This is a genomic window from Granulicella sp. L46 (genome assembly GCF_009765785.1).
In the GTDB taxonomy this organism is placed as follows: domain Bacteria; phylum Acidobacteriota; class Terriglobia; order Terriglobales; family Acidobacteriaceae; genus Granulicella.
This window is the reverse complement of the sequence record NZ_LMUT01000009.1, coordinates 322,215-379,885: the sequence shown is the minus strand read 5'-3', so window position 1 is coordinate 379,885 and position 57,671 is coordinate 322,215. Positions and strand designations below refer to the sequence as shown.

Genomic DNA, 57,671 nt, shown 5'->3' with positions numbered 1-57,671 from the left:
ACGCCGCGGATGCAGATCGAGCGCCTTGAGGATGCGCACCGCCTCCATCGCAACGACCGTGCCTGCGCCATTGTCGGTTGCCCCGGTGCCGGAGATCCAGCTGTCGAGATGCCCACCGACCATGACGACCTGGTCCTTCAACTCGGGATCGGTGCCCGGGATTTCAGCGACGGTATCGAAGCCGTGCTCATGCTCGCCCGTGACCTTGGTCTCAATGTTGACTTCAAGCGTGACAGGCACATGATGCTGGACCATCCGCGCGAGGCGGTTGTAGTGCTCAATCATCATCACGGCGTTCGGAATCTTGACGGCGTTCTCGGGCTTCTGCGCATCGCGTGCGAGGTTGGCGCCGTTATCGTCGAAGATGATCCCGGTACCGCCCCCATCCTCGCTATCGCGGCTGGGCGTGATGATGGCAAGGACACCTTCGTCCGCCATCATCGCAACGGCCTGTCTGCGCAGTGAGGCGGCTTGCATGCGCTGCGCATACATTGTCCGGAAGGCGGGGCTGCTCAGCGAGAACGAGCGGCCTGCTTCGTACGTCTGCATCTCTTTGAGCTCCTCATCGGTGTAGCGCGTGAAGAGCGGCTTGGTGATGTCGGGGGTGGGGCGCGTGGAACCTAGCAGAACGATCTTGCCGGAGAGCTTACCCTTCAGCGCGTCCAGCTCCTTGGCGTCCGTGAGCGGCACGTAGACGATCTCGCCGCTGACAGGCCCCTTGGTTGCAGGAGACCACGGCGCGGACTGCATCCACAGTGGCTCAGGGTCAGGCGAGACCATGCGTGCCCAGGTATTTACCTGCGCCCAGCCCAATCCGAACTCGCCCCAGTCTTCAAGATGCGCGTTCGACAATCCAATCGCCGTCAACGTATCGCGCGTCCAGGCATTCGCCTTGGCCATGTTGGGCGAGCCGGTAAGGCGCGGGCCGATGCCGTCATTCAGCGCCTCGGCGAAGTCCATCACCTTGCCATGCTGAAAGCCTTCTTCGCGGATGCGCTGATACATCGCGAGGTCGAGCGTCTCGGTCGGAGGCTGCGGGCCGTAGTAAGAAGGCACAGGCTTAGCCTCCTCATGCTTCTTCTTGTCTTGCGCATTTGCGCCGAAACAAACAGCCGCGATTGCTGCAGTGAGCAGGGCCGCGGTCGTGCTTCGGCGCAGCAAGGTATTAGCGAACTTCGCCATGGGAAAAACTCCTCAGAGGGGGTGCAGGATGGAGAAAACCGGTGGGGCTAGGATACGCGTTCGCACGCCCAGGATGGCGCAGAATTTTGCGGTGAGCCCTCTGTAGTGGTTGCGCTTACGTTCTGCGCGTCTTGCGCTTCATACGCCGCGCCCATTGCACGCCGAGGAAGATAAGCGCCAGCGCCATCACCACCACGCCGACCGGAAAACCAGCCAGACGGTAGGTTTCCGCGAAGTCCGGGTGCTTGCCCGTCGCCATCATGTAGACCAGCAGGACCATGATGGACACAAAGGTCGTCAGGAAGAACGCAGCCATTCCGGTGGCGACCCCCATGATCAGCGACTGGAACCAGCCCAGATCCCCAAGTGGGATTCCAAACAACTGCCCATCCCGTCGCGCGCGTTCTACATCGTTTGCAGTAGCCATACTCATTTAGAATAAGCTAATGGCAGAGACTGTACAGACCGGCCAGCCGCGCACGCCGCAATTAGTGCGCGCCGCCAGCCTGGTAAACGCCGCGCAGATCGCGCACGATACGGAAGTCCGCCAGTCCCCCAACGGCGTAAGCTTTGCCACGTTTGGCGAGACGGGCCTCGCGGATCTCGATCTGGATCGAATGCTTGAGACCGTGCCGACGGCAATCACGGCAGCGCTGAAAGCGAACACGTACTATTTTGTCCCGCTGGCGTTGCGCGAGGCCGTGGCGGAGAGCTCTGAAAATCCTGAGGCGGACGCAGAGGCGCTGTTGAAGAGCGAGGCAGCCGCCGAACCGACCATGGTCGCGAGCGCCTACACCGACGAGTTCTCCGACGCCGCCATCTGCCATCGCAATGTGGAACTTGGCCATGGACGTCGCGGAGTCTTCATCTCCACGCGCTTGATGGGCGATCGCTTTGCGCTCAGCTTCGAATTCTTCATCAACGTCGCGCATGCCTTTGTGGATCAGGCGGGAACGCCCGAAGTGTTTGCAGACTTGGTATGGAAGCAAGCCCTGGGCGGCGTGCGTGGCGAGACCAGCATCGACGCCTGGGAGACCCGCAACCTGGCGTTCGGTCGCCCGGCCAACGCGCAGCCCGAGCCAACACCGCTGCCGTCGCGACGTAACCGCGGCCTGGCAAGCTTCTCAGCAAGACAGCGCGCGTTTGCCAGCGATGACGGTGCGGTTGGGCTGGATCATTTGAATGCGTCGGCGCCAGTCGCGCAGGTGGACGCGCCGTCAAGCATCAGCGACAAGGACCGTGCGTTGTACCTGGAGGCGGCCTTCTCGGATGCGGTGGCAATTTATCTCCTGTCGCTCGCGCTGGACTTCGATTACAGCGAGTTGCGTGAGCGGGAGTATCCGTTGCTCAGTCCAGCTGCGCTCGCCGCACGGCTGCGCGTGGTTGCCGAACTCTACCCGCCAAATCCAGGGTATGAGTTCGCCGTAAAGTATCGCCGCCGCGCCTAATCCTGGCGCGTAGACGCTAGCGAACAGCGGCCATCGCCGCGCGAAACAACTTCTCGAAATCCGCAGACACCGCAGAGTCCTTCGCCGCGCTTTCCACGGCTTTTTGTGCAATGGGCCGTGGATATCCCAGGTTAACCAGCGCACTGAGCACATCTTCAGCGGTCGCACCCAAAGAAGGCGTAGCCGACCCGCTCACCGGCACCGCCCCCGCCAGGCCCTCCATTTTGTCCTTCAACTCCAACACCACCCGCTCCGCCGTTTTCTTCCCAATCCCCGGAATCTTCGTCAGCGTCCCATGGTCCCCGCCACGAATCGCCGCCACCAGCCGGTCCGCCGTGATGCCACTCAATACCGTGATCGCGAGCTTCGGCCCAATGCCCGAAATCGTCAGCAGTTTCTCAAACAACAGCTTCTCCGTCACCTCGTAGAAGCCAAACAACTGCAGCGCATCCTCGCGCACATGCGTATGCACATGCAGGCGCACCTCGCTGCCCACCTCACCAAGCTCTGTAAACGTGGTTACCGAGATCCACAATTCATAGCCCACACCACCGCAGTCAACGACCACGTAGTTGGGAATCTTGTACAGTAGCTGTCCACGTATATGCGCGATCACACAGCGAGTTTACCCTGCCCAGCAGAGCAAAATCCTTCCGGCCAGATCAGCCGTGCGCTGCGGTGTAGGTCTCATGGATAATGCCGCGCAGTTTGTCGGTGAGAACCTCGGCATCGCGCGTGGACATCCCCACCGTCGAAATTGGCTCTCCCACAATCAGCTTGATGGGCCTCGGCTTGAGCGCGTACACGTGGATGGGCAGTAGCTCATACGTCCCCACCAGCGTAAGCGGCACAAGCGGCACCTGCGCCTTAATCGCCATCCACGCGGCGCCAGCGAGCATCGGCTGCAGCTCACCGTTGTACGCTCGCCCACCCTCAGGAAAAATCACCATCGGCATCCCCGCCTGCAGAGTGCGCGCACCCCGCGCCAGGCTCACCACACCGGCACGCCCCGAACTCTGGTCGATCGGCACCTGCCCGGAGCGCTCCAGATACCAGCCGATGAACGGGATCTTCCACAGCGGCGCCTTCGCCAGGATTCGAAATTGAAACGGCAGCTTGGCGAACAACACCGGCGTGTCGTAGTAGCTCAGATGATTGCTCGCGTAAACAGCAGGCACCCCGACCGGTAGCCGCTCCGCATGCTCGAGCTTAACCGGCGCAATCGCGATTCGCAGAAGCACCCGCGCCCACACGCTGGCGATGGCGTGCTGCTGGCGACCGGATTTATCCCATACGCCGCATACAAGCGAAATAGTTCCGAAGAAGCCAGTGGCCATCGCAACCAGTGGAATGAAGACCAGATAATTCACCCAGCGCCGACGCCAGGATATGACCGGCGTCGGGGAGTCGGGCCGAGCGGGTTCTTCTGTCTTCACAATTTGGTCGGCGGCAGACATCTCCCCTATGCTAACCCGCTTGCGTTAACGCGAGTGCGCGTATCTCGCCGACCAGGAAGATAGATCCGGTTGCGACGATCACACCCTCCTTCGGCGTCAGCGATTGGGCCTGCTGCAGGGCATCGCGCAGATCGCTCGCCAGGTGGACGGGAACATCCAGCCGTTGCGCGGCGGCGGCTAACTCTTCGATCGTTGCAGCCCGGGGATTGTGAACCGGCGTGAGGATGACGTGGTCGCCGGCACGTGCCGGGTCCCCCGATGTGGAATCGAAGAGTGGCAGCAGAACCTGCTCCATCTCGTCGATCTGCTTGTCTGCGAGGCAGCCAAAGATGAGCGTGCGCGGCAGCCCCTCCGGCAATTGCGAGATGGCCGCACGCAGCGTCCACGCACCGGCAGGATTGTGCGCCACATCCAGCAGCAGCGGCGCATGCCCAGTATGCGAAGGAATCCACTCCAGCCGCCCCGGCCACTGGGTTTCGCGAATCCCCTGCTCGATTGCCGCGTTTGAGATCGCTATATGCCGCCCGTCGACCAGATGGTGGTTGCTACGCAGCTCGAGAGCAGTCGCGATAGCCAGCGCAACGTTGCGCTGCTGATGCTGGCCGGCGAGCGGCGAGTCGACATGCAGCGCCTCTCCTTCGAGGGACACATCGTAGACGTTCCGCGCCAACATTGAAGTGTCCGCGCCCGAAGCAGTGTGCTTTGCAACGTCGCGAGAAGGCGGAAGGCAGCGGGCCGCATCCACACCACGCACTTCAAGCCGAACAGCCGCTTCGCCAATCGCCGCGTTGGCCTCCGGATGTTGCGCGAGGGTAACCAGCACGCCGTCCTGGCGAAGGATTCCGGCCTTCTCCCCGGCAATCTCGCGAATCGTGTTACCAAGATACTCAGTATGGTCGATGCCAATGTCGGTGATGACGCTGACGATAGGTTCGACAGAATTCGTGGCGTCAAGCCGCCCACCGAGGCCGACTTCGAGTACGGCCAGCTCCACGTGCTGCTCCGCAAACCAGGTGAAGGCGATAGCAGTAAGCAGTTCGAAGAAGCTAGGGTAATGCGGCAGCCCACCGCTCGCGATAAGCCGCGCGGTGGCCATGTCGACGACCCCGTAGACGCGGCCGAAATCAGCGTCGGGCATTTCAAGGAGGCTCCCTATAGAAGCACCTCCGTCAGGCGAAATCTTAATCCGCTCGTTCACGCGCAACAGGTGCGGCGAAGTGTACAGGCCCGTCTTGATCCCAGCGGCGTTGGTGATCGACGCAAGCGTGGAGGCCGTGGAACCCTTGCCGTTGGTGCCCGCGATCAGCACCGAGGCGAAGCGTTGCTGCGGTTCCCCGAGCGCTTTAAGCAGCGCGCGAATGTGGTCCAGCGAAAACTTTCTTCGCGGAGCCGTTGCGGCACCATCCACCGCACGGCCTGTGCGCAGCTCCGGCCCCAGCGCCGCCAACTGTCCCAATGCATCGTCGTACGTCATCACACCTATCAGTCTCGCACTTCTCCCAACACAGCCTCCACAGACGCCGCCACGCAGATCCGACCAGCCTTGCCGCGCAGCAGCAATCCATCCTTGCGGCCCGCGAGATAACGCGCAGAGAGTGCGGTGCTGTCGAGGTCTTCAACAACGCGCAGCCCAAGCCACTCAAGCTCTTCGGCAAGCTGAGCGGGCGTGAAGAAGAGCTGAAACGGCTCGCCAGCCAACGCCACGCGCGCGCTCAGCGAGTCGTGCATGAGTTGCTCCACCGGCGGCAGCACCTCGCGCGGCTGGGAGTAGTCGAAGACCACCTCGCTGCCCGCCTTAAATCGCGCCAGCAGACGCATCGTCGCGCGGAAGCCTTCCGTAGTGAGGTACGGCACAACGCCCAGCCACGCGGTCACCGTCGGCACCCGCTCGTCGAAGCCCGCAGCCTTCAACCGCGCCCGCAGCGAATCCTTCTCGAAGTCCACAGCAACAAACCGCGCACTCTCCGACGCCAGGATCCCAGCACTCGCCAGCATCTCGATCTTCCACCCCTGCGTCGCCGGATGGTCGACCTCAAACACCCGCACGTCCGCATAAGGATTGCGGCAAGCAAACGTATCCAGCCCCGCGCCGAGCACCAGGTACTGCCGCACGCCAAGATCGCGGACCGCCGCCGCGAGCGTGTCCTCGGCGAGCCGCGCGCGCACCACCATGAACGCCCTCAACGCAGCGGAAAACGGCCGCTTCACGCTATCCGGCGTGCGCTTTACTTCTTCGTAATGCTCTCTACCGAGAATCGGAACTGCGAGCGGATCCTCAAACACCAGCGGCTTCGCATCATGCAGCTGATGGGCCGCGCGGCGGAGAGCTACCCGCAGCGCCGTCCGCGATGGGTTCACTTCATGCATAGGGACAAGCTACGCGGTCGCCGCGCCTTGGGTCATCCACTTCAGCGTCTCGCCGAGGTAGGCCTTGAGATCCTTGCGCTCCACCACCGCATCCAGGAAGCCATGCTGCAGCAGGAACTCTGAGCGCTGAAAACCTTCGGGCAACTTCTGCCGAATCGTCTGCTCAATCACGCGCGGCCCCGCAAACCCAATCAGCGCGCCGGGCTCGGCGATGTTCAGGTCGCCCAGCATGGCAAAGCTCGCCGTCACGCCGCCGGTGGTCGGGTCGGTCATGAGGCTGATGAACGGAATCTTCGCCTCGTCCATCTTCGCCAGCGCGGCAGACACTTTCGCCATCTGCATCAGGCTGGCAATCCCTTCCATCATGCGCGCCCCGCCGCTTGACGACACGATGATCAGCGGCACCTTGCGCTCCAGCGAACGATCCACAGCGCGCGCAATCGTCTCACCCATCACCGGCCCCATGCTCCCACCGATAAACCCGTATTCCATCACCGAGAGCACCACATCCTGCTCCCCGATCTTCCCGATCGCATTGATGATCGCGTCGTTCAGCCCCGTACTCTTCTGCGCCGCTGCCAGCCGACCCTTGTAGGGCTTCAGATCGGTGAACTCCAGCGGATCGGTCGACCGCAGCTCCAAATCGACCAGCTCATAGCCGGGCTCGAGAAGGCTTTCGATGCGGTCCCGCGCCGCCAGTTTGAAGTGCTTGCCGCAGTTCGGGCACACCTGCAGATTGGCGTCGAGATCCGCCTTCCACAACGGCTTGCGGCACTGCTCACACTTGATCCAAAGGCCTTGGGTCCGCACCTCGTGGTCGGGCGTCGGGGAAATCTCGTGCGGATCGCGTTTGAACCAGGTCATTGCCGGGGCTCGCTCCTGCCCCGCACCAGGTGCCGGGGACCTCTGCCATTGTATCGAACCTGACAGGTGGGTGCCCCATCTTTGCGACAGCCTCACCGTCGCTAAGGTGGGCCAGCCGAGGGACTATTGCTCTATCCTTGTAAGCGTGAGCAACTTAATCAAAATCCAATTGCCCGACGGTTCCATTCGCGAAGTCCCCGCCGGCACAACACCCTTCGATATCGCCAACGGCATCTCCCCGCGCCTCGCCGCCGCCGTTGTCGTCGCCCGCATCCGTCCGCTGACCACCGTCGCCGTCAACGAGAACGAGGCCGCACTCGAGCAGTCCGAGGAGGCGATGTACTCCGGCCCAGCGTCGTCCGCCGAAAGAATCGTCGGCCTCTCCACGCCGCTGCATGAAGACGTTACGCTCGAGCTCCTCAAGGAGAACGATCCTGCATCCCTGCGCGTAGCCCGCCATTCCGCCGCGCACATCATGGCCACCGCACTCCTCGAGCTCTTTCCCGAAACCAAGCTAGGCCACGGCCCTGCCACCGACAGCGGCTTCTTCTACGACGTCTATCGCGAAGTTCCCTTCACCGAAGCCGACCTCGCTGCCATCGAAGCCCGCATGGCCGACGTCGTCGCGCGCGATGAACCCTTCGTCCAAATCCTCGAGCCGCGCGATCAAGCCCTCGCCGACTACAAATCCGACGCCGAGTTTATGAAGATCCACTTCATCGAGCGCTTTACGAAACCCGGTGACGAAATCTCCCTCTACAGAAACGGCAACTTCACCGACTTCTGCCGCGGCCCCCACGTCCCCTCCACCGGCCGCGTCAAGGCTTTCAAAGTAACCTCCATCGCCGGCGCCTACTGGCTCGGCGACGAGAACAATCAGCAGCTCCAGCGCATCTACGGCACAGCGTTCTTCAACGCAAAGGATCTCGACGCGCACTTCAAGCAGCTGGAAGAGATCAAGGCGCGCGATCACCGCGTCCTCGGCAAGCAGCTCGACCTCTTCAGCATCCAGGAAGTCGCCGGCGCCGGCCTCATCTTCTGGCATCCCAAGGGCGGCCTCATCCGCAAGACCATGGAAGACTGGATGCGCGACGAGTGCATCCGCCGCGGATATCAAATGGTCTTCACCCCGCACATCATGCGTCGCGAACTCTGGAAGATCTCCGGCCATGAGGAAAATTATGCGGAAAACATGTACCCGCCCATGGAGCTCGACGACGCGGAATACCGCCTCAAGCCGATGAACTGCCCCGGCCACATTCTCATCTACAAGAACTCGCCGAAGAGCTACCGCGATCTACCCCAGCGCTACGCCGAGCTAGGCAACGTCTACCGCTACGAGCGCTCCGGCACCATGCATGGCCTGCTGCGTGTGCGTGGCTTCACCCAGGACGATGCCCACATCTTCTGCACACCCGAGCAAATCGAAAGCGAAGTAGAAGCCTGCATCGACTTCGCCGAGTCCGTACTCAAAACCTTCGGCTTTGAAAAATTCCTCGTCGAACTTTCCACCTGGGATCCCAAGGACAAGAAATTCATCGGCAGCGCCGACAAGTGGGAGAACGCCGTCGGCTCGCTCACCCGCGTGCTCGATCGCAAAAACATTCCCTACAAGACCATTCCCGGGGAAGCCGCCTTCTACGGCCCCAAAATCGACATCAAATTAGTCGACGTCCTAGGCCGCCTCTGGCAACTCTCCACCGTGCAGTTCGACTGGAACCTCCCCGCACGCTTCGACCTCGAGTACATTGGCGAAGACGGAGCCCCGCACCAACCCGTGATGGTCCATCGCGCGCTCTTCGGCTCCGTCGAACGCTTCTTCGGCGTGCTCATCGAGCACTACGCCGGCGCCTTCCCAATGTGGTTAGCCCCTGTGCAAGTCGGCCTCGTGCCCATCAGCGAAAAGCATCATGACTACGCCAAGTCCGTGCAGCAGCGCTTAGAAGCCGCAGGCCTGCGCGTAGAAGCCGATCTGAGCAACCAGAAGATGAACGCCAAGATCCGCGACTTCGGCCTCCAGAAAGTCCCGTTCATCCTCATCCTCGGCGACAAGGAAGCCGCCTCCGACAGCGTCAGCGTCCGCGTCCGCGCCAAGGGCGACGAAGGCAGCGTCCACCTCGACGCCTTCCTCGACCGCGCAAAGAAACTCGTCGCCAATCACTCCATGGAGCTGTAACGGGAACCTGGTAACACCACGCAGGTTTTGGTCTTGACAATAGTTTACTAGGAAACTATTATTCCCCTTGGGATATGAAAACTGCAGAAACCAGGCCGCCCAGCAACCTCCACAGCCACATCGGCTTTTGGCTGCGCTACGTCTCCAACCACGTCTCACACGCCTTCGCGCAGAAGTTGCTGGACAGCGGCGTTACGGTGGCGGAGTGGGTGATCCTCCGCGAGATGTTCGACCGCGACGGAACCGCACCCAGCGACCTGGCAGAGCTAACCGGTCTCACCCGCGGCGCCATCTCTAAACTCGCCGACCGACTCATCGCCAAGCAACTTCTCGCTCGCACCCACGCCAGGGACGATCGCCGTTATCAAACCCTCGCGCTCACAACCGCCGGCCGCATCCTCGTCCCCACACTCGCAAACCTCGCAGACGAAAACGATGAGCAATTCTTCGCCGCGCTCTCGCCCAAGCAGCGCAAACGCCTTCTGAACACCCTCAAGAAACTGGTGCAAGCTAATCACCTCAGCACCCTGCCAACAGAATAGTTGGACCCTACCCAAGGAGAAAATCATGAACACAGATGTCATGCGTTCCACGCTGCACGAATCAGAGGCAGGCACGATCACCTTCCCCGCCGTGGTCGCAGCTCTTGCTGCAGAAAACATCGAAGGATATTACAAGGACCTGCTCCGCGGCGAAGTAACCTACTATCTTGCTGACGGCCACACGCACGTCGAACCGCTGACGCTCGCGGCGCATTCTGTCCCCGAGGCCTTCTCGGAAGACGCCCTGGTCCAGGCGATTCGCGCGGCGCAGAGGGATGAGGTGCGCTATCCAGAGTTCATCGCCCGTGCCATGGAGGCAGGAACCGCAGCGTACCGAGTCTTCATCAACAGTCGACGTGCGATCTACTTCGGCCGCAATGGCGACATTCACGTCGAACATTTCCTCGCGGAGAAATAGCTTTGCCCAGCACGTTGATGCCACGCAAGCAGAGACCGCACATCCGCAGCTTGACTTGCATACTGTTGGAAGCATGTTTATTGTCCGCGAGAGTGTCCTCGTCCACGCCCCCATCGATCGCCTCTTCCAGCTCTCCACGAACCTGGCGCTGGTGAGCGAGACATTGGCCATGAAGGCAATCGACACCGGAGTCTCCGGCGGCGTCACCACAGGGCACGTGGCCGCAAACTGCCGCGTAGTGTGGCGAGGATGGAAGTTTGGACTGCCCACGCAACACCACACGCTCATCACCGCCTTCATCCCGCCCCACGAACACCTCAGCCGCATCGGCCATCACGACATCACCGCGGAAGCTTTCTTCCAGGACACGCAAGAGCGCGGACACTTTGCTTTCTTCCAGCACGACCATCACTTTTCGGCGCTTGTGGACACAGCGTCCGGTACGCCGCTCACGGAACTTCGCGATGAGGTTAGCTTTGAGTTGCCGTTCGGGACCCTTGGGCGACTGACCGCCCGGTTGTTGCTCATACCCTACATTCACCGACAGTGCCGCAAGCGGTTTGGGCTTCTGAAAGAACTCGCGGAAGGCGAAGGTTGGCGTCCGTTTGTCGACGCGTAACTTCAGCCGCGTCCCCCGAGCCCTCTCCTCAGCAAGTTCACAGGCGCGAATCCATACTTCTGTCCCTCTGCATCTCAACCAAGAGAGGTGACGTCATGAAAGCAGTTATACTTCACGAATATGGTCCGCCGTCCAAGCTTGTGTATGAAGATTTCGACGATCCCGTTCCCGCCAGTGGCGAAGTCCTGGTACGAGTGCATGCAGTGAGCCTTAACCCTATCGACTGGAAGATGCGTTCCGGAGCCGCCAAGGATCGTTTCCCCGTCACCTTTCCCGCGATCCTCGGCCGCGACGTTGCCGGTATTGTCGCCAAACTCGGCGACGGTGTTGAGGGATTCAAGGTCGGCGACCGCGTCTTCGCGCTGTCCCACTCCACCTACGCAGAATTTTGTGTCGTCAAGGCAAGCGATCTCGCACTCATTCCAGAAGGACTCGAGATGACAACGGCCGGCGCGGTGCCATTGGTGTCGGTCACTGGTGATCAACTGATCCGCCGCGGAGCAAAGGTGCAGGCTGGCCAGACGATCATCCTTACCGGCGCACTCGGCTCAGTTGGCCGCTGCGCTCTCTTCGCCGCGCTCGAGATCGGCGCCAAAGTCATCGCGGGCGTTCGCAAGCAGCAAATCGACGAGGCGAAATCCCTCGGCGCCACGGCCGCGTTCGACACCGGCGACGACAAGGCCATCGCCTCAGTTGGCATCGTCGATGCGGTTGCCGACACCATCAATCACGACGTGGCCGCGAAACTCATCGGCAAGGTTAAACCGGGCGGGAACTTCGGTAGCGTGCTCGGGCCGCCGTCGAACGCCGCGCTGCACCCAACCGTCCAGGTGAACGCGATCGGGGCCATGCCTGATCCAAAGACGTTCGTTCACTACGGCGAGGCCATTCGCGACGGCAAGCTCAAGCTGCCCATCGACAGCCTGATGCCGTTGTCAGAAGCGGCCGCGGCACAAGCTCTCGCAGAAAAGGGCGGCGGCGGGAAGATCATCCTCACGGCGTAGGCGACTAGTCACCCATTGATCGCGACGCTTCGGGGATAATAGGACGTTCCTCCACGAAGCGATAGACAATGCGGCAATGGGTGAGCCGTGCATGACTGAACCTTCGACAGCATCCATCCAGCGACCGCGGCACATTCCCAGCCTCGACGGGCTGCGCGCGCTGTCGGTATTGCTCGTGATTGTGCTGCACACCCTGCTGCGCCACTCGCTCTATAAATTCATTCCATTTCCCTTACGCTTGCTGGGCAACGGCGCGCTCGGCGTCTTCATATTTTTCGTTATCTCCGGATTCCTCATCACCACACTGCTGCTGCGCGAACAAGACAAGACCCATGCCATCAGCCTGAGAAGTTTTTACCTGCGGCGAGCGTTTCGCATCCTGCCGCCGCTCTATGCCTATGTGCTCTTCCTCGCCGCTCTCGGCGCGACCGGGCACCTTCCAGGGATGAACCGTCACGAGCTGATAGCGGCGCTCACCCTGACGCGCAATTACGCCCACCACGTGGATCTATGGGCGATGGAGCACCTTTGGTCGCTATGCATCGAGGAGCAGTTCTACGTCCTCTGGCCGACCACGCTGGTACTGTGTCTCCTGCATCGCAGCGACGCGGTGGGCCGGCGCCGCGCATCTCGGATCGCGCTCGCAGTGCTCATCGCCGAGCCCTTCGTACGCATGATCTGTTTCCGCTACTTTCCCGCGTACCGCAACATGGGCATGTTCCACATGCAGGCGGACGGCCTGATGTTTGGCGCACTCGGCGCCCTGCAGCAAGGGCATGCCCGCTTCGAGCGAATCTACATCCGAGCAACCCGCTGGCCATGGCTTTTGCCCGCATCGATCTTCATCGTTCTCAACGCCCTCACCGTGCGATTTCAAAACTATTGGGATCTTCCGTTGGGCATGACACTCAACGGCTTCTTTGTCCTAATGTGGCTGTTGTGGCTGGTGCGAAATCCTGCAAGCCCACAGGGCCGCATCCTCAATCAACCCGTCGTCGCGTGGGTTGGACGCCTCTCCTACTCGCTGTACATCTGGCAGACGTTCTTCACCCACCCTCTCAACGTCGAGGTATTCGGGAGCAACGCCTGGTGGATCAACTTCCCCATCAGTTGGCTCTGGATTCTTGGCGCGGCGGTCATCTCCTTCTACGGCATCGAGCGCCCAGCACTGCGACTCCGCGACGTCTGCCTCCGCCGCATGCACTGGCACGAAATCTAACTCGCGACCCCAAAAACACGAAGGCCGCCATCCCTGGCGGCCCTCGCTCTTCCCTATCCTCTACACTCGGTCCCCTGCCTACCCAAGCGTCTCCATCAGCTTATTGACAGTGCGATTGAGGTCCTTGTCAGTCCGCCGCTGAGTATCAATCTTGGCGATTGAGTGCATCACGGTGGTGTGGTGTTTGCCACCGAACTGCCGCCCAATTTCAGGCAGGCTAGCCTCGGTCAACTGCTTGGCAAGATACATAGCGATCTGCCGCGGCACCACGATCTGCCGCGAGTTATTCTTCTGCTTCAACTCCGCAACCCGCATGCCGAAGCTTTCCGCAACGGCCCGCTGAATCGCCTCAATCGTGATCTTGCGAACCTGTGTGTCGATGAACTGCTTCAGGCACTGCTGCGCTGTCGGCAGCGTAATCTCCACGCCATGCAGCGAGCACCACGCAATCAACCGCACCAGCGCACCCTCAAGCTCACGCACATTGGTCCGCACATTGCCAGCGATGAACAGCGCCACATCGGTCGGCAGGACAGTCTGCTCAAGCTCCGCCTTGCGCTGCAGGATGGCAACCTTGGTCTCGAGATCCGGCGGCTGAATGTCGACCACCAGGCCCCACTCAAAGCGCGAGCGCAAGCGATCTTCAAAATCGTTCAGCTCCTTGGGAGGACGGTCGCTCGCCACCACGATCTGCTTGCTCTGCTCATGCAGCGCGTTGAAGGTGTGGAAGAACTCCTCCTGCGTGCGCTCCTTGCCGGCGAGGAACTGGATGTCATCGATCAGCAGCACGTCCACCGTGCGGTACTTATCGCGGAACCCGGTCATCTTGTCGTAGCGCACCGAGTTGATCATCTCGTTGGTAAACTTCTCGCCCGACACATAGCTGACCGAAGCGAGAGGATTGCGTGCCTTTACGAGGTGTCCGATGGCCTGCATCAGATGCGTTTTCCCGAGCCCAACGCCGCCGTAGACGAACAACGGGTTGTAAGCCTTGGACGGGCGCTCGGCGACAGCCTGCGCGGCCGCCTGTGCGAACTGGTTGCCGCTGCCGATCACGAAAGAATCGAACTGGTAGCGCGGATTCAACTGCGCGGCCGTGTTCCAGTCGAAGCGCGACTGCTCAGGGCCTGCTGGCATGGAATTGCCATTGCCGCGGCGCGGCGCATTCTGGCTGTGGCTGGGCTGCGGCGCAAAGCCGCCATCCTCACGCACGCGTACCGGAGCTTCCTGCGGAGGCACCTGGAAGACCACCTGGTCAATCTCGAGGCCGAGGTTATCAATCGCCTCGCCGATCAGATCGCCATACCGGTCGCCGATATGCTGGAACTCTTCGGAGGGAATTCTTACATGCAGTGTGCGTCCGCTGATGTGGGAGAAGCGCGTCGGTTTCAACCATGTCTCAAAGCTCTGCCGGTTGATTTTTTTCTCGAGCGCACCCAGAATCCGAACCCACTGGTTCAGTACGGCTGCCGGGACTGGAACAAATGACATCGCTTAAGTCTTCCTTACTTTCCTGTTATCGTCCACCGTTGCGTGCTCCGCACGGCGATATTCAAAAAAAGAGGCAAAAAAAGTCCATCTTCGCGGTCCACTCGCAAAGCGTGCCCATCCTGAAATGCCGTTGAAACCCATCGCCGTACTTCGCGTTGGAGGAGTGTAGCAATAACAAGGCCCGTTGGATATTTTTAGCCGTGAGCCAATTCACGCATCACGGGAACGGAATCGATACTAGCACGCCAACCCATCCTCTCTGGCAAGCGAAATTAACCAAAATGAGAAACTTTTTTTGAGTTGCACCATCCATTGTGAAGAATCCATGAACGGCTTTCGGTAACCGGATCGGTCAACTCTTCCGACACCTTCCGCGCGGTATTTCGTTGCCGGTTTTCCTCAAGTCAGATATACTCAAGACTTGCTGTCGAGTGGGCCGTTACAGCCCCTCCAGTGTCTTACGCCGGATATATCGGCATTCGCGAATGCGATTGAGACCAGCAGACATCTTCGAAATTTGATACAGGACAAACATCATGCCTAAGCGCACCTTCCAACCCAATCGCCGCCGTCGCAGCAAGGTCCACGGCTTCCTCGTTCGCATGGCCTCCAAGGCCGGAGCCGCTGTTCTCAGCCGCCGCCGCGCCAAGGGTCGTCACAAGATCGCCGTCTCCGCAGGCTTCCGCGACTAGTCGCGCTGTTACGCGCAATGTCCAACAGCGCGCTCATGGGAGCACTCCCTTTGAGCGCGTTTCTGTGTTCAGCCCGCGTTTCTGTCGTCAGCCCGCGTCTCTCCAGTCAGCACTTCGTTGAATTCGCGGTTACCCTTCCATGACCTCCTCGACCGCGCACCGTCTCTGCAAACACGCCGACTACCAGATCGTCTACAAGGCTGGTCGCAAGCAGTTCGGCAAGCAGCTCGCCTACTTCCATGCCGTGCGCCCGGCAGATCGACGGTCAGCGACCGCGGGTCCGCGCATTGGCCTGACCGTCCCCAAAGCTCTCGGTAAGGCTGTTGATCGCAATCGCATCAAGCGCCGTCTGCGCGAAGCCGTCCGTGCTGCCCTCCCCCTGCTCAGCGCGCCAGTCGACGTCATTCTGCATCCGCGCCGCAGCGTCATCGACCTGGAGTTCGCCCAGCTCAAGCGCGAGGTCGCCACGATCTTCCGCAGCGTCCAGGCGGCCTACGACCGCGGCGGCCAAACCCGCAGCACCCCGTGCGAGCCCTCAGCTTCCGTAGCCATTTCAACCCCCTTATGACAGACCCTCCCGCCAGCCCGCGCCGGGAACGGACCGCCGCCGCGCTGCTCGCGTTCTACAAGCGCGGCGTGTCTCCCTTGTTGCACGTCTTTGCGGTCACCCAGTGCAAGTACCTTCCCACCTGCAGCGAGTACGCGTACGTAGCGGTCGTCCGCCACGGCTGGCTTCGCGGAAGCTGGCTTGCCCTGCGCCGCATCGCCCGCTGCCATCCCTTCGCATCCGGCGGCCACGACCCAGTCCCCTAACCCCGAATCCGCGCCCCAACGGATCAAATCGCCACTCTCACCATTTACCATTAGAAGTTGACTGGCCGTGAACCCATACCGGCCTTGGAAAGCGTAGGAATCCCTCTTGCCAGAGTTTCGTAATCCCAATCAGGGCGGTGGTGGTGGAAGCCAGGACAACCGCTCTCTTTTTCTCATGCTGATCGTCGGCCTCGGCGTTGTCTTAGGTATGCAGTATTGGCGCGCACAGAAAAACCCCGCCCTGGAGTCGCCCGAGCATCCTGCTGCCGTCACCGCGCCAGCAACCGCCGGCACCTCTTCGGCCACATCCCCGACTGCAGGCACGTCAGCAGCTGCCTCGGCCACGCCAGTAGTCGTCGCCGCTGCCCAGAGCTCGACCACAGTAGAGAACACCCTCTACAAGATCACATTCTCCAACCAGGGCGGCCAGGTCACCTCCTGGATCCTCAAGAAGTACAAGGACAATTCCGGACATCCGCTGGACATGGTGCATGACGGCGCGGCCAACCTCTACGGCTATCCCCTCTCGCTCTATACCTACGACGACGGCCTGACCAAACAGCTCGCGAGCGCCCTCTACGTCCCGTCAGCCACCGGAACGCTGCAAGCGCCGGCCTCGCTCACCTTCAAGTACTCCCAGGGCAATCTCTCGGTCACCAAGACCTTCACCTTCACCGACACCTACGTGATCCACGCCGACACCGAGGTCCTCCGCGACGGCGCTCCCATCCGCGCGCTGCTCTCCTGGCCCGCCGGCCTCGGCGACATGGAGACAGCGTCGACCTACGTAGGCGCGCAGATCGACACCAGCTCCAACGGCAAGACCGACCACCTCTCCTTCAAGAAGATCTCCGGCGGCGCTACCCTCAACGGCCCCTTCGACTTCGCCGCCCTCAGCGATCAATACTTCGGCGCCGTCTTCATGCCCGACAAGCCCGACGATGCCTCGATCGTCACGTTCCAGCACAAGATCGACATCGCCAAGGTGACGGCGAGCAGCGCCAAAGGTGCAGCGCCAGCCTCCAAGGAGCTGCCCATCCTCGGCACCGCCCTCGGCTCCACCACTGGCCACACGGCAACCAGCATCTTCGTCGGTCCCAAAGCAGTCGAAGTCCTCAAGAACGTCCACACCGCAGACGGCGGGAACCTCGAACCCCTCCTCGACTTCGGCTTCTTCGGCCCCATCGGCAAGTACCTCTTCCTCGGCCTGCGCGCGGTGCACTCCTGGATCGCGCCGCATGATGCCGGCGTACACAACTACTCGTGGGGATGGGCCATCATCATCTTCACCGTCATGATCAACGTGGTGCTTCTACCCCTGCGCATCCAGGGCATGAAGTCCGCGCTCAAGATGCAGCGCATCCAGCCCCAGGTCGACGCCATCAAGGCCAAGTACAAGAACCCCAAACCCACCGACCCCAAGGCCGCCGAGATGAACGCCGAGGTCATGGCCATGCAGAAGGCTAACGGTGTCAGCATGCTGGGCGGCTGCATCCCGTCGCTCATCCAGCTCCCCCTGCTCTTCGCCTTCTTCACCATGATGACCAAGGTCGTCGAGCTCCGCCAGGCGCACTTCTTCTGGCTGCCAGACCTCTCCGCCGCCGACCCCTACCACATCCTTCCCATCCTGATGGTCGCCACCTCGTTCCTGGCGCAGTTCTACACGCCTTCTCCGGGTGTCGATCCGCAACAGCAGAAGATGATGGCCTTCGTCATGCCCCTCTTCTCCGGCTACCTCACCTGGCAGTACGCATCGGGTCTTGCCCTCTACTGGAACGTCGGAAACCTGGTCATGATTGCCACGCAGTTGGTGATGAACCAGACCTCCCTCGGTCGCGAGATGAAGGAGATCGCCGCCAAGCGAGCCCGCCGCAAGGTGGCCGCTCCCAAGCCGGGGCAGCGCGCGACAACAGCCAAAACCATCCAGGGTCGAAAGTAATTTCCATCCCGCACAAACGATTGTGCATTGAGCTTCAGCAGGTTGGAAGCTGCTTGCGCCCCTTTACCAGATTTTCACGACATCAACAACTGTCATTAAGTGTCATAATCTCGTAGTACGGGCTCTGGCTCGTAAACTGCTTCACTTTTCTCGGTTTTGTCGATCTTGTTCTCCCCTTCGAAGGACTGATTGAGTATGGATGATTTATCGGTAGCTGCAGAAAAGGTTGCATCCCTCATGAGGCTGTTGACCACCACAGGAGGACTGCGCCTGAAGTACCGGATCACGGCCGGAGCCGGGGCGGTGGATCCCGACGGCTTTGAGCGCCGCGACATCTACGTCGAGTGCAAGGGCCCTGACAGCGATCTTCTTCTGAGCAGCGATGGAGAGCTTCTGCGCTCCCTCGAGCACCTCTCCGCGAAGATGCTCCGCCTGGAGCCCGAGGATCACGATCGCGTCTCCTTCGACGCCAACGGCTACAAGGCAGCCCGCGCCCGCATCCTCCGCGATGCCGCCGACGCGGCCATCGAAGAGGTCGAGGACACCGGCGAGCCCTTCCGTTTCCAGCCGATGAACTCCCGCGAGCGCCGCATGCTGCATCTCTTCCTCCGCGACTCTGGCCTGCAGACCGCCAGCTCCGGCGAAGGTCCGCGCCGATTCGTCGTCCTCTACCCCGAGGGCTACCGCATCCCTCCAGAGCGCCCCTACGATCGTCAGGACAGCCGCGGCCGCTCCCGTCAACGCACCTCGTCGAACCGGTACTAACCTTCCCCCTCTGCCCTCACCTCTACGCTCAGCGCCCACGCGCCAGGCCCCGATTTCCTCGCGCCCGTGGATCCCTGTACAAAATCAGGCCGTACGATTCGCCACGATCCACGCGGTTTTGGACGATCCCCGCACATACCCGCCCGGTTTAACTCACCGCCTCGACGGAGGGCCTGTGCGTAGATTGGAAAACCCCTCTCCAATCGCCACTCCCTGTCCTGTCTTCCCTGTTACAGTCTCCGCACCTGCCCGGTTTTGGAAACCGTGTACCCACTTCCTGCCCAATGGGCATGGGAATTTAGCCCGCTTATCCACTCTTCCACCCACAACGAGTACTACTACTAGAAATATCTACTCTTTCACTCTGTTTCTTAGAAGCATTCTCCCGCCAGGCATTTCCAGTTTCACCAACGCATCATCCGTCCCACGCAAAGCACTCTCGCCGTGCGCGCAGCACCGCAGGATCACACAAGATGCCCCCTGAAATTCACAGGGTGTACGCCTCGCACGAACCCCCTCGCACAACCTAGAATCAGGGTGTTGCTCTAAGCAAATTCCGAGGGGAGACCTACCTATGTCCACCACCGCCCTCACACCGGCAGAGCAATCTGCCGCAGCGCAAGAGCAAGGGAGAGCCACCATCGTGTCTACCGCCGCCATCACCCCCGAAGCCGTCCCCACTGGCAATCTCGAGATCACGGTCTCCCGCGCCGAACTCCTCCGCGAGCTCACGGCCGCACAATCCGTCGTTGAGCGCAAGACCACCATCCCGATCCTCTCGAACTTCCTCTTCGAAGCCACCGTCGACGAGCTCGGCGCAGGCAAGCTCACCATCACCGCCACCGATCTCGACCAATCGCTCCGCACGTCCTGCGCCGCGAAGGTCAAGAAGCCCGGCGCCTGCACCATCCCCGCGCGCAAGCTCTACGACTACATCAAGCTCCTCGGCGACGGCGACATCTCGCTCAAGCTCATGGACAACCACTGGGTCCAGATCAAGTCCGGCCGCTCGAACACCAAGATGGTCGGCATGGCCCGCGCCAACTTCCCCCAGGTGCCCGAATTCCCCGCCGCCGGCGCCTACAAAATCTCCTCGTCCGCACTCGCCAACATGATCGCGAAAACGATCTTCGCCATCTCCAACGAAGAATCCCGCTACACCCTCAACGGCGCCCTCCTCGTCCTCAAGGCAGAGTCCATGGCCATGGTCGCCACCGACGGCCACCGTCTCGCCCACATCGAAAAGCTCGGCGAAAACCTCGAAGGCATCTCCGGCGAAAAGAAAACCCTCATCCCCCGCAAAGCCCTCGCGGAGCTCTCCAGCCTGCTAGCCTCCTCGGACGCCACTACCCTCGAGTTCGGCGACGACGACCAGACCCTCTTCTTCAAAGTCGGAGGCCGCGTCCTCACCAGCCGCAAGCTCACCGGGCAGTTCCCCAACTACGAAGCCGTCCTCCCGCGCGACAACACCAAGTTCGTCATCGTCCGCAGCGAAGACCTGATGGCCAGCATCCAGCGCGTAGCCCAGTTCGCCGACGAGCGTTCCGGCGCCATCAAGATCCGCCTCGAACAGAACGAGCTCAAGCTCAGCGCCCAGTCCACCGACGCCGGCGAATCCGAAGACATCATCGAAACCCCCTACAACTACGACCCCCTAGTCGTAGGCTTCAACAGCTCCTACCTGGTCGACTTCCTCCGCGCCACAGGCGTTCAAGGCGAAGTCCGCCTCGAGTTCAAAGACGCCCAGTCCGCCGGCCAGATGCGCCCCGAAGACGCCAACGAAGACGTCAAGTACCGCTACATCCTAATGCCCATGCGCATCTGAGGTCCTACGCGCACGGCGAGGTGTCAGTTTCACCATAATGTGGCCACGGTGGCCAGATTATGCAGAGTACCTAGAAATACTTCTCCATTTATTCGCTTTCTAATCTTGTGTCACGCTGCTGCATTATTAGTCGGCAGAGTTTCTTCCTGTCGTATTTTTCGCAAGATCCTCTCAATCCAGGTTATTCCTAGATAAGGCGCATTGGGAACAGCCCTGTATACATTCCGTATCGATGGTTGGATTCCCCTTGCTAGCAACTTTTCAATCACTTGCCTAACGTGTGCTTCTGCGGCATTCAAACTCGATTCCGACCCATGATCCCAGGTTTCTTTACAGAGTGCTTTCGCTTTCGCATAAAGATCTGGAAAGTGGTTTCTAATTCGAGACCTGATCCACCCTGTAGCGTCCTCGACAGTTTTCCACCTCATATTAGGCTGCTCTAAACACCCCTCGATCAAGGAACGAACACAGTCTCGTTCTTTCTCCAGCCTCATCCTGTATCGCTTACGCAAGGATTTACAAAGTTCTTCATCCACTGACCGAAGCTGATCACTAGATCTCAGACCCAAACGAACACGCAACTCTTCGATGCTGGGTGCTGGCTCCTCCGTTAGCGCCAGCGAGAGCACTCCCTTCCGCTGCAGCGAAACACGTCTCCGATGACCCGCCCGCTTCTCGGTGATCTTCTTGCATATCTCTGGAGCCACGTCTCGTAGGGATCCAGCGGCAGCATAACCGAGACCATGCGCAATCTCCTCAATTGCTCTTGGGGAATCCTTCGACAACTCAGTTTGCAATGCGGCTTGAAGATCAATCTTGGAGATACCGCTGGAAACCGTCCACTTCTGTCGACCGGTCCGAATGGCCGCGCGATAATTTTGCCCTATCGTATCGCATACCCGGAACGAACTCTATGGATACAACGGAACATCGCAGCAAGGCTCATAGGGTGTCGAACGGGTTGGATTTCTATTGAGAAAAGAGTGCTGCACCCTGCGATAATTTGGAAATACCAGCAGACCGTTATCCGGACGACCACAACAGAGCTGCACGGGGCAGGTAACGCATGATTGCAGGGATTCACCGGGATTGGCTTGTAGCGGGTTCGTCGGACACTTCGGCATGTGGACATCGCAGAGAACATGGCATCAGCAGCCAGTGGCTTTGTCGGCTGGCGTTTGTTATCCCGCTGACATTCTTTCCCCTCGGCGGATGGATTTCGTCCTTCGCCCAGCAGCCTCTCCAGGTTCTTCACCATCATGTACGGCCCGCGGTTTCGGATGGGCGCGCGGCACTGCTGAGCCCTCTGGCAGCGGACCAACAGCTTCATATTTCGATCGTATTACCGCTCCGGAACCAGACCGCGCTCACCAGTCTGCTGAGCCGTTTGTACGATCCGAAGGATCCTGACTATCGTCACTTCCTGACCGTGGGGCAGTTTACGCAGCAGTTCGGTCCTACAGCGGACGACTACCAGGAAGTCGTGGCGTTTGCCAGGTCCAATGGGTTTGTCGTGGGGCAAAGCACCGCTAACCGGCTCACCGTACCCATGAGCGGCACAGTGGCACAGATTAACCGAGCTTTTCATGTTTCCATGAATGTGTACCAGCATCCGACAGAAAGCCGCACGTTCTACTCTCCAGACCGAGAGCCATCTCTCAATCTTGGTGTGGCGGTTGCACGTGTCGCGGGCCTGAACAATTACTCGCTGCCGCAGCCGATGGTGAAGAGAGCCGTTAGCGGACAGCATCCGAATATCGTGAATGGATCAGGTCCTGGAGGCTCCTACCTGGCGAGTGACATGCGGGCAGCCTACTATGGCGGAACGACGTTGACAGGCAACGGGCAGACTGTGGGTCTGTTTGAGTTCGATGGCTTCGATCTAAGCGGGGTCGAAAGCACCTTCAGCACCGCTGGGCAGAGTTTCACCGTGCCGATCAACGAGGTACTGCTGGATGGTGAAACGGGAGCTCCAGGATATGCTGGCTCCTCTAGCGACGCAGAGGAGACGCTCGATATCGTTCAGGCAATCGGGATGGCACCGGGGCTCAGTCAGGTGCGCGTCTACATCGGAGAAGTGGATGCCGACATCCTCAACTCCATGGTGTCGGAAAATCAGGCACAGCAGATCAGTTGCTCCTGGAGCTGGTTGCCGGATAGCCCGACCGCAAACGACTCGTTCTTTCAGGAGATGGCAGCGCAAGGTCAGAGCTTCTTTACAGCCTCTGGAGACGACGGTGCTTTCGATGCCGCCATCAGCCCCTCTTTTTATCCCCAGGAAGATCAATTTGTAACAGCAGTCGGAGCGACGACCCTCTCGACCATCTCGGTCGGGGGGAGCTGGAGCTCAGAGGTCGTATGGAACGATAACGGTCACGGCAGTGCAGGAGGGATAAGCCCGGACGGACTCGGTATCCCAGGCTGGCAGGTGGGTCTCGCTAACTCTGCCAACGGAGGGTCCGCAACGCTTCGCAACGTACCGGATGTCGCAATGGAAGGGGATTTCGACAACTACCTCTGCGCCGACGGGACATGCTTCGGAGACGCGGGGGGAACCAGCTTTGCGGCCCCGCGCTGGGCAGGGTTCATGGCCCTCGTGAACCAACAGGCCGTTGAGGCCAACAACGCGCCAGCCGGCGGCATCGGCTTTCTTAACCCGCCCCTTTATGCGTTAGCTCAAGGAACTGGCGCCGCAAACGATCTGCACGACATCACCAGCGGAAACAACGATACCGATAACCAACCCGTCTTTTATAACGCTGTACCTGGCTATGACCTCACCACCGGCTGGGGAAGTCCCGCAGGACAGAGCCTGATCGACGATCTTGCCGGCCCGCAGATCCCCGGCTTCTGGCTCGCAGCCACGCAGGGAACGATCTCGGAAAACCCGGGAGGCTCAGCTTCCACAAATATCAATGTCACCGACGCTGGCGGCTTTTCGGGCCCGGTGAATCTGGCTGTGACCTCACAACTGCCGGAAGGCACCACGGCTTCGTTTTCTCCGAACCCGGCAAGCAATGCATCCACCCTGACAGTCTCTTCGACCAGTACAGCTACAGTGGGAACCGGGCCGATTACGATCACCGGCACCTCCGGTACGCTAACCGCGTCCACAAACGTATCTCTCGCCATACAAACGCCGAGCTTCAGTCTCACCGCCACGACCGTGTCTTCAGGCGCGCGTGTTTTGGTTCCCAACGTCAATCAGGGGGGCACCGGGAAGTCGGCCATCACCGTCGTTCCCAGGTATGGATTCACCGGGTCAGTGGCCTTAGCCGTCTCCGGATTGCCGAGCGGCGTAACAGCTACTTTTACAGGGAGCCCAACCACCAGCACAGCCTCTCTCAATGTTTCTGTAAGCGCCAGCGCCGCGCCGGGTACAACCCTCATCACCATTACCGGGACATCGGGCGGCGTAACGGCGAGCACTACGGCCTCCCTGACGATCAATGCGCCGGGGCTCGAGCTCACCAGCACAGGAAGCCTGAGCATTGGCCAGGGAATGTCGGGGACGATCATCGTCAACACTCTTATATCCGATGGTCTTACTGGCAATGTAAGTCTGAGCGTCTCAGGTCTTCCCAGTGGCGTGACAGCCTCATTCTCCCCTACTGCATCGGGCGCATCCGTGCTGACCCTGAATGTCGGCAGCGCAGTCGTACCGGGCACATACTCACTGACCGTCACAGGCACTCTGGGCACGTATACATCGACGACCACGATTGCACTTGGGGTCTACGTGCCGACCTTCACTGTGAACGTGGCAGGGTCTTCTACCATCTCTATGGGACAGGGCACAACCTTGAGCGGATTGCTCTTCATAACCGATGAGTATGGGTTTACAGGGAGCGTCAGTGTGTCGGTTTCGGGTCTTCCAAGTGGCGTCACGGCCTCGTTCTCGCAGAACCCTGTCGCAAGCCAAAGTCAATTTACCCTGACCGTGGCGAACACTACTGCTTTGGGACAGTATCCCTTAACCATCGTTGGAACCTCGGGCGGCCAGACCTCCACGACTTCGATCACCCTGGTGATCGCTGCGCCAAGTTTTACTCTCAGCTCCAATCGAGATAACGCCTTCCTCGGACAGGGCACGACCTCCAGCTTCTTCCTCGTTGTGAATTCGACCACTGGCTTCAACGGCAGCGTCAGCTTCTCCATCAGCGGTCTTCCCAGCGGCGTCACCGCGGCTTTTTCACCCACGCCATCGGCCGTCGGATCTACCACACTGACATTGACCCTATCGAGCAGCGTCTCCCCCGGACAGTATGCGCTGACGATTACGGGGACCTCGGGCACTCTGACGGCTTCCACAACTGTCTATATAGGTGTCTATGCCCCCACCTTTACCCTCAGTGTGCCCGGCATTGGGTTCGAGGTCGGACAAGGGAGCAATGCGACGGGAACAGTTACGGTCAACCCGCAGAACGGTTTCACCAGCGCGGTCAACCTCGCTGTCTCCGGCCTGCCCAACGGAGCGACCGCTTCCTTTTCTCCCAACCCAACCACCGGCAGCAGCACGATGACCGTGACAGCCTCACCCACTACCCCGGTAGGCCTGTACACCCTAACCTATACCGGAACCTCCGGCAATCAGACCGTAACGCATGAAAGTACTTTGAGCGTACAGGCACCTTTTTTCACGATCGGCGGCGGCGGTGCGGGTAATGTCATCCAGGGATCGTCAACTGCCATCCCACTCGAGGTGCAGCCAGATCTGGGGTTCACAGGCAGCGTGTCCTTTTCGATTGCGGGTCTGCCTGCTGGCGTGACCGCATCCTTTTCGCCAAATCCCACCACCAAGTCCAGCACCATGACGATTACGGCTGGCAGTTCGGCGCTCGTGGGGGTGTACAACCTCACCATCACTGGCACATCAGGTTCAGCTGTGACGACCACTCCCCTGCAGCTAAGCGTGCTCGCGCCCACCTTCTCTGTCTCGTCAACGTCCGCCGGCATCACCCTTCACCAGGGAGGGACAGCGACCGCCATCCTGTACGCCTCGTCACCGGCTCCGTTGCCATCCGGCGTAACTCTGGCCGCATCCGCTCTAACCTCCGGAGTGACCGCCTCGTTTTCTCCCGATCCCACCAACTTCACCAGCACCATGACCGTGAGCGCAAGCAGCGCAGCTCCTCTCGGTACCTCCTCGGTTATCGTCACCGGAACCTGTTGCGGATTGACGGCCAGCACCACGGTTCCTGTAACGGTGGTCGGTCCACAGTCGGTTACCTCAACCTCGCTCTCACTCACTGCGAGCGGAGCTCCGATCACGTCGGTGAATCTGGGGACAACAGTCACAGCTACCGCGACCGTCTCTACAGGCTCAACGTCGTTGACGACCGGGCAGGTGAACTTCTGCGATGCCACAGCGCTCTACTGTGATTCGATCCACAGGCTTGGCAGCGCGCAACTCACCAGTTCAGGAACGGCGGTCCTTCGATTCGTCCCGGGCATCGGCAGTCACAGCATCAAGGCTGTATTCATGTCATCGAACGAGAACGCCGCAAGCGCATCCGCTCCATCTGATTTCACCGTGACCTCATCGCTGCCCACCACCACAACCATCACCCAGGCTGGCAGTATCGGCAACTACACGTTGACGGCCACCGTCACCGCGGAAGGAGCCATCGCACCAACCGGCAACGTATCTTTCGTGGATTCCACCAACGGCAACCAGCAACTCGCGCAGGCGGCTTTGCAAAATGCCACCGCGACCTCCAGCATGACAATCGCTCAATCGCCCGCCGTAGGGCAGAATCCTTCTTCCGTTGTGACGGCCGATTTCAACGGAGATGGGATACCGGACTTGGCCGTATTGAATGAGCTCGGCCATTCGATCACCATTCTTCTGGGAAAAGGGGATGGCACCTTTCAAGCGGCTACCAATACGCTCCAACTTTCCTCCCAGGGCAGTGGACCCTTGATGGCCGTGGTCGGAGACTTTAATCGGGATGGCAATGCCGATCTGGCCGTGGTGATGGGAAACAGCAGCACGATCGCTGTCTTTTTGGGCCATGGAGATGGAACATTTGCTCCGGCAATCCTTAATTCGCAAGCCGCCTCAGTTTCTTACTTGCTCGTTGTAGCAGACTTCAACGGTGACGGTATTGAGGATCTGGCCGTCGAAAATTCGAACTCCGGCAGTGGTTCCATTTCTATCCTGCTCGGTAACGGTGACGGCACCTTCAATGCGCCCACCGTCGTGGTATCTGGCATCATCTCGCCCGCAGATCTAGTTGAAGCTGACTTCAACGGTGACGGCATCCCTGACCTTGCCTTTGTAAACGGAGGTGTGCCGAGCTCGGTCGTGGTCTTACTCGGCAACGGAGATGGAACGTTCAAGACTCTGCCCGCAGTATCGACGCCAGGATATCTGACATACATCGCCGTCGGTGACTTCAATCAGGACGGGAAGCCGGATATCTTTGCATTCGCCGCGAATGGCACGACGACCCTGCTGGGCAATGGGGACGGCACATTCAGCGCAGCAGCAAGCGCCCAGCCGATCATCAGTCCGACCCCTCAAGGCATCGCCGTCGCTGACTTCAATGGCGATGGAAAGCCTGACATCGCATTGCTGTTTCAAGATGTTTCCACTGTCTACACCTTGCTTGGCAATGGGGACGGCACGTTTGGTGCTGCGGTCACTATTCCTTTGCCAGCAGGGGCTGAACCCTCGGCGATCGTCGCTGGTGACTGGGATGGAGACGGCATCCCGGACGTGGCCACAGCGAATGAGAATCTCAACTCGATCACCTCGTTAACGTCGCTACGAACGCAGCAGGTTACAGCCACAGCAACGAACATCTCTCCTGTTGGAGTAGGCCAGCATCTAGTGGACGCTGCTTACTCAGGGGATTCTGACTACACCGGCAGCATCTCCGGTACGATCGCACTTTCCGGGCCCATCGCGCAGACGATCAGCTTCCCGCAACCAACGGCCAGAAGCGTTGGTGAGCAAATGACGCTGACAGCGACAGCGAGTTCAGGGCTACCCGTAACGTTCTCAATCCTCAGCGGACCGGCCACATTGAGCGGCACGAACAACGCGACGATCACCTACACCGCTGCTGGCACCGTTGTCATTGAAGCCATCCAGTCCGGAAACGGTACCTACTCTGCAGCGACGCCGGTAACGCAAAGCTTCAGCGTGACCTCAAGCGCGCAGACGATCACCTTTGGGGTTCTCCCGACCACAGCCTTTACAAGCACTCCACCGGCACTGAACGCGACTGCAAGCTCTGGGCTGACTGTCAGCTATGCCTCAACGACACAATCTGTGTGCACCGTGACGGGCGGCAAAATCACCTTCGTCACAGCAGGAACCTGCACCGTCACGGCGTCCCAGCCAGGAAACACCAGCTATGCCGCAGCGACACCTGTGACACAGAGCTTCGCGGTAACGGCGACTACACAGACGATTACCTTCGCCGCTCTCCCGAATACAACTCTTGCCAGTTCGCCGCTAACGCTGACTGCGACTGCAAGCTCAGGCCTGACTGTCTCATACACGTCCACCACTTCAAGTGTGTGCAGCGTATCCGGGAGCACTCTTACGTTGATTGCGGCTGGTACATGCTCGATCACCGCTTCGCAGGCAGGAAATACGAGCTTCGCCGCCGCAACATCCGTGACGCAGAGTTTCACAGTTACTGGCCTCGACTTCACAATGCAGGTGTTCGGCGCGTCAACGCTGTCGGTGTCTTCTGGAAGTTCGGCTACGTATACGCTCGCGGTCGCACCGTCGGGCGGCTCGTATCCAGGCACTGTGAGCTTTGCCGTTACAGGTCTGCCGACTGGTGCAGCTGCTACTGTGAGCCCCACCACTCTCTCCAGCACGAGTGGAGCTCAAACGGTATCCGTAACGGTTAGCACTGTATCCACGGTCGCTAGCAATTCGTCCAAGGGCGTTCCACCTTGGTCTTTGGCACTGCTGATTTTGCCGCTGGTAGGTTTGCGCTACTCGCGTAAGCGAATTGCACAGCGACTTTGCTTACTACTGATGCTCGCCATCGGCGGATTCGCTACGGGCGGCTGCAGCTCAAATGCGAGCTTGGGTAAGGTCGCATCCGGCTCTTATCCGATCACTATTACGGGAACCAGCGGTACCGTCCAACATGTGGCAACGGTGACGCTGATCGTTCAGTAGTTGAGCACCTAAGCTGCAGATGAGGATCGATAGCGATAAGCGACATATCGTTATCGATCCTCTGAGGTCGCCGTAAAACGAAGTCTGTTCCACTTACTTCTGGTCCTGAATCTCCCTACGTTTAGCAGCTTCTCACTGCGACGGTAACCTTGAAAGAGGAGCTATGCCAGTGAGGCGCAAGGTTATTCTCCAGCGTCCTGATCTTCGGGATCGATCCATCTACAGGTTCGAATTCCAGGTTTCGAAGAGTTCTGGCGCGTTCTCAACGCTTGCGTAAGGTTTGTCCTGAGAAGCGCTGTGAACACGCGTCGGATCTAAGTTGTGCAAATAGTGAGCTTAGGCTGCTTCGTTCCGATGTTCCGATTCGATCAACCCTAAAGTACAAGAATCGCGTACTTTAAAACAACTTAGCGAAATCCAAGAGTGTCCAAAACACTGGAAAACAACACTCCGCAACACATATTGGACCCTTATTGGACCCACAAATGGACCCACGCTATCGAGCACGCTTACGCGCCACGAACGGCAATAGCGAGTGTCCGGTCGAGCACATTGTCTACAGGTGATGATCACTGACGAGAAGTCGAATTATCGTTACTAGTCCGTGTCGTTGAGTGAATTGGCGATTTATCACCATTTGAAATACGGCGGGAGGAGTCACAACTATTCGTAGTTGCCGAAAAGCCAGTATTTTGTGCAGTTCTACTCCGGAACCGATCCAGCCCAACACAGATTGTAAGCAAATTGGGTGAAAACGAACGCGCACCGAAGCGACCTACATGAACCTCCAACCCGACACTTACACCTTCCACGCCGCTGCCGCGAATGGTGGCTTGGTTTGGCCTAGCCGGCTCGTGATATCTGGTGCTGATGAAAACCACACTTTCGGGTAGCGGACTGCACAGCGACGAGTGGTATCTTCAGCGCATAGACGATGTAGATTTCAGCGAGGCAGTGATGGCAAGTTCCGGCAAAATCAGGGTGCTTTGCGTCGACGATCATCCGCTCGTTCGCGATGGCATCGCATTCGCGCTGCAGCAGCAGAGCGACATGGAGCTGGTTGCGCAGGCGAAGAACGGGATCGACGCGATCGCGGCGTTTCGACAACATCGCCCTGACGTGACCTTGATGGACCTGCAGATGCCGCAGATGAACGGAATCGATGCAACGGCTGCCATTCGTAGCGAGTTTCCCAATGCGCGCATTGTCATCCTCACCACTTATTCTGGAGATATCCAGGCTTCGCGCGCACTCAAACTCGGGGCTGTCGGCTACTTGCTCAAGGGCATGTTGCGCACCGAGCTAATTGATACCATCCGCTCCGTGCATGCAGGCCACCGGCGAATTCCACCCGAAATCGCTTCGGAGATTGCCGAGCACTACAGCGCCGACGCGCTCTCCGACCGAGAGATTGAAGTGCTGCGGGTGGTTGCATCCGGATGCTCGAACAAGATCGTCGCCGACAAGCTTTTTATCTCCGAAGATACGGTGAAGGGACACATGAAAAGCATCCTTGCCAAGCTGCAGGCGAATGATCGTACCCACGCCGTAATGATCGCGATGAAGCGCGGCTTCCTCGAGGGCTGAGTTTAGACGAGCGGCTTCAGGCTCCCAAGTAACGTCGGGATCAGTTCAGCGACCGTAGGGTGAATGTGCATCGCGCGCTGGAGCAGTGAGGTCGGCATGCCAGAGTACATTGCGGTAAGAATGCAATGGATCGCTTCGTCACCTCCGGTCCCCAGGATGGACGCACCCAGAATCTCCTTGCTCTCCGCGTCGACCAGCAGCTTGATGAATCCGTGCGTCTCACTCTTCTCGATGGCGCGGCTCACCTTGGTCATCGGCCTTATTCCGATCAACGCAGCTCGTCCGCGCTGCCGAACTTGACGTTCGGTCATACCGACTTGCGCTAACGGCGGATCAATGTACAGCGTATGTGACGGAATGCGATCGCTGACTTTGCGCGCATCGTCATCGAGCAGGTTTGCCGCGACAATCTCGAAGTCGTTGCAGGCAGTGTGGGTAAACCCGCCGCGTCCGTTGCAGTCGCCAAGAGCCCATATCCCCGGCACGGCGGTTTTGAGCTGGTCGTCGACCGGAATGTAGCCGTGTTCGTCAACGGCGATGCCGGCAGCTTCCAAACCGAGGTCGTCTGTGTTCGGCGTACGTCCCATCGCCAGCAGAATGTGCGAAGCAGAGACCTCCAGCTCATCGTCGATGCAGTTTACGCCGACCGCGACATCGTCGCCATCGGAGCGCAGCGAAACGCACTCCGCGTTGAGACGCACTTCAATCCCTTCCGCCTCCAGGATCTCCCGCACAGCGTTCGAAACATCCTCGTCCTCATCGGCGACGAGTCGTGCCTCGCGTTCAATGACAGTGACCTCGGCTCCGAAGCGCCGGTATATTTGCGCAAACTCGAGCCCTGCGTAACCTCCTCCTACGACAACCAGCTTAGGTGGTAGTGAGTCGAGCGCCAGGATCGTCGAGCTTGTCAGGTAGGGAACCGTATCGATACCGGGCAGATTGGGAATGGCAGGCCGCGAGCCGACGCTAAGAAGGATATGTGGCGCGGTGAGTAGTTCGTCTCCAACCCGAAGCTGAGACGGGGAGACGAAGCGCGCGGCGCCCTGGTAGATCGTGCAACGCTCCATCTGGCGTAGGCATTGCTCCACACCCTCTCGCGACTCGGCGACAATGGCCTCTGTGCGCTGCCGTACGCGTCGCATATCCATCATCACCGCGATGCTCGGGACAACCCCGAAGTCTTCGGCACGCCGGTTCAAGTGCGCCGCATAAGCGCTCGCAACCAGCGCCTTCGTAGGCGTGCAGCCGGTGTTCATGCAGCTTCCGCCGAATAGCTTCCTCTCCACCAGCGCAACTGTCCAACCGGCGGCTGTAAGCCTTCCGGCGAGCGCAGGGCCTGCTTGCCCGGCACCAACGATGATTGCGTCATAAGCTGCCATCAATTTCTTGCTTCTTTCTTCGCGCGTATGGTGCCGGCTATCGACCGAGCGAATATCCGCTCCAAGTTATCTCTGCAGAGCCCGCCCGTCACCACCCGATCGGGTGGTCTTCCGCGGATTTCTTGCGTTCGTCGATATGGGTTTCTTCACCCCATGAGGTAGCTATTTTTCACCACTTCCGGGTGGCCCCTTCAGCGCCGGCACCGAACATACTCCACCTACAAGCTGACCTGACTCAGCGATGCAGTAACGCTCACCCCTTCGTGTCGGACGCTCGCATCTCGGCATGAGCTCACTCACCGGTTCATAACCTCGATAGGAGAACATCATGCTTAACGCAATTCACAACTCGCTCGGCAGTGTAATCGGTCTGGCCGCGGCTTTCTTCCCCGCCGTGCCTCTGCTTGCACAGACGCCCACCCCCGCAGTCAAGAACATTGTTCTCGTCCACGGCGCCTTCGCCGATGGGACGAGCTGGTCCAAGATCATTCCTATCCTCGAAGGCGAGGGCTATCACGTCGTCTCCGTCCAAAACCCTCTCACCTCGCTCGCCGATGATGTGGCCGCCACGCGGCGCGCGATCGCCCTGCAGGATGGTCCTGTCATTTTGGTCGGCCACTCCTGGGGCGGCGCGGTCATCACGCAGGCAGGCGACGATCCCAAGGTCGCAGGCCTCGTCTACGTCGCGGCTTACGCGCCTAATGCCGGCGAGTCAGCCAACCAGGCGAGCACTCCCTTCGGCGTCACAGAAGGACAGAAAGCCATTCGCGTTGACAGCGAGAAGTTCGCCTACATGACCTCGGACGGCATTCTCAACCACTTCGCGCAAGAGCTTCCTATGGAAGAGCGCCGGGTAGTGCTTGCCGTACAGGGAGAGAGCTTCGGCCCCATGTTCGACGAGAAGCTCACCGTCGCCGCCTGGCAGACGAGGCCCTCATGGGTCGTCATCGCGGCGGATGATCAGATGCTTCCGCCGGCCATGGAAGCGGCTTCTGCGAAACGTATGGGCGCCACTGCAACGACCCTCCAAACCTGCCACCTCGCGATGCTCCAGCAGCCAGTCGAAGTAGCTGCGGTGATCGACCAGGCTGCAAAGACCGCGTTGCGCAAATAACGCCATAACCTCCAAAGGAGAATTGCCATGTCAAACCAAGCACTCAACACCGATGCAGAAGCAAAAGCATCCTCTGCGACACACGTAAAAAACATCGTTCTGGTGCACGGTGCGTTTGCGGACGGATCGAGCTGGTCGAAGGTGATCCCGCTCTTGCAAAAGATGGATTACCACGTCGTCACCGTGCAAAACCCAATGACCTCCCTGGCGGATGAAGTGGCCTTCACGAGGCGAATCATCGCGCTTCAAGACGGTCCACTCATTCTCGTGGCCCACTCCTGGGGCGGTGCTGTGATCACGCAAGCCGGCGACGATCCAAAAGTCGCCGGGCTCGTCTACATCACGGCGTACGCGCCCGAGGTCGGAGAATCTTCGAATGATGCAGGGACCCCCTACGGCTGGACCTCCGGGCAGAAGCAGATTCGTCTGACCGCGGACAAGTTCGCCACACTCACCACCGAGGGCATGCTGAACTACGTTACCGAAGGCCTGCCCATGGAAGAACGTCTGCTCGCGCTCGCAACCCAGGGCCAGAGCTACGGTCCTATGTTCGACGAGAAGTTGTCGGTGGCTGCGTGGAAGACCAAGCCCACATGGGCTCTCATTTCCACCAAGGACCAGATGCTTGCCCCTGCAATGGAAGCTGCGATGGCGAAGCGAATGGGCGCCGTTACGGTCTCCGTGGACAGTTGCCACATGGTCATCCAGCAGCTCCCGAACGAGGTGGCAAGCCTCATCGACCGGGCAGCAAGGAACGCGCTCAAGAACCACCCGAACGAGTAGTCTGCAAAACCCCCTTGGTGAGGTGTTCATGCCAGGGGGGCGGGGGCAGAATCACTTTCAGAAAGAAGACACCGACTCAGCACCAAGCAAGCTGGGTTTCCACTCAACGCACCACTCACCCGCAAGAATCGAGGAGATCATGAGCACACTTACTTTGAAGGACGGAACCACCATTTACTACAAGGATTGGGGCACCGGTCAGCCCATCACCTTCTCACATGGCTGGCCGCTCAACGCGGACGCCTGGGACGCGCAGATGCTGTTCTTCGGCAACCTCGGCTATCGCGTGATCGCACACGACCGCCGCAGCCACGGCCGCTCCAGCCAGACCTGGGATGGCAACGAGATGAACACCTACGCTGACGACCTTGCGGAGCTGTTCGAAGCGCTCGACCTGAAAGACGCGATCATGGTGGGCCACTCAACCGGAGGCGGCGAGGTGGCGCGCTACATTTCGCGCCACGGAACAAGCCGCGTAGCGAAGGCCGTGCTCATCAGCGCTGTGCCGCCGATCATGGTGAAGTCCGAGCACAACCCCATTGGCACGCCGATCGAAGCGCTCAATGCGATCCGCAATGGGGTTGTCAACGATCGTTCTCAGTTCTACAAGGACCTCTCCCTCCCGTTCTTCGGCTACAACCGGCCGGGAGCCACAATCTCCGAAGGCGTGCGCGAGAACTTCTGGTTCGAGGGAATGCAGAGCGGCATCAAGGGCTCCTACGACTGCATCAAGGCCTTCTCTGAAACCGACTTCACCGAGGACCTGAAGAAGATCGATGTCCCGACCCTCGTGATGCACGGAGACGACGACCAGATCGTTCCGTTCCCGGATGCCGGAGCGCTCACCGTCAAGCTCGTCCCGACTGCGACGCTGAAGGTTTATCCCGGTTTCCCTCACGGCATGCCGATCACCCACGCCGATGTGATCAACAAGGACTTGCTCGAGTTTCTCAAGAGCTAAGCCTGCTTGGTCGCGGGGCGTCCGCAAAGGCGTCCCGCTCCCTACCACCACAAGTTTCGCTGGAGCGCGTCATGACATACTCGCTGACCTTCCCCGATTCAAACTCGAGCAACCCCCAATCCGCTGGCATCTTCCACCCGATTCTCAGCCCCACTCTGCTTGATCGCTTGAAGGGTTACGGCAACGAAGAAGTTGTCTCAGAGTCCTCCTGCCTCTTCGTCCGTGGCGAGCGCGATGTGGACTGGTTCGTCATTCTCGATGGTGCCGTCGAGATATTCGAAGGTTCCGGCAATAATCGTGGAGAGCGTATCGTTGCACTCCTGACGGATGGCCAGTTCACCGGTGAACTGGATCTTCTTGACAACCGGGAGACCCTGGTCAACTGCCGTGCCGTCCGGCCCACCCGGTTAAGGCGTATATGCCGTGCATCGCTGGCGCAAATCATGCGTTCAGAGACAGAGATCGCCAACCTCATCATGCAGGCCTCCATCAGCCGCAGGTGTAACCTTGTTGAGCAGGCCACGAGCGGGGTGACCCTCCTGGGCCATGGGTATAGCATCGACACGATTCGCATTCAGCGATTTCTCAGCCGCAACGGCTATCCCTACCGCATCATCGACGCCGAACTGGATCAGGACGCCGATGCCCTCATCCGGACGTTCGAGCTTACGCAAGCCGGCCTTCCTGTCGCCCTCCTGCCTGACGGACGTGTTCTGCGCAACCCCTCCATCAGCATGCTCGCCGACGAACTCGGCCTGACCGACCTGCGAGAGAATGCAGCCATCTACGATGTCGCGATCGTCGGCGCAGGCCCTGCTGGTCTCGCAGCTGCCGTCTGTGCGGCGTCCGAAGGCCTCACGACCATCGTGATCGAAGGAGCTGCGCCTGGCGGACAAGCGGGGACCAGCTCCCGCATCGAGAACTACCTTGGCTTTCCTACAGGTGTCTCCGGTCAGGAACTCTCGGAGCGCGCATTGATCCAGGCACAGAAGTTCGGAGCGCACTTCTCTATCTCTCGCAACGTGGTCAGTATGAGCAAGCAGGACGGCATGTGTCGTCTCGAGATCGAAGATGCGCCCGCTGTCAGTGCACGCACCGTCGTCATCGCTACCGGCGCCCGTTATCGCAAGCTCAACGTCGCGAACTATCACCGCTTCGAGTACCAGGGAATCCACTACGCGGCTACGGCGATGGAAGCTGGTCTCTGTCGCGGCGAAGAAATCATCGTGGTTGGCGCGGGCAACTCAGCCGGACAGGCCGCCCTCTTCCTCGCGCAAACCGCAAAGCACGTCCACCTGGTTGTCAGGGGTCGCAGTCTGCAGGCCACCATGTCGGACTATCTCGTCCAGCGCATCCTTGCCACCAGCCAGATTACCGTGCGTCTACAGGCCGAGATCGCCAGGATGGATGGGACCGATCGGCTCAGGACCGTGACGGTCCGCGACAATGCAAACCGCACATCCGAGACGTTCAATATCTCGCACGTCTTCGTCATGATCGGTGCCAACCCAAACACTGCCTGGCTCCGCGGCACCCTTGCCATGGACGACAAGGGCTTCATCGTCACGGGCAACGGCGCCTCATCAAGCGCCTTCTTTGGCACCAACCTCGAAGGCGTTTACGCCGTTGGAGACGTGCGCTGCGGCTCGGTCAAGCGCGTCGCCTCCGCAGTAGGGGAGGGGTCCGTCGTGGTCTCCGACATCCACAAATATCTGACTGCTTCGAAGCTGTCGCGGCAGGAAGGAGAACAACTGGACCTGCCGCTTGCCGTGACCCTGCGAACCGCGATGTCGGCATACAGCGCCGCAACCTTATGAAGCTTCGCTGCCAGTGGCTACAGACAACCCCAAGGCCGACATCGATCGTCATCTGGGTACGGACCCTCTGCGTGTAATTTTTGCTATGAGTGCTGAGACGAGTGTTTCATGGGACTAGTCTCTTCGGTTTAGGATCGCAACCGAGGCAGATATCTAAAGAATAGGCGCATGATCGGAGATCTAATCCCATAGGCCCGATTGGCTGGAACAGTGACTGTAATCCGAGTTCCATTGGCAGGTGAGCTTATACACTCAAATTTAGCGCCAATCTTAGTCGAGCGTTCTTTCATCCCGATCAGCCCCCAGTGGCCCGGTCTTCCATCAGCACTGAGAAGCATCGGATCCATCCCTTTGCCATCGTCCTGGCAGGAGACAACGAACGCGTTTTTACCATAGGTGATCATGACCTCAATAACGGAAGGATCCGCATGCTGAAAAGCATTCGTAATGGCTTCGCGTCCGATGCAGAAGACTTCTTCGAGAACGATCGGATCGACGACAACCATCGGGCCCTCGGTTTGAACATGAAATGTAATCTCGCTATAGTGCGTGAAGTGAGTGCCGACCTTGGCGAGGGCTTCAGCCAGGGGGAGATCCTTGAATGTGTCGGATCGAAGACTTCTGACCCTGTCCCTTCCTTCTAATAAAATCGTGTCTGCCGATTTGAGTGCATCCTCCAGCATCCTGCGGGCGCGTCCCCCTTCAGGGACTTCCCGGGAAGCGACATCAAAGCGAAGCATAAGTCCCTGTACTCCCTGCAGGAGGGTGTCATGCAGATCGCGCGCAATCCGTACCCGTTCGTCTGCGCGCTCCTCAGCCCTGATTCGCACTGTTTCGGTTACGCGTTGGATTCGCAGCATGAGTATGAGCCAAACCACGGCCGCTGTAAGAGCGAAACATGCGAGCAAGAACCACACAGTTTGGTAAAAAGCCGGCAGAACTTGAAAGCGAGTACTGGAGGGCAGACTCCAAACTTCCTCACCATTTGAGGCGAGCACGTCAAATGTATAGCGGCCTGGGCGCAGTTTTGTATAAACAGCTTCCGTTCTCGATCCGACTTCCTGCCAAGTACTATCACTTCCTTCGAGCCGGTAGCGATAGGTCACCCGTTCTGGGGCAGGAAGATTAATCCCTGCATATTTGATAACTAATGTATTCACCCCAGGTCGAATTTGACGGTAATCAGTAAGAGTCACTCCGTCCGCAGCTACCGCCGAGATGGTTAGTACGGGAGGGATCTGATTCTGCGGCAGTCGGCTTGGATCCACGTAGAACGCGGTGCTAGAGTTAGCGAACCAGATTGTCCCGCGGGCGCCGCGAACGGCTGATGGCAGGGCGTAGCTGAGAGGTGCTGGTCCGATGACACTACCTTCAGTGATAAGTTGCGACTTCATTCGGTAGGCAGGGGAGTCGAGGGCTTGGAGAAATTCAGCTTGCGGAATTCTCACCACGCCGTAGGCCACGTTCAGCCATAAATCGCCACTGTCCGCCTCAACCAGACCCGAAATTCCACGCACGTGAAGTTCGTCTTCCAAAAGTAAATGTTCAAAGGTGTCTCCGCGCTGCACTGCTATGCCATTCATGCCGCCGGAAAGAAAGCCATGACTGGTTTCAGCGAAAGCCGTGACATCGCCCAGGCCCGGAGCTTGGAACTCACGTCCGGAATTACCTTCGAGCTCAGTGATGGCGCCGTTGGCATAGCCTGCCCAGAGTCTTCCTGCCCGATCCCTGAAGATAACATTCCGTCCCTCCTTCTGAATCGCAGGAACGGCGACTTGAGACCATGTTCCACGTTGCCATCGCCAGAGGTCCACGGCGTTGCGAAAGGTAACGAAGATGGATCCATCACTTGTTTCTATAACTTGCTTAGCCGAGGATGGCCGCATCCCTTCGGGTAGGGGGATGTGAGTGGTTGTTTTACGATCAAGCCTTCCAATGCCATGATCGTCGGTGAACCAGATGACGCCGCTGGGGCCGCAGTATACGGAGTCCATCTCATAGGTTTTCTCTATGCGGGTGATTGTCTGTCCGTCGCGGATCGAAACCAGTGGAGCAAGAGGCACTCCTATCCACACTTCGCCGTCCGAACAACTCGTCACCATCACGCGCCGGTCTGATATCGGAACGTTCTCGGGATGAATCAGCTTGGGCTGCTCGAATCGATCCAGTCCACGCATGGTTCCTACCCAGATATCGCCTGAGGCATCTTTGAACATTGCGGTGGCACTATCTGTACTCAATCCCTGATCGTGCCCAAACCACTCGAACTGTTTGTCCTGATCCACCGCTATGGGAGTCGGGGCTTTTGCGATCTCTCGTGGATTGACCTTCAAAAGACCATAGACCGATGCGATCCATAGCTCTCCTTCCGGATCGAAGAGGAGGGTATCCGATAGTACGTGCAACCGGGTCGGATATGGGGACCGATGACCCTCCACGTCGAGGCGTCTTACGGTTGGGATAGGTGCCCCCGCTCCCTCTTCGCCACCAACCCAAAGGCTGCCATCTGGCGACTCCGCGAACTGTATCAACTCCCCGCCGACCTCGTTTGTCGCTTCAAACTTATCCTGGTTGGGTTCTCGTCGGTAAATCCATTTATTAGTTCCCACCCATTGTGTTCCCGCTTTATCGAAGAACATCTTATAAACGCGTTCGGATGAGAACGGTTCGCTCGGTGACTCTCGTTGCCACCGTTCTCCGCGTAGTTGCCAAAGGTGTAGACCGGCTATGGCCCACATCGTTCCATTATTTGCTTCAAGCAGCTGATAGGTTGTATCTGGTGGAAGGCCTTCCTGTACTCCGTAGAGTTTGACATGGCCATTCCTGATTGCAGCAACCCCGGCGGGTCTGAATCCTACCCACACCGTCCCGTCACGAGCCACGCAAAGCGTTCTGATCGAGATTCGCGGCAACGGAGGCTCTCCCGCGGCTGGTCGAAAGAGAGAGAAACTTATGCCGTCGAATCGGTACAGGCCACTTCCACTACCAATCCAGAGCACTCCGTCGGTCGTCTGTCCAAGCCCGGCAATCTCTGATGGAGCGCCCTCCCGAGCGGTCCATGACGTGTGATTGAGTTGAACCAGCTTGAGTGGATCCTGTGCATTTAGCCCGTGCACTCCGGCTAGGAGGAGGAGCACGTAGATGTATCTGAGGGACCGAGGCGAACGGAAGGCCCTAAGGAAGATGATCACTGTTCTCTCACCCTCCGTTCACCGAGTCATGATTGGTATTACTCACAATAAATCTTGATTCATGAGAAAGGCAATTTCAACCAAAATGTTAGAACGAATTTTACGGGCGCGGTTTGTGTAAGCAACGTCGCGCAGCCGTCGCCAGGACGCGAGATGCCACCATTGCCGCCGTCACCGCAGCTCCGGAATCTAGCAACACTCGCAGGCCTGTGGGGGCATCGGGTGCTCACCGCGAGCGCTATGAAATGTCGACTAGCGATAATAGGCCAATGCACATTTCGACTCCGGACTTTGCTCGCTGAGCGCATAGGCGATTTGGCACAATTCGATATTGTAGGGTGCCCACAGCGGCTCGTCTCGAGAAGAGCTCCCCCAGAAGTAGGTCAGTGCGAAGGAAAGGGCTCCAAATACCCGCAGGGATACCCTCCTAATGGCTCTGTGTTTCGAGTCCGAATAGAACTAGCTTCGGGATACAGGCTTTTAACTCGAAGATCTATTCCCTCGGAGGGACTTTCCCATGAAGATCCAGCTAACAACCTTCAGTTTGTTCAGAATTTCTCTTATGCTTGCGTGTGTACTGCCGCTTGCTGCCAACGCGCAGGCCATCGCTACACAGCCGATTCATAACATCGTTCTAGTGCACGGTGCATGGGCCGACGGATCAAGTTGGTCCAAAGTCGTCCCTTTGCTTGAGAAAAAGGGGTTTCACGTAACTTGCGTACAGAATCCACTGACCTCGTTTGCAGATGACGTCGCCGCGACCAAACGAATTATCGATGCTCAAAATGGGCCTGTGCTTCTCGTCGGTCATTCCTATGGCGGTGCGGTCATCACGGAGGCGGGCAATGATCCGAAGGTTGAGGGTCTCGTATATGTCGCGGCCTTCGCGCCCGACAAGGGTGAATCTTCGGGCAGCCTCGGGAAACCGTACGGAGCGACCCCCGGGGTGACTGAACTTCGGCCCCTCGGAGATGGCTTTCTCGTTTTGACGCCCAAAGGCGTGTTAGACGATTTCGCTCCCGACCTCCCTATTGGGGAAAGAGACATTCTGCTGGCGACGCAAACTCCAACACAAGGAGCAGCTCTTGGTACTGAGATTTCAACGGCCGCATGGAGAACGAAGCCGAGTTGGTTCGTGATTGCTTCAAATGACCGGATGATTTCGCCGGACCAAGAGCGCGTGACAGCGAAACGGATGGGTGCGAAAACTTTGACCCTGCCCACGAGCCACGTGCCTATGCTCTCCCACCCCAAAGAAGTAGCAGACTTTATCATGCAAGCCGCTTCCGGCCAGTCGAATCCGACACCGCCGCAAAACTAACCGTGGTATCGAGGTCCCGGCGACTAATCGGGACCTCGCTCTTTTTGAAGCTGCGTCGCGCTTCAAGTCTGACCTCTCTACAGCAAGTTATGACCTGTCGGCAGAGTCGTCCAAGTCACGCGGTCCGCAATACGCGATGGACGCTGGAATGCTCAAACTGACTCTTGTACCCGCTTCCGGGCTGCTCGAGATCCGCAAGTGTCCTTTCAATTGCTTCGCACGCTCGCGCATACCCACCATCCCCCAGTGCAGGGCTTTCCCGTTCTCAAGCGTGAAGGCGTCGATACCACAACCATCGTCTGTAACTGACACCTTGAAGCCCAGCCAGCCCCATGCAATCGTCACTTGTATGTTGTGAGCACTGGAGTGACGCACAGCATTAAGAATTGCCTCCTTTGCGATGGAGGAGATCTGCTTGAGCGCTTCAGTCTTCAGCCGGCGAGGCTTTCCTGTTTGGCGAAGGGTCAAGTGAGCCTCCCCCATGTCGGCGATCTCCAGGAAGAAGTCGCGCAGGCTGCCTTCGATTCCGCCGTGCCCCGGCTCCGGTGTTCGAAGCCCAACAACTGCGAGCCTAGCCTCTTCGATGACTCTGTCCATACCTTCTAGGACGGTTGTAAACCGTTGTTTCAGGGGCGAATCGCTCGCGACCTGCTTTTCAGCAACCTGAAGGTGCATCGACGAGCTGATAAAACCTTGGAGTAAGGTGTCGTGAACGTCGCGCGCAATCCGTGTCCGTTCCCTCAGTCGCTCGTCAGCGAGTATGTTTGCCTGTGTGAGCAGAAATTTGGTGCGAGTGTAATAAGCAAATCCCACTAGAAAAATGAAGAGCGTCGCCAAGAAGGTTCTTACTGACCACCGCTGCCAAATGCCCGGCTCGATCACAACGGGAACCACGCTTTCCTGCGATGCCCAAGTATTTGATTCGTTGGATGCAATCAGTCGGAACGTATATTTGCCGGGCGCCAAGTTCGTATAGGTAGCTTCCCGATCGCTGCCTACATCACTCCATGTTTTGTCGAAATCGTCCAATCGATAGCGAAAGCGGACGCGTTTCGGTGCATGCAGGTCAAGGCCGGTAAAGGAAAAGCTTAACCGCCTAGCTCCCGGAGGGACTTCCGCGTGATTACGATCCAGAAGCGCCCCGTCGGCACTAATTTCTTCGACGTGAGGAATAACGGTTGGCAGAGGTGTCGGCTGCATCCCGACCATTGCCAGTTCATTCGCCGTGCTCATCCAGACCTGGCCACTGCTATCGGCGACCATAGAACGGGAGCGGTGGACGCCCTCATTTGACTGCAGTCCATCCTCGGCTCCGTAGTTACGGATTGAGGCATTTTTCGATGCCAGCAACTCCCCGGGCACTGCGCTCATTACAGCGAGATCCCCCTCGATCCATAGTCTGCCGGCGGCGTCTAAAGCGACGCCCAAAACTCGTGGCTGAGGTCCAGCTCCAAGAGACACGGGATGCTGACCATGATCGTTGGCAAGAAGGAGTCCGTGCGAGGTGCCGATCCATAGGCCGCGGGCTTGATCTTCGAATAGTGAAAGGACGTCCTTCGGTTGAGGTTGCCGACCGTTGAATAACGGTAAGCACAGAAGATTCTCCATCTTGCATACTCCGCCGGACGTACCAATCCACACTTGTCCCCGATCGCCGAGCTCGATAGCCGAAATATCATTGGCCGGCAATCCGTCTTTCTCGTCGATGTGCCAGAACTGCCCGTCAGCGAATCGGTTGACGCCTCCCGTTAGAGTGCCAGCCCATACGGCCCCGCTCGACGTCACACGAACGGCATAAACACTGTTTTGCGAGAGACCATCTACTGTAGTCCAGGTCTTGCTTTCGAGAGTTCCGTTGCCAGAGCTCAGCCTTGTCAACCCTCCGCTTCGCCTACCTACCCAGATATGGTCACCCTCCCCGTCGATTGAATACACCTCATCGTTGGGCAGGCCTTCATTGAGAACCTCGTGAGCGATTCCATGTTCCATCCAATAGAGCCCCCTCCCAAGACCTGCGAACCAAACCCGGCCGTGCGGGTCGACATACAACGGCCCGAAGCTCCCAACCGACGTCGAGTCACTCAGTCTCACCGGAACGATCGGAGTGATTTCGAGCCTTTGCAGAGTGGATCCGCTGCCAAACCATATATCGCCCTCTCGATCCTGCAACAAGGCAGTTACGGGCATGTGTTCGCCATCGGATCCGGTCTGCACCCACTCGGCGCCGGCAGAGTTGTAACGCAGCAAGCCTTTCGATGTGCCGATCCAAAAATTGCTATCGCGGTCTTTCAAAATCGCAAGCACCTGTAGGTGTTGCATATCTTGACTTCCGAATGACCGTGGAACTAGGCGTTGGCCATCCCAATAGGCGAGTCCGTCATCCGTTCCCACCCAAACATGACCGTTCCCGTCCGCGAGCAGACAGTTGGTTTTTTGATCAACATCCCAGCTAGTTACCAGTTTTGGTTGTCCGCCGGTCCAGGATAGAAGTCCCCGATCCGTTCCGATCCAAAGACGTCGATCACTCCCCTCGGATATCGAAATGAGAAGAGTATGTAAGTGGATAGGGAGCTGGTCCACGTGATTCTTTATCAGTCGCAGGACGCTTTTGTCGGTGCTCGTTGCATAGATACCAGACGTTTGCCCGGCAACCGTGGCTACTATGGCGATAAATTTCTTCTCTATGGAAACAGGAGAGGAAATACTATCTCGTTCCACCTGACGTAGACGCGTATCCCCTGCACGAGCCCAAAGGATGCCGTCTTTGTCGATCGTCAGCCCGAGAATTTGCGGTAGCGGCTGTTTCAGGGGAGTCAGGATCGGCACAAATCGCACGCCATCAAAACGAAGCAGGCCCTTTGATGTTCCAATCCAGAGGTATCCGTCAGGAGTCTGCGAGAGCGCCTGGATGCGACCTGACGAAAGTCCCTGATCCGAGTTCCATTCCACGCGTTTGTATTGCTGCAAGTTAGATGGGATCGCTTGTCCGCACGCGCAGATGGACCATGAGAGTGCGATCGTGGCGAAGATGTGGAGGTGGATTCTGATAGTCAAGGTCTCAGGGATAAAATCTAAAGCTTCTCACCACCACTTCAGTGTCGTGAGTTGGAGGTGTAGGGGCATAACCGTAGTTGCAAAGGTTGAAGTACATGTGCGTGTCGTCCGATATTGGCAGGCCGGTTCGGAACGGCCAGGACACCACCGGCTCAAGAAACGAAGTTTGAACTCGCGACACGGAAAAGTTGGCCTGATCTGGATGCCATTGCATCGCAAGCTTCAACGCGCCAGGTGGAACATTGAAGTGGTAGAAGTTCGCTGGGACGAAGGAAGGTTGGATACTAAATTCCGCATTCGTATTCGAAGCCACCCCGCGTTGCGTAAGGCGAATCGCCAACTCTCTGTGGTCACCATCCGTCGGGTGCTCAAAGAAGGTGTATGCACTGAACATGACTGCTGGCTCGAAATGGCCCGCATCGAGAATGTCCACGGTATAGTTTCCGTAGCCGAAGGAACGAACACTTCGGATCTCAGAGCATACCCATCCGTGAGAGTTCCGGATGAGACGCAAATGCAAGGCACCGGAGTCGTCAACGAAGACATTGTCGGCACTGTATTCGTTGGTCTTTGACGCACGGTCGCCAGGGATCGTACGCACTGTCCATTCCAGACCACTGAAACGCAGGTTCGGCTGATTCGTTGCGTCATCCGGTGCGGGTGTCTCGTTTCCGCTTCCTTTAACTGTGGCTATCGCTTCGATCCCGTTTCCAACCTTTGGAAGAGCATCGACGAACGGCGTCGGCTGAGTATCCGCTTTACTCAAGATAGCGGCATACTCCGTACCGAGGTGGATCCGCGCTTTCCACGAACCATCGTCTGCAATTTCAGTGCGGGGTGCAGACTCAAATGGCTGAACCCACCAACGGCTATCTGCAAACGCATACAGCACAATATGTCGTCCTCTATGTCTCCCCACAACCTTTCCGCTGATGAATCCGTCGGTGCCAACGCCACCAGAACTAGCCCTTGGCACCGTCAGGAAGGTGATGGACGCCGGCTGAGTGCATCCGATCGCTCCGCCAAGAATGGCGTTCGCGATGCAGGATACTGCAAGTGTCAGCTTGGGTGCGCCCGCTGAGGTAGTCGCCCGCCCAGGTGATTTACTGCTCAAGGATGCCGCGCTTGAACGCAATGACTACGGCATGAGTGCGGTCGCTCGCTTCAAGTTTCGCCAGGATGCTTTGAACGTGTCCCTTCACGGTATGGACGGACAGTTTCAAATCGTCGGCGATGATCTTATTAGACTTTCCCAGCGCCACAGATTCCAGTACATCCAACTCACGCATGGTTAAAGCGTCTTCTCCTGCATGTTCGGCCATCGTCGCGGCAATCTCCGGAGGGATCCTTCGCTTGCCGGCATGGACCAGCCGAATCGTGTCGGTTAGATCGGTGCGCATCATGCTCTTAAGAAGATAGCCACTCGCTCCGGCCTTGAATGCCTGAAGCGCAAGCACGTCGCCACCAAAGGTGGTGAGTACGATGATTCGAGCTGCCGGCGACGCTGAACGGATAGCCGCAATGGCCTCGACGCCGCTCCCCTTTGAAAGACGAAGGTCCATCAGGGTGATGTCTGGGTGGTGGGTCTTGTAGGCTGCGATGGCCTCGTCTCGGTCAGCCGCTTCCGCGACGATCGTCATCCCTGGTTCTGCGTTGATCACACTTGCGATGCCGGCGCGCAGGAGGGGGTGGTCGTCGACAGCCAATACGCGAATAGTACCTGTCATCGGCATGTTCACTCTCCTGCCCGCAATTCGCCGTAGAGCCAAGAATACTCCGCCCGTGCGAATAACGTCCCCGCCAAAAGGACTGCTTTGGCACTTAAGTGGCTGCAAAGTACGGGAGAGGTTGAGGTAACCGTGTCGCGGCATCTTCTTGAGAACGCCTATCGCTCGATCGCGGGGAGCCGAAAGAGCTACCAAACACAGGTCCCATCGCCTCTACCGCGGAACGCCTCACGCGCATAGTTTTGTCTCAGCAAAGAGCAGCAGGGAGAGAGAACATGATTGAAACGTCAAATCCCAACCTATTTACTCCAGTTCAGCTTGGATCGCTGCGACTCGAGCATCGCGTCATCATGGCACCCCTAACTCGGTCACGCTCCATTCAACCGGATTCTGTTCCCGGCGACCTGATGCGAACCTACTACGAGCAGAGAGCGTCTGAAGGCGGTCTCATCATCTCGGAGGCAACCAACATCTCCCTGACCAGCCGAGGATGGTTGGGTGCACCGGGACTGTACTCGGACGAGCAAGTGAAGGGTTGGCAGGCGATCACGGCCGCAGTCAAAGCCAAGGGCGGTCGTATGGTCGCGCAGCTGTGGCACACCGGCCGATCGTCGCATACCGCGATGACAGGGGGCGCGCAACCTGTAACGGCATCCGTCAACGAGTCATATTGGAAAAACCCTGACCACCTCGTGTCGATTCCCGGCGGCTGGGCGGAGTCCTCACCGCATCGGGCTCTGACCGTCGCAGAAATCGCGGAGATCGTACAGGACTACCGCAAAGCCGCCGAACGTGCGCTGGATGCCGGCTTTGAAGCTGTTGAGTTGCATGCGGCCAACGGCTACCTGATGGACCAGTTTCTCCAGGATGGTAGCAACCATCGCACGGACCAGTATGGCGGCTCCCTTGAGAATCGTTTCCGCTTCCTGTCCGAAGTCCTCAACGCGCTGATCTCGGTGTGTGACTCCGATCGTGTAGCGGTGCGCCTTGGACCGGGCGGAACATGGAACGGAATTTCTGACAGTGACCCCGCAGCTTTGTTCTCATACGTCGCAGAACAGCTCAATCAATTCGACCTTGCTTATCTCCATCTCATCGAACCCCGAGTCGGCGGAAGCATCACGACCCATCCTGAAAAAGGTACGGCCGCCGCTCAGCAACTGCGGCCCATCTTCAAAGGAAAGCTCATTTCGGCGGGAGGGTTTGAACCTGAGACCGCGGAGACTGCTATCGAGGAAGGATTGGTGGACGCGGTGGCCTTCGGTCGCTACTTCGTCTCGAATCCAGACCTGGTGCACAGGATCCGCGAGCACCTGCCGCTCAGCGAGTACGACCGTGACACTTTTTACACCTTCGACGCACGAGGCTACACAGACTATCCCGCATACGACGCTGTGCTTGTCGCATAACCCGCAATCAACCAGGAGAATTGAAATGAGCAAAAACGCAAATATCATGCTGGTACATGGTGCTTGGGCCGACGGCTCCTGCTGGAGCAAAGTCATCCTGCTCCTGCAAGCTAAGGGGTTCACGGTTACGTCCGCCCAAATTCCGCTCACGTCGCTTGAAGACGACATCACTGTGACTCGCCGCCTACTCTCGGAGCAGCCGGAGCCCACCGTCCTTGTCGGGCACTCGTACGGCGGTGCCGTGATCACCGGAGCCGCGACCACAACCCCAAACGTCAAGGCGCTCGTATACATCACTGCCTTCGGATTGGACGAAGGAGAGAGCCTGGAGTCCCTGGCGAAGCAAGGGCCTCCCTCACCTGGATCGACCGCCATCGCACCCGACGCGCACGGCTTCCTCTGGATCAATCGCGACAAGTTCCACGACTCATTTGCGGGGGGCGCCACCGCGGAGGAAGCTGCCGTGATGGCCGCCGTTCAGAAACCCTTGAGCTTCGCGGCGTTCGGCGGCAAAGAAGGCACGCCCGCATGGAAGGCTCTCCCCTCGTGGTACCTCGTCTGCACGGAAGACGAAATGATTCCTCCGCCGGCCCAGGAATTTCTGTCCAAGCGTATGAACGCTACCGTTCGTTCTGTCGCATCCAGCCACTGCCCCTTCATGTCGCACCCTCAAGAAGTGGCCGACATCATCGCACTCGCCGCTGACTCGCTCAACAAGTAGCCACTAACCATCGAGAGCCACGACTCCGCGTACCCACCGCGGACAACGCGAAGTCGTGGCTCTTGGTGAATCGAAAGGCAGGAGGAAGTGATGGCCGGAAAACCAAAAATCATGGTGATGGGAGCAACCGGCCAAGTGGGCGGTGCCTTGATCCCGCTGCTCGCCGCGAACCCCACCGTCCAGGTAGTTGCCGCCGCCCGAAATCACGGGAAGGCAGCCAAGCTAAACGTGCCGAGCGTACATCTCGACCTCGACGATTTCTCGACATTCGCGCCGGCGCTCGAAGGAGTAGACCGTGTTTTCATGGCGACCGGCTATACCGTCGACATGCTGCGCCAGAGCAAGGACCTCGTCAACTGCGCTCAGCGGGCCGGCGTGAAACAGATCGTGCACCTCGGCGCATGCGGCGACGACGACACGCGCGTCGCGCACTACGGCTGGCATCAGTTCATCGAACGCTACATCGAAAGCTCCGGCTTGGCCTATACGCACCTCCGCCCCGAGATCTTTATGCAGAACCTCCTGGGATATGGTGGCGAAAGTTACGTAAAGCAGGGTGTGATCCGTCACTACGTCGGCGGTGCGCGCCTGAGTTGGGTCGATTGCGACGACGTCGCGGCAGTCGCCGCCGCCTGTCTTCTTGACCCCGATACGCACGCTGGTCGGACCTACCGTCTTGGATATGAAGCCAAGACCTATTACGAGCTCGCAGAAGTGTTTTCCGCCGTCATCGGTCAGCGGTTCACTTACGAGCCGCGACCACCTTCGGAATTTCTGCAGACCGTTCTTGCTGCCGGTGCCGAACCCGCCTACATGAAGTGCGTCTTCGACAGCTACACCGACCTGACCAACGGAGTAGACCTTCGTTCGGATGAGGTTTTCAATGACTTCGCGCAGATAACGGGCGGCTCTTCGCTTACCTTAGCGGACTTCGCCCGGCGACACGCAGACAGTTTTCGCTACTAACACCACGACTTTACAGGGAACCTTATGAAAGAGCTAAAACCAATTCGCGTTGGACTTGTAGGAGTCGGGAACTGGGCGACATATGGCCACATCCCCGCGCTAAAGTTGCTTCCTCAATATCAGATTGCGGCGGTATGCAGTAGAAGCATCGAGAAGGCGAAGGCAATCGCAACGGAGTTCGACATTGAGCACGCTGTCAGCCGAGTCGACGACCTCGTAAATCTGCCAGATCTGGATCTCGTCGCCGTGCTGTCGCCGGCCCCGGAGCATGCGCACATCGTCAAGGCCGCAATCTCCGCTGGAAAGGACGTCTACTGCGAATGGCCGCTCACCACGACCACCAAGGATTCCGAAGAACTCCTTCGACTCGCAGAAAACGCAGGGGTGCGGCACTTTGTTGGACTGCAACGCACGCTGGGCGCAAGCTCCCTCCATCTTTCGCAACTCATCCGGGAGCGATACATCGGGGACGTACGGTCGGTTCGGATGCACGTCAGCATGGGTTCATTCGGCCCTACGCGATCCGCCTCTCTTGAATGGACGCTCGCCGCAGAAAACTTCTCTCACGTGCTCTCGATCTACGGCGGCCACTTTATGGACATGCTCTTCCATGCGCTCGGCAAGCCTGAGATGCTGAGTGCCATCGTCGCGACCCAGTTTCCGATGCTCACGCTGGCCTCAACGGGAAAGGAATATCCCAATGAAACGCCCGACGCCTTCATGGTGATGGGCCGACTCGCAGGAGGAGCCTTATTCCAGATTCAAATTGAGGGTGGCAAGCAGAACCTGGGAGGACTACAGATCGAAATCACCGGAACCCTCGGTGACATAAAGGTCTTGAACGAAAGAGCCTTTGTAACCAAGCACCACGACGTAATTGAAGCCGCCCGCGGCGATAAGGGAGCCTGGGCTTCTCTTCTACTTCCTTGCTCCACAAAGCTCATCCCTTGCTCCGATTTCGACGCAAGCGTGAAGGACCTTGCACAGCTCTATGCCGCCTTCGAGTCCGATCGGCGCACTGGGAGCGCAACCGTCCGCACATTTGCAGATGCCGTTGAGCTTCACCGGTTGATCGACGCGATCAACGCATCCTCGCGATCCGGCAAATCAGTATCACTTGTGAGGGAACGATGAGCACGACACTTGCTAATAAAAATCGCAGCCTGGTCCTCGAAGCTTTTGACACGCTTTTCAACCAGAGGAACTACGAGAAGGCAGCCGCATATTGGTCGCCCGGCTATATCCAGCATAGCGCCTACATCGCACCCGGACGCGAAGGCCTCTTCGAACTTGCCAAGGGCTTGCCGCCTTCAGCTCGTTACGAGAATGCAGTGGCCGTCTCTCAGGGAGACTACGTCATTCTCCACGGCCGGTTCTCCGGTACCGGTCTCCGCAGGAACTGGATCGTTGCTGACGTCGTGCTCATGAAAGACGGCATTCTGATCGAGCACTGGGATGTCATTCAAGACGAAGCTACCGAATCCGAATCGAAGAGCGGTCGCCCGATGTTCAAGGGCTCATTTGCCCCCGACGCTCCAACCGCAATTGCTGAGGGAGTGACGTTGTGACAACGAGAGATAAAGAAACGCGACTCCTCTTACAACCGTTTCTATTTGGCGATCTAACTCTGCCGAACAGAATTGTGATGGCACCGCTCACGCGGATGCGCACCCCGCTTCAGGGCGCAGTCCCAAACGCGTTGATGCGTGATTATTACGAGCAGCGTGCCACAGCCGGTCTAATCATTACTGAGGGCACCTTCGTGAGTGATCAGGCACGAGGCTGGTTCGGGGCACCCGGCGTTTACACGGAGGCGCAACGCAAGGGCTGGGAAGATATAACGGCCGCAGTTCACGCGGCAGGTGGTCGCATCATTGCGCAGCTTTGGCACCAGGGTTCCGTGTCGAACGCCGCCCTCGTTGGAAACGGGCGTTCGCCCCTGACGGCGTCGGCGGTGGACCCAGAGCAACAGGTGCACATCGGGTATGGCATTACCGAGATGACCTCAGTCCCAGACGCCATGTCGATGGAGGACATCCGGCAGACAATTGCGGACTTCCGTCATGCAGCGAAAGTGGCGCGTGATGCTGGCTTCGATGGCGTACAGATCCAGGGTGGATTCGTTTATCTCTTTCAGCAGTTCCTACAAGAGAACCTGAATCTTAGGTCCGATGCGTACGGTGGCTCCATCGAGAACCGCGCTCGCTTGCTCTTCGAAGTCCTCGAGGCTGTTCTCGAAGAGTGGCCGGCAAACCGCGTCGGAGTCAAAGCCGGCCCCATGATGTCGGAGCGCGGCGGCTTTCGATCTCTCCCTTCCACCCTTCCAACCTCCGAATATGTTTACCGGCGCTTGAATGACTACGGCCTGTCCCACGTCATGTTGATGCGGCAATTGGCTGACCTGCAGGGAACGCCGCTTCAAGATCTCCAAGGCGATGGCGCGGTTCACCACTTCCGGAGGATCTACAACGGCACGCTCATGCTGAATGTTGGTATCGAATCCGCCCACGCAGAAGAATTGCTGCAGCAGGGCCTCGGCGATCTCGTCGCGTTCGGCCGCGAGTACATCGCGAACCCGGACCTCGTGGAACGCATTCGCGTCAGCGGCCCCCTGAACGAACAGCGGCCCGAGAACTATTACGGCGCCACCAGCACCGGGTATACCGACTACCCCACCCTCGCCCAGATTGCCGAGCGGGAGGCCCTCCATGCCTGACTTCGACCCCACCGGCACAGTCGCCTTCTTTCGCGAGCGCCACCGCGCCGAGACCATCACAACCGCCAACGTCCTTCGCGCCATGACGCCCGACATGATGGACTACCGGCTGCACCTCGAATCTTCGCCGCTCGGAGCAATCGCCTGGACTATCGTTCGCTGCCTGCGCATCTGCAGCCAACTTACCCGCGACGCCACCGCAGAAGTTCCACGTGACCCAACTCCCTCCTACCAGGAATTGCCTCCCGCGTTTGACCGAGCTGCGCAGGACTTGGGCGCTGCTCTTCTCGGCGTGACCCAGGAGCAGTGGCAACAACAGCGGGTCGTCCGAGCTGGCTCCCATACGCTCCTTGACCAGCCTCTCGGTCAGATCTTTTGGCTGTTTCATGCGGACTCAATTCATCACCGCGGACAGATCTCGGTCTTTCTGCGTCCGTTTGGCGCGAAGGTTCCGTCCATCTACGGCCCCTCCGGCGACGTTCATCCCTAGCCATCACTCATCAAGAAGGAGAAGGAATATGAAACTCGAAGGCAATACGATCTTCATCACAGGCGGCGGTTCAGGTATCGGCCGCGCACTCGCAGAAGCACTCCATCAGCATGGCAACAAGGTCATCATCTCCGGGCGCCGCAAGAGCCACCTCGCCAAAACCGTCGCAGCCAACCCCGGCATGGAGTCCATCGAACTGGACGTATCCGACCCCGCCAGCATCCACCGCGTTGCCAAGGAATTGATCGCCAAGCACCCAACACTCAACGTCCTGATCAACAACGCCGGCATCATGCAAATCGACGACTCCTCTACCGCCATCGACGATGAACTCATCACCTCGACCATCGCCACCAACCTGGTTGGCCCCGTCCGCCTTACTGGCGCTCTCATCGAGCACCTCAAACGACAGGACTCGGCCACCGTCCTGTTCGTGTCCTCGGTCTTAGGCTTCACGCCGATGGCAATGACCGCCGTCTACTCCTCCACCAAGGCGGCCATCCACTCCTATGCACAATCGATCCGCTTCAAGTTGCGCCACAGCTCGGTGTCGGTGCTCGAAATCATCCCGCCCTGGGTACGCACCGAGCTGCTGAACAGCAGCGAGGAACCTCGCGCCATGCCCCTTGATGAGTTTCTCGAAGGGACCATGGACGCGCTCGCGACCGACGCAAACGAAATCATGGTGCCGCGAGCAAGGTTCCTCCGCGAGCAATCGGGCCCTCGCGAAGCAGTCTTTGTGACCTCCTTCAATGAGCAGCTCGAAGCTCCGCAAACCTGAGTTGGCCACGCACTCTCATCCACGCTCTTCAACCAGCAACAGCCGGAGAATCCTATGAATGATCTATTGCAGCTTGCCGTCAACGCTCACGGCGGCCTCAAGCGCTGGAACGAAATCACCGCAATCACCGTTGCGGCCTCGCTGACAGGCGCGATTTGGTTCGTCAAGAGCCAAGGGGACTACCTGAAAGACGTTGTCATGACCGTCGACACCACGAAGGAGCGGCTCGTCACCGATTTTCCCGGCCAGGACAAGCGCTTTATCTTCGAGCCGCAACGCCTGATCATGGAACGCAACGATGGCACCCTCATCCAGGAGCGCCAAGATCCGGAGGAAATCTTCGTCGGCCAGTTACGCGAGACACCCTGGGACGATCTCCAGGTTGCGTACTTCCAGGGTGAGGCTCTCTGGACGTATCTCAACACGCCATTCCTCTACACCAGGCCGGGTTTTGTGACCGAAGAGATAGCTCCGATCCAGGTCGACGGGGAGCAATGGCGGCGTCTGAAAATCACCTTCCCAGAATCCATCAAGAGCCATACGCGGGAACAGATCTCGTGCTTTGGCCCCGACGGCCTGCTGCGTCGCCACGACTACACCGTCGACATTCTCGGCGGCGCTACAGGGCTCAACTACGCGTCCGAGTACCGCGACGTGGACGGCATCATCTTCCCAACCAAGCGCCGGATCTATGCCTACGAAGGCGACTACCAACTCGTTCCCGAACCCCTGCTCGTCAAAATTGATATGGGCGAAATCACAGTTCGCTGACGATCGAGCGGGCCGGTTCACAACAGCAATCAAAGTGCACGGGACAATTACGTTGAACACTTCATTATTTTTCCAACCTCTGCAACTCGGCAGTGTCACATTGTCCAACCGCATCGTGATGGCTCCGCTCACGCGTATGCGCGCAGGCGCAGGTAATGCGCCCACCGAACGGAACGCGCTGTATTACGCACAACGGTCGTCCGCGGGCCTGATCATCGCGGAAGGCACCGCTGTAAGCCAGCAGGGCCAGGGCTACCCTAACGCGCCAGGCATCTACACGGCAGAGCAAGTCGCTGGATGGAGAAAGGCGACAGATGCTGTGCATGAACAGGGCGGCAGGATCTTTCTTCAACTAGCGCATAACGGACGTAACTCGCACTCATCCTTCATGCCCGATGGAGGAGCACCCTTCGCCCCCTCCCCGATTCCACCCAGCTTGCCGGGATTCACACGGGATGCTCAGAAGGTTCCGATCGAAATCCCCCGCGAGCTCACTGCACCCGAGATTCGCGAGATCGTCGTCAGCTTCGCGACTGCGGCGCGTAATGCCATCGATGCCGGCTTCGACGGCGTGGAGTTGCAGGCGGCCAACAGTCACCTCATCGACCAGTTTTTGGAAGATGGCGCGAACCAGCGGACCGATCGTTACGGCGGCTCGGTCAAGAACAGGATGCGCTTCCTTGTCGAAATCGTGGAAGCAGTCTCGGCCGTTACGGGGTCGCAGAGAGTCAGCGTCCGCCTGTCGCCCTTCGGTCAGTATGGAGGCATTCGCGACAGCAATCCCATGCGCCTTTTCACCTCCGTCGTCCGCGAAATGAGCACATATAACCTGGCCTACCTTCATTTGATCGAAGGCCGGGGCTCTGAGATCGGCCTCGCGGACGAACTTCACGCGGACGCACTCGATAATGCCCGCATCTTCCGTCCCGAGTACGAAGGGAACCTCATCTCGGCCGCCGCCTACACACCGGAGACAGGGCATCAGGCGATTGAAGCGAGGTATGCCGACGCCATCGCCTTTGGGCGACTGTTCATTGCCAATCCCGACCTCGTTTCACGCATCGAGAAAGGACTAACGCTCAACGCGTACGACCGCTCAACGTTCTACGGCGGCGACGAACACGGCTATACGGATTACCCAATCGCGAATCCGTCATCGCCCAGGGAGAAAGGATGACAATTGAACTCGTCCTCAAGACACACCGAGATGTCTTCTATCGGGCCCTATTGGAGGGAGATTGGGACGCGCTCGCCGCCCTCTACGCGGACGAGTACATGTTGGTGCGCTCCGACGGTTCGGTCCTGACCAAGGATGAAGTTCTAGCGGACCTGCGAACTCAGAAGCTTTGTTTCGAAAGCATCGAAGTCAGTGACGAGAAACTGCGGATCATTGATTCCGTAGCAGTACTTACCGGGCAAAGTCGGACCAGGTCGCGACACGCCGGCACTCTGATGCAAACCTGCTTCCGATTCATTGCTTTGTACCAAGAGGCTCCCGGTGGTTTGAAACTGCTTCATTTCCAGAGCACTTCGCTATGCGCAGGGCGTGCCGCTCATAGCTTTCCGATCGGAGCATAGAGAGAGGACTTTATGGACATCAAAACATTGACGGCCACGGACGCGTTGTTCATTGGCGCCTGGGCGCTGCAGAGTTTCACGGAAATGTTGAGCGATGGAAGCTCCGTGGAACCGATGGGAAGAAGTCCGCAGGGATTTCTGCTGTACACGGAAGAGGGTATCGTTTCAGCTCAACTCACAGGACGGACAAGTGGGAGCGCCGAGCTTTCCTCACGTGAGGCTGGGGCAATCGGTGGGGTCCCACAAAATGAGAGTCCATACATCGAATACTGCGGAACCTTCTCGGTGAACTTGAACCTGCAGGAAATAGTACATGTTCCGCTAGTTGCGTACGATAGGAGCCTCGTGGGAAAAGCTCTCCGCCGAAAATTTCATTTCAACGCAGACCGATTGACCCTGACAATCTCAACTCCGGAAGCAATAGAAGGCACAACTGAATCGCGCTTGGTTTGGCGCCGTTACCACCGAACGTAACTACCGCTCAGCCCAGCGGTGAAATCAGGCACCTTCTGCCTGGTTGGTTCAATCCGGAGATGCAAACCTCCGAACCGCCCACAATGGCTCGAGGGATGACCGGGACGCGGCGACCCGCGGATAACCCGAAACTCTCCTGAAGGGTTCAGATTCAGATAATTACGATTCTCAATTGTCGATAACAGGCCGATGCACTCATTGAGGCCTAAGAAACATTCTAGGCGATCAAAATTCCCTGAAATGGGCCGTACGGCAATGATGCCGAAGTACTCGAGGCACGGACGCGTTGAAAAAGCAAAACCCTGCGAATGATCTGTCCACCCGAGCGATCGCGCAAGCTAGTCCGCTTAGCCAGATGACACTCCCCGTGTCCATCCTCTTCGCGTGGATGATTATCCCTTTTTCATCGCTCTAAAGATCTTCCGCTGGCGTTAGCAATGCAGACTATGTGTGCGGCGGCGAGATGCGTCAATCCACACTTCACTGTTACAGCATTTTGCGTATCCGAGGTCAAGGACCGAGTTAGTCAATTTTTGAAACGGAATACGCGTCTCAATTTGTTCCGTTCCGGCTTTCGGAGCTCTATAAATCTAGATAAAACTGGTCAATCCGAGGTCAAACAAGCCGGATTTCGAGCGTACCAAAGAGAGGTTATCCGATGTGACCTCAATAACTTCCAGGAGTTTTATAGACATGCTCGTCACGCGTGGACAAGATATCGTTCAGTTCTGTCAGTCGTGGCCTAAATAGCCTGAAACTCAAGGCGAAAATGAAATTGGTAGTACTGAGAACAAACCATTTACGGTGGCCAGAATTTGATTCAGTTGTCCAACTTATCGTGAAACTGACAGCGAGGTCCTGCGCGGACGGCGAGAGAGTCGCTGCGCGCGAATATTATGTAGCGTTCCGAACCATCCACGCGTTCGCATCCATGAGAGACTCACAGGGAGTCTTCTCCGGTTGAATCTCTATCGATGCACCCGATCTGTCGCATCTCCTCACGACTACACGGTTAAGCCCCCATGCTGAGGTGGTGCGCTTACTGCCAGGAATTCCAGGGCGAGATCGCCCCACTCGACACCTTCACCACCACCCACGGTGCCCGGCCTGCAAGGCAAAGGGCATGGACCAACTTGACTCCGAGATCGGGACCTCCCACCGCCTCCGCGAAATCCAAGGCCTCCTCTACCAGGCCGGCAAGACCGGCGACATGGCGGCGGCCTCCCGCATCATCCATAGCGCCCTTACCGCCGGGCTACGCCCCGTCGATATCCTCGTTGGTCTCATTACGCCGCTCCTCTACCTCATTGGACTCGAGTGGGAAAGCAGCCTCATCACAGTCGCCGACGAACACCGATTCACCAGCTTCTGCGAGCGCGTCTTCGAACTCGTTGTACTCGAGGTGAAGGCCACCGACACGCCCATCTCCGGCAGCCGCCACGCCCTGGTGTTCCTCATGAACGCCCGTGGCAACAACCACACCCTCGGCATCCGCATCCTCTCCCTCTGGTTGCGGTCCAAAGGCATAGAAACCCGCGATTTCGATTCGGCTCCCTCCCCCGAAAGCCTCGTCCAGCTTGCGGCTGACATCAGACCCAAGGCAATCCTCATCTCCCTGGCCCTTGACCGGCAGAAGTCCTATGTCTACCGCATCGCTCAACGGATGGAGGCGCTCCAGCACCCGCGTCCCACCCTGATCATCGGAGGCTACGCCATCAAAAAACAGCTCGTTCCACCCATCCCTGGCGCTCTCTTCCTCGAAACGATCACCGGCCTGGACAACCTCATTTGGGCTCTGGAGTAGCGGAGCGCTGTCTGGCAAACGCTTCCAATAGTTCCCCAAAGTTTTAATCGAGAATCG

46 protein-coding genes (1 of these 46 only partly in view) are annotated in these 57,671 nt (G+C 58.6%); 33 read left to right on the top strand and 13 right to left on the bottom strand.

Annotated features, from left to right (window positions below; genetic code table 11):
* Both GSQ80_RS08420 and GSQ80_RS08415 read right to left on the bottom strand, forming a co-directional pair.
* A protein-coding gene (locus GSQ80_RS08420) for a M20/M25/M40 family metallo-hydrolase (protein ID WP_158787190.1) crosses the window boundary here: on the bottom strand, nucleotides 1-1,182 show its 5' portion. The gene continues 600 nt to the left of window position 1, outside the view; the window shows 1,182 of its 1,782 coding nt (coding positions 1-1,182); its start codon is at nucleotides 1,180-1,182; its stop codon lies off the left edge, out of view.
* 115 nt (nucleotides 1,183-1,297) lie between these two features.
* Complete coding sequence (locus GSQ80_RS08415) at nucleotides 1,298-1,609, bottom strand: hypothetical protein (protein ID WP_158787189.1); 312 nt, start codon at nucleotides 1,607-1,609, stop codon at nucleotides 1,298-1,300.
* Between the two features lie 19 nt (nucleotides 1,610-1,628).
* On the opposite strand from GSQ80_RS08415, the gene GSQ80_RS08410 reads away from it, so the two are divergent.
* Nucleotides 1,629-2,630 (top strand): hypothetical protein, encoded by a 1,002-nt coding sequence (locus tag GSQ80_RS08410; RefSeq protein WP_158787188.1) that lies wholly within the window; start codon nucleotides 1,629-1,631, stop codon nucleotides 2,628-2,630.
* Nucleotides 2,631-2,646: 16 nt separating this feature from the next.
* Here the strand turns inward: GSQ80_RS08410 and ruvA are convergent, their stop codons facing one another.
* Genes ruvA through accD form a run of 5 tightly spaced genes read right to left on the bottom strand, consistent with a single transcriptional unit; the run spans nucleotide 2,647 to nucleotide 7,318 of the window.
* On the bottom strand, nucleotides 2,647-3,246 hold the full coding sequence (gene ruvA / locus GSQ80_RS08405; protein WP_158787187.1) for a Holliday junction branch migration protein RuvA: 600 nt from the start codon (nucleotides 3,244-3,246) through the stop codon (nucleotides 2,647-2,649).
* A 46-nt stretch (nucleotides 3,247-3,292) separates the two neighbouring features.
* On the bottom strand, nucleotides 3,293-4,087 hold the full coding sequence (locus tag GSQ80_RS08400) for a 1-acyl-sn-glycerol-3-phosphate acyltransferase (RefSeq protein WP_158787186.1): 795 nt from the start codon (nucleotides 4,085-4,087) through the stop codon (nucleotides 3,293-3,295).
* Nucleotides 4,088-4,097: 10 nt separating this feature from the next.
* On the bottom strand, nucleotides 4,098-5,561 hold the full coding sequence (locus tag GSQ80_RS08395; protein ID WP_158787185.1) for a folylpolyglutamate synthase/dihydrofolate synthase family protein: 1,464 nt from the start codon (nucleotides 5,559-5,561) through the stop codon (nucleotides 4,098-4,100).
* A gap of 8 nt (nucleotides 5,562-5,569) precedes the next feature.
* Complete coding sequence (locus GSQ80_RS08390) at nucleotides 5,570-6,454, bottom strand: class I SAM-dependent methyltransferase (protein WP_158787184.1); 885 nt, start codon at nucleotides 6,452-6,454, stop codon at nucleotides 5,570-5,572.
* A gap of 9 nt (nucleotides 6,455-6,463) precedes the next feature.
* Nucleotides 6,464-7,318, bottom strand: a complete 855-nt coding sequence (accD, locus tag GSQ80_RS08385; protein ID WP_158787183.1) for an acetyl-CoA carboxylase, carboxyltransferase subunit beta — start codon at nucleotides 7,316-7,318, stop codon at nucleotides 6,464-6,466.
* 145 nt (nucleotides 7,319-7,463) lie between these two features.
* On the opposite strand from accD, the gene thrS reads away from it, so the two are divergent.
* The 6 genes from thrS (at nucleotide 7,464) to GSQ80_RS08355 (ending at nucleotide 13,296) form a co-directional block, all read left to right on the top strand.
* Nucleotides 7,464-9,494, top strand: coding sequence for a threonine--tRNA ligase (gene thrS, locus GSQ80_RS08380; RefSeq protein WP_158787182.1), 2,031 nt, complete (start codon nucleotides 7,464-7,466; stop codon nucleotides 9,492-9,494).
* A 74-nt stretch (nucleotides 9,495-9,568) separates the two neighbouring features.
* Nucleotides 9,569-10,036 (top strand): MarR family winged helix-turn-helix transcriptional regulator, encoded by a 468-nt coding sequence (locus tag GSQ80_RS08375; protein ID WP_158787181.1) that lies wholly within the window; start codon nucleotides 9,569-9,571, stop codon nucleotides 10,034-10,036.
* A 25-nt stretch (nucleotides 10,037-10,061) separates the two neighbouring features.
* Nucleotides 10,062-10,454 (top strand): DUF1398 family protein, encoded by a 393-nt coding sequence (locus GSQ80_RS08370; protein WP_158787180.1) that lies wholly within the window; start codon nucleotides 10,062-10,064, stop codon nucleotides 10,452-10,454.
* A 73-nt stretch (nucleotides 10,455-10,527) separates the two neighbouring features.
* Nucleotides 10,528-11,073 (top strand): hypothetical protein, encoded by a 546-nt coding sequence (locus tag GSQ80_RS08365; protein ID WP_158787179.1) that lies wholly within the window; start codon nucleotides 10,528-10,530, stop codon nucleotides 11,071-11,073.
* Nucleotides 11,074-11,168: 95 nt separating this feature from the next.
* Complete coding sequence (locus tag GSQ80_RS08360; RefSeq protein WP_158787178.1) at nucleotides 11,169-12,077, top strand: NADP-dependent oxidoreductase; 909 nt, start codon at nucleotides 11,169-11,171, stop codon at nucleotides 12,075-12,077.
* A 91-nt stretch (nucleotides 12,078-12,168) separates the two neighbouring features.
* A complete protein-coding gene (locus tag GSQ80_RS08355; RefSeq protein WP_158787177.1) occupies nucleotides 12,169-13,296 on the top strand; it encodes an acyltransferase in 1,128 nt (375 codons plus the stop codon).
* A gap of 78 nt (nucleotides 13,297-13,374) precedes the next feature.
* On the opposite strand, the gene dnaA is transcribed toward GSQ80_RS08355, so the two are convergent.
* Nucleotides 13,375-14,787, bottom strand: coding sequence for a chromosomal replication initiator protein DnaA (dnaA, locus tag GSQ80_RS08350; protein ID WP_158787176.1), 1,413 nt, complete (start codon nucleotides 14,785-14,787; stop codon nucleotides 13,375-13,377).
* A 536-nt stretch (nucleotides 14,788-15,323) separates the two neighbouring features.
* Here dnaA and rpmH point away from each other — a divergent pair.
* From rpmH to GSQ80_RS08310, 8 genes are all read left to right on the top strand, one after another.
* On the top strand, nucleotides 15,324-15,479 hold the full coding sequence (gene rpmH / locus GSQ80_RS08345) for a 50S ribosomal protein L34 (protein ID WP_158787175.1): 156 nt from the start codon (nucleotides 15,324-15,326) through the stop codon (nucleotides 15,477-15,479).
* 139 nt (nucleotides 15,480-15,618) lie between these two features.
* The gene (rnpA, locus tag GSQ80_RS08340; RefSeq protein WP_158787174.1) at nucleotides 15,619-16,047 is read left to right on the top strand and encodes a ribonuclease P protein component; all 429 of its coding nucleotides are present in this window, start codon (nucleotides 15,619-15,621) and stop codon (nucleotides 16,045-16,047) included.
* Nucleotides 16,044-16,292, top strand: a complete 249-nt coding sequence (gene yidD, locus GSQ80_RS08335) for a membrane protein insertion efficiency factor YidD (protein WP_158787173.1) — start codon at nucleotides 16,044-16,046, stop codon at nucleotides 16,290-16,292. The genes rnpA and yidD overlap by 4 nt, the downstream gene beginning before the upstream one ends.
* Before the next feature lie 106 nt (nucleotides 16,293-16,398).
* Nucleotides 16,399-18,231, top strand: a complete 1,833-nt coding sequence (gene yidC, locus GSQ80_RS08330) for a membrane protein insertase YidC (RefSeq protein WP_158787172.1) — start codon at nucleotides 16,399-16,401, stop codon at nucleotides 18,229-18,231.
* A gap of 195 nt (nucleotides 18,232-18,426) precedes the next feature.
* A complete protein-coding gene (locus GSQ80_RS08325) occupies nucleotides 18,427-18,996 on the top strand; it encodes a R3H domain-containing nucleic acid-binding protein (RefSeq protein WP_158787171.1) in 570 nt (189 codons plus the stop codon).
* Nucleotides 18,997-19,639: 643 nt separating this feature from the next.
* Entirely contained in the window at nucleotides 19,640-20,821 is a 1,182-nt protein-coding gene (dnaN, locus tag GSQ80_RS08320; RefSeq protein WP_254059542.1) for a DNA polymerase III subunit beta, read from the top strand.
* A gap of 1,066 nt (nucleotides 20,822-21,887) precedes the next feature.
* Nucleotides 21,888-28,970 (top strand): FG-GAP-like repeat-containing protein, encoded by a 7,083-nt coding sequence (locus tag GSQ80_RS08315; protein ID WP_158787169.1) that lies wholly within the window; start codon nucleotides 21,888-21,890, stop codon nucleotides 28,968-28,970.
* A 957-nt stretch (nucleotides 28,971-29,927) separates the two neighbouring features.
* Nucleotides 29,928-30,557 (top strand): response regulator transcription factor, encoded by a 630-nt coding sequence (locus GSQ80_RS08310; RefSeq protein ID WP_158787367.1) that lies wholly within the window; start codon nucleotides 29,928-29,930, stop codon nucleotides 30,555-30,557.
* Nucleotides 30,558-30,559: 2 nt separating this feature from the next.
* Here the strand turns inward: GSQ80_RS08310 and GSQ80_RS08305 are convergent, their stop codons facing one another.
* Entirely contained in the window at nucleotides 30,560-31,936 is a 1,377-nt protein-coding gene (locus GSQ80_RS08305) for an FAD-containing oxidoreductase (protein ID WP_254059521.1), read from the bottom strand.
* Nucleotides 31,937-32,264: 328 nt separating this feature from the next.
* Here GSQ80_RS08305 and GSQ80_RS08300 point away from each other — a divergent pair, with 328 nt between their 5' ends.
* From GSQ80_RS08300 to GSQ80_RS08285, 4 genes are all read left to right on the top strand, one after another.
* Entirely contained in the window at nucleotides 32,265-33,050 is a 786-nt protein-coding gene (locus tag GSQ80_RS08300; protein ID WP_158787167.1) for an alpha/beta fold hydrolase, read from the top strand.
* A 27-nt stretch (nucleotides 33,051-33,077) separates the two neighbouring features.
* Nucleotides 33,078-33,833: an alpha/beta hydrolase gene (locus GSQ80_RS08295; protein WP_158787166.1), complete on the top strand. Its 756-nt coding sequence runs from the start codon at nucleotides 33,078-33,080 to the stop codon at nucleotides 33,831-33,833.
* 139 nt (nucleotides 33,834-33,972) lie between these two features.
* Nucleotides 33,973-34,794: an alpha/beta fold hydrolase gene (locus GSQ80_RS08290; RefSeq protein ID WP_158787165.1), complete on the top strand. Its 822-nt coding sequence runs from the start codon at nucleotides 33,973-33,975 to the stop codon at nucleotides 34,792-34,794.
* 71 nt (nucleotides 34,795-34,865) lie between these two features.
* The gene (locus tag GSQ80_RS08285; protein ID WP_158787164.1) at nucleotides 34,866-36,611 is read left to right on the top strand and encodes a cyclic nucleotide-binding domain-containing thioredoxin-disulfide reductase; all 1,746 of its coding nucleotides are present in this window, start codon (nucleotides 34,866-34,868) and stop codon (nucleotides 36,609-36,611) included.
* Between the two features lie 128 nt (nucleotides 36,612-36,739).
* On the opposite strand, the gene GSQ80_RS08280 is transcribed toward GSQ80_RS08285, so the two are convergent.
* Nucleotides 36,740-39,250, bottom strand: a complete 2,511-nt coding sequence (locus GSQ80_RS08280) for a triple tyrosine motif-containing protein (protein ID WP_158787163.1) — start codon at nucleotides 39,248-39,250, stop codon at nucleotides 36,740-36,742.
* A gap of 1,069 nt (nucleotides 39,251-40,319) precedes the next feature.
* Here GSQ80_RS08280 and GSQ80_RS08275 point away from each other — a divergent pair.
* Nucleotides 40,320-41,123 carry an alpha/beta hydrolase gene (locus GSQ80_RS08275; RefSeq protein ID WP_174241322.1) on the top strand — a complete coding sequence of 268 codons (804 nt, stop codon included), beginning with the start codon at nucleotides 40,320-40,322 and terminating at the stop codon, nucleotides 41,121-41,123.
* 87 nt (nucleotides 41,124-41,210) lie between these two features.
* On the opposite strand, the gene GSQ80_RS08270 is transcribed toward GSQ80_RS08275, so the two are convergent.
* The 3 genes from GSQ80_RS08270 to GSQ80_RS08260 all read right to left on the bottom strand — a co-directional run bounded on the left by GSQ80_RS08270 (nucleotide 41,211) and on the right by GSQ80_RS08260 (nucleotide 45,910).
* Entirely contained in the window at nucleotides 41,211-44,090 is a 2,880-nt protein-coding gene (locus tag GSQ80_RS08270) for a sensor histidine kinase (protein ID WP_158787162.1), read from the bottom strand.
* Between the two features lie 91 nt (nucleotides 44,091-44,181).
* A complete protein-coding gene (locus GSQ80_RS08265; protein ID WP_158787161.1) occupies nucleotides 44,182-45,069 on the bottom strand; it encodes a hypothetical protein in 888 nt (295 codons plus the stop codon).
* A gap of 211 nt (nucleotides 45,070-45,280) precedes the next feature.
* Nucleotides 45,281-45,910: a response regulator transcription factor gene (locus GSQ80_RS08260; protein ID WP_158787160.1), complete on the bottom strand. Its 630-nt coding sequence runs from the start codon at nucleotides 45,908-45,910 to the stop codon at nucleotides 45,281-45,283.
* A 269-nt stretch (nucleotides 45,911-46,179) separates the two neighbouring features.
* Here GSQ80_RS08260 and GSQ80_RS08255 point away from each other — a divergent pair, with 269 nt between their 5' ends.
* The 13 genes from GSQ80_RS08255 to GSQ80_RS08195 all read left to right on the top strand — a co-directional run bounded on the left by GSQ80_RS08255 (nucleotide 46,180) and on the right by GSQ80_RS08195 (nucleotide 57,614).
* On the top strand, nucleotides 46,180-47,313 hold the full coding sequence (locus GSQ80_RS08255) for an alkene reductase (RefSeq protein WP_158787159.1): 1,134 nt from the start codon (nucleotides 46,180-46,182) through the stop codon (nucleotides 47,311-47,313).
* Nucleotides 47,314-47,338: 25 nt separating this feature from the next.
* Nucleotides 47,339-48,034 carry an alpha/beta fold hydrolase gene (locus GSQ80_RS08250; protein WP_158787158.1) on the top strand — a complete coding sequence of 232 codons (696 nt, stop codon included), beginning with the start codon at nucleotides 47,339-47,341 and terminating at the stop codon, nucleotides 48,032-48,034.
* 90 nt (nucleotides 48,035-48,124) lie between these two features.
* Nucleotides 48,125-49,000 carry an NmrA family NAD(P)-binding protein gene (locus GSQ80_RS08245; protein WP_174241321.1) on the top strand — a complete coding sequence of 292 codons (876 nt, stop codon included), beginning with the start codon at nucleotides 48,125-48,127 and terminating at the stop codon, nucleotides 48,998-49,000.
* A 24-nt stretch (nucleotides 49,001-49,024) separates the two neighbouring features.
* The gene (locus tag GSQ80_RS08240) at nucleotides 49,025-50,134 is read left to right on the top strand and encodes a Gfo/Idh/MocA family protein (protein ID WP_158787156.1); all 1,110 of its coding nucleotides are present in this window, start codon (nucleotides 49,025-49,027) and stop codon (nucleotides 50,132-50,134) included.
* On the top strand, nucleotides 50,131-50,568 hold the full coding sequence (locus tag GSQ80_RS08235) for a nuclear transport factor 2 family protein (RefSeq protein WP_158787155.1): 438 nt from the start codon (nucleotides 50,131-50,133) through the stop codon (nucleotides 50,566-50,568). Before GSQ80_RS08240 ends, GSQ80_RS08235 begins: the two co-directional genes overlap by 4 nt.
* Complete coding sequence (locus tag GSQ80_RS08230; RefSeq protein WP_158787154.1) at nucleotides 50,565-51,716, top strand: alkene reductase; 1,152 nt, start codon at nucleotides 50,565-50,567, stop codon at nucleotides 51,714-51,716. Before GSQ80_RS08235 ends, GSQ80_RS08230 begins: the two co-directional genes overlap by 4 nt.
* Nucleotides 51,709-52,206 (top strand): DinB family protein, encoded by a 498-nt coding sequence (locus tag GSQ80_RS08225; protein WP_158787153.1) that lies wholly within the window; start codon nucleotides 51,709-51,711, stop codon nucleotides 52,204-52,206. Before GSQ80_RS08230 ends, GSQ80_RS08225 begins: the two co-directional genes overlap by 8 nt.
* A gap of 28 nt (nucleotides 52,207-52,234) precedes the next feature.
* On the top strand, nucleotides 52,235-52,987 hold the full coding sequence (locus GSQ80_RS08220) for an SDR family oxidoreductase (RefSeq protein WP_158787152.1): 753 nt from the start codon (nucleotides 52,235-52,237) through the stop codon (nucleotides 52,985-52,987).
* A gap of 54 nt (nucleotides 52,988-53,041) precedes the next feature.
* The gene (locus tag GSQ80_RS08215) at nucleotides 53,042-53,758 is read left to right on the top strand and encodes a hypothetical protein (protein ID WP_158787151.1); all 717 of its coding nucleotides are present in this window, start codon (nucleotides 53,042-53,044) and stop codon (nucleotides 53,756-53,758) included.
* A gap of 34 nt (nucleotides 53,759-53,792) precedes the next feature.
* A complete protein-coding gene (locus GSQ80_RS08210) occupies nucleotides 53,793-54,935 on the top strand; it encodes an alkene reductase (RefSeq protein WP_256369882.1) in 1,143 nt (380 codons plus the stop codon).
* Nucleotides 54,932-55,336 carry a nuclear transport factor 2 family protein gene (locus tag GSQ80_RS08205; protein WP_158787149.1) on the top strand — a complete coding sequence of 135 codons (405 nt, stop codon included), beginning with the start codon at nucleotides 54,932-54,934 and terminating at the stop codon, nucleotides 55,334-55,336. The genes GSQ80_RS08210 and GSQ80_RS08205 overlap by 4 nt, the downstream gene beginning before the upstream one ends.
* Before the next feature lie 12 nt (nucleotides 55,337-55,348).
* Nucleotides 55,349-55,810, top strand: coding sequence for a lipocalin-like domain-containing protein (locus GSQ80_RS23855; protein WP_158787148.1), 462 nt, complete (start codon nucleotides 55,349-55,351; stop codon nucleotides 55,808-55,810).
* Nucleotides 55,811-56,933: 1,123 nt separating this feature from the next.
* Nucleotides 56,934-57,614: a B12-binding domain-containing protein gene (locus GSQ80_RS08195; RefSeq protein WP_158787147.1), complete on the top strand. Its 681-nt coding sequence runs from the start codon at nucleotides 56,934-56,936 to the stop codon at nucleotides 57,612-57,614.
* Nucleotides 57,615-57,671 lie beyond the last annotated feature (57 nt).

What these genes read in the sequence shown, in the direction of transcription:
- GSQ80_RS08400 (WP_158787186.1), bottom strand. Translation starts at nt 4,087, where the DNA reads ATGTCTGCCGCCGACCAAATTGTGAAGACAGAAGAACCCGCTCGGCCC.
- GSQ80_RS08370 (WP_158787180.1), top strand. Translation starts at nt 10,062, where the DNA reads ATGAACACAGATGTCATGCGTTCCACGCTGCACGAATCAGAGGCAGGC.
- GSQ80_RS08205 (WP_158787149.1), top strand. Translation starts at nt 54,932, where the DNA reads ATGACAATTGAACTCGTCCTCAAGACACACCGAGATGTCTTCTATCGG.
- GSQ80_RS08295 (WP_158787166.1), top strand. Translation starts at nt 33,078, where the DNA reads ATGTCAAACCAAGCACTCAACACCGATGCAGAAGCAAAAGCATCCTCT.
- GSQ80_RS08315 (WP_158787169.1), top strand. Translation starts at nt 21,888, where the DNA reads ATGATTGCAGGGATTCACCGGGATTGGCTTGTAGCGGGTTCGTCGGAC.
- yidD (WP_158787173.1), top strand. Translation starts at nt 16,044, where the DNA reads ATGACAGACCCTCCCGCCAGCCCGCGCCGGGAACGGACCGCCGCCGCG.
- GSQ80_RS08240 (WP_158787156.1), top strand. Translation starts at nt 49,025, where the DNA reads ATGAAAGAGCTAAAACCAATTCGCGTTGGACTTGTAGGAGTCGGGAAC.
- GSQ80_RS08300 (WP_158787167.1), top strand. Translation starts at nt 32,265, where the DNA reads ATGCTTAACGCAATTCACAACTCGCTCGGCAGTGTAATCGGTCTGGCC.
- GSQ80_RS08285 (WP_158787164.1), top strand. Translation starts at nt 34,866, where the DNA reads ATGACATACTCGCTGACCTTCCCCGATTCAAACTCGAGCAACCCCCAA.
- GSQ80_RS08275 (WP_174241322.1), top strand. Translation starts at nt 40,320, where the DNA reads ATGAAGATCCAGCTAACAACCTTCAGTTTGTTCAGAATTTCTCTTATG.
- GSQ80_RS08310 (WP_158787367.1), top strand. Translation starts at nt 29,928, where the DNA reads ATGGCAAGTTCCGGCAAAATCAGGGTGCTTTGCGTCGACGATCATCCG.
- GSQ80_RS08325 (WP_158787171.1), top strand. Translation starts at nt 18,427, where the DNA reads ATGGATGATTTATCGGTAGCTGCAGAAAAGGTTGCATCCCTCATGAGG.
- GSQ80_RS08245 (WP_174241321.1), top strand. Translation starts at nt 48,125, where the DNA reads ATGGCCGGAAAACCAAAAATCATGGTGATGGGAGCAACCGGCCAAGTG.
- GSQ80_RS08410 (WP_158787188.1), top strand. Translation starts at nt 1,629, where the DNA reads ATGGCAGAGACTGTACAGACCGGCCAGCCGCGCACGCCGCAATTAGTG.
- rnpA (WP_158787174.1), top strand. Translation starts at nt 15,619, where the DNA reads ATGACCTCCTCGACCGCGCACCGTCTCTGCAAACACGCCGACTACCAG.
- GSQ80_RS08360 (WP_158787178.1), top strand. Translation starts at nt 11,169, where the DNA reads ATGAAAGCAGTTATACTTCACGAATATGGTCCGCCGTCCAAGCTTGTG.
- accD (WP_158787183.1), bottom strand. Translation starts at nt 7,318, where the DNA reads ATGACCTGGTTCAAACGCGATCCGCACGAGATTTCCCCGACGCCCGAC.
- GSQ80_RS08260 (WP_158787160.1), bottom strand. Translation starts at nt 45,910, where the DNA reads ATGCCGATGACAGGTACTATTCGCGTATTGGCTGTCGACGACCACCCC.
- GSQ80_RS08235 (WP_158787155.1), top strand. Translation starts at nt 50,131, where the DNA reads ATGAGCACGACACTTGCTAATAAAAATCGCAGCCTGGTCCTCGAAGCT.
- GSQ80_RS08280 (WP_158787163.1), bottom strand. Translation starts at nt 39,250, where the DNA reads ATGTTCTTCGATAAAGCGGGAACACAATGGGTGGGAACTAATAAATGG.
- GSQ80_RS08365 (WP_158787179.1), top strand. Translation starts at nt 10,528, where the DNA reads ATGTTTATTGTCCGCGAGAGTGTCCTCGTCCACGCCCCCATCGATCGC.
- rpmH (WP_158787175.1), top strand. Translation starts at nt 15,324, where the DNA reads ATGCCTAAGCGCACCTTCCAACCCAATCGCCGCCGTCGCAGCAAGGTC.
- GSQ80_RS08290 (WP_158787165.1), top strand. Translation starts at nt 33,973, where the DNA reads ATGAGCACACTTACTTTGAAGGACGGAACCACCATTTACTACAAGGAT.
- GSQ80_RS08255 (WP_158787159.1), top strand. Translation starts at nt 46,180, where the DNA reads ATGATTGAAACGTCAAATCCCAACCTATTTACTCCAGTTCAGCTTGGA.
- GSQ80_RS08195 (WP_158787147.1), top strand. Translation starts at nt 56,934, where the DNA reads ATGGACCAACTTGACTCCGAGATCGGGACCTCCCACCGCCTCCGCGAA.
- GSQ80_RS23855 (WP_158787148.1), top strand. Translation starts at nt 55,349, where the DNA reads ATGGACATCAAAACATTGACGGCCACGGACGCGTTGTTCATTGGCGCC.
- GSQ80_RS08395 (WP_158787185.1), bottom strand. Translation starts at nt 5,561, where the DNA reads ATGACGTACGACGATGCATTGGGACAGTTGGCGGCGCTGGGGCCGGAG.
- GSQ80_RS08305 (WP_254059521.1), bottom strand. Translation starts at nt 31,936, where the DNA reads ATGGCAGCTTATGACGCAATCATCGTTGGTGCCGGGCAAGCAGGCCCT.
- GSQ80_RS08390 (WP_158787184.1), bottom strand. Translation starts at nt 6,454, where the DNA reads ATGCATGAAGTGAACCCATCGCGGACGGCGCTGCGGGTAGCTCTCCGC.
- GSQ80_RS08375 (WP_158787181.1), top strand. Translation starts at nt 9,569, where the DNA reads ATGAAAACTGCAGAAACCAGGCCGCCCAGCAACCTCCACAGCCACATC.
- dnaA (WP_158787176.1), bottom strand. Translation starts at nt 14,787, where the DNA reads ATGTCATTTGTTCCAGTCCCGGCAGCCGTACTGAACCAGTGGGTTCGG.
- GSQ80_RS08220 (WP_158787152.1), top strand. Translation starts at nt 52,235, where the DNA reads ATGAAACTCGAAGGCAATACGATCTTCATCACAGGCGGCGGTTCAGGT.
- GSQ80_RS08215 (WP_158787151.1), top strand. Translation starts at nt 53,042, where the DNA reads ATGAATGATCTATTGCAGCTTGCCGTCAACGCTCACGGCGGCCTCAAG.
- GSQ80_RS08250 (WP_158787158.1), top strand. Translation starts at nt 47,339, where the DNA reads ATGAGCAAAAACGCAAATATCATGCTGGTACATGGTGCTTGGGCCGAC.
- GSQ80_RS08415 (WP_158787189.1), bottom strand. Translation starts at nt 1,609, where the DNA reads ATGGCTACTGCAAACGATGTAGAACGCGCGCGACGGGATGGGCAGTTG.
- GSQ80_RS08355 (WP_158787177.1), top strand. Translation starts at nt 12,169, where the DNA reads ATGACTGAACCTTCGACAGCATCCATCCAGCGACCGCGGCACATTCCC.
- GSQ80_RS08225 (WP_158787153.1), top strand. Translation starts at nt 51,709, where the DNA reads ATGCCTGACTTCGACCCCACCGGCACAGTCGCCTTCTTTCGCGAGCGC.